52 protein-coding genes (1 of these 52 running past the window's edge) are annotated in these 56,825 nt (G+C 69.5%); 34 read left to right on the forward strand and 18 right to left on the reverse strand.

The window, feature by feature from the left end:
- Positions 1-126: 126 nt before the first annotated feature.
- A complete protein-coding gene (locus AC069H_RS29470) occupies positions 127-600 on the reverse strand; it encodes an NUDIX hydrolase (protein ID WP_478234497.1) in 474 nt (157 codons plus the stop codon).
- Between the two features lie 186 nt (positions 601-786).
- Between AC069H_RS29470 and AC069H_RS29475 the strand changes: the two genes are divergently transcribed.
- The 7 genes from AC069H_RS29475 (at position 787) to AC069H_RS29505 (ending at position 5,578) form a co-directional block, all read left to right on the forward strand.
- Positions 787-948 carry a hypothetical protein gene (locus tag AC069H_RS29475; protein ID WP_005167589.1) on the forward strand — a complete coding sequence of 54 codons (162 nt, stop codon included), beginning with the start codon at positions 787-789 and terminating at the stop codon, positions 946-948.
- A gap of 24 nt (positions 949-972) precedes the next feature.
- Complete coding sequence (locus tag AC069H_RS29480) at positions 973-1,533, forward strand: PH domain-containing protein (RefSeq protein ID WP_034313292.1); 561 nt, start codon at positions 973-975, stop codon at positions 1,531-1,533.
- 51 nt (positions 1,534-1,584) lie between these two features.
- A complete protein-coding gene (locus AC069H_RS29485; RefSeq protein WP_219145857.1) occupies positions 1,585-2,448 on the forward strand; it encodes a PHP domain-containing protein in 864 nt (287 codons plus the stop codon).
- Positions 2,445-3,074 (forward strand): MarC family protein, encoded by a 630-nt coding sequence (locus tag AC069H_RS29490; RefSeq protein WP_478234498.1) that lies wholly within the window; start codon positions 2,445-2,447, stop codon positions 3,072-3,074. The genes AC069H_RS29485 and AC069H_RS29490 overlap by 4 nt, the downstream gene beginning before the upstream one ends.
- A gap of 460 nt (positions 3,075-3,534) precedes the next feature.
- Positions 3,535-4,395 (forward strand): RecB family exonuclease, encoded by an 861-nt coding sequence (locus AC069H_RS29495; protein WP_478234499.1) that lies wholly within the window; start codon positions 3,535-3,537, stop codon positions 4,393-4,395.
- A 33-nt stretch (positions 4,396-4,428) separates the two neighbouring features.
- A complete protein-coding gene (locus AC069H_RS29500; RefSeq protein WP_478234500.1) occupies positions 4,429-4,767 on the forward strand; it encodes a hypothetical protein in 339 nt (112 codons plus the stop codon).
- Positions 4,768-4,882: 115 nt separating this feature from the next.
- Positions 4,883-5,578, forward strand: coding sequence for a hypothetical protein (locus AC069H_RS29505; RefSeq protein ID WP_478234501.1), 696 nt, complete (start codon positions 4,883-4,885; stop codon positions 5,576-5,578).
- A gap of 40 nt (positions 5,579-5,618) precedes the next feature.
- On the opposite strand, the gene AC069H_RS29510 is transcribed toward AC069H_RS29505, so the two are convergent.
- Both AC069H_RS29510 and AC069H_RS29515 read right to left on the reverse strand, forming a co-directional pair.
- Positions 5,619-7,013 carry an Rv3212 family protein gene (locus AC069H_RS29510; protein ID WP_478234502.1) on the reverse strand — a complete coding sequence of 465 codons (1,395 nt, stop codon included), beginning with the start codon at positions 7,011-7,013 and terminating at the stop codon, positions 5,619-5,621.
- Between the two features lie 132 nt (positions 7,014-7,145).
- Complete coding sequence (locus AC069H_RS29515; protein ID WP_478228467.1) at positions 7,146-8,744, reverse strand: DEAD/DEAH box helicase; 1,599 nt, start codon at positions 8,742-8,744, stop codon at positions 7,146-7,148.
- A gap of 463 nt (positions 8,745-9,207) precedes the next feature.
- On the opposite strand from AC069H_RS29515, the gene AC069H_RS29520 reads away from it, so the two are divergent.
- The 3 genes from AC069H_RS29520 (at position 9,208) to AC069H_RS29530 (ending at position 11,547) form a co-directional block, all read left to right on the forward strand.
- Positions 9,208-9,861 (forward strand): ferritin-like fold-containing protein, encoded by a 654-nt coding sequence (locus AC069H_RS29520; protein WP_034313407.1) that lies wholly within the window; start codon positions 9,208-9,210, stop codon positions 9,859-9,861.
- A 60-nt stretch (positions 9,862-9,921) separates the two neighbouring features.
- Entirely contained in the window at positions 9,922-10,152 is a 231-nt protein-coding gene (locus tag AC069H_RS29525; RefSeq protein WP_005167610.1) for a DUF3107 domain-containing protein, read from the forward strand.
- A gap of 132 nt (positions 10,153-10,284) precedes the next feature.
- Positions 10,285-11,547: a heparan-alpha-glucosaminide N-acetyltransferase domain-containing protein gene (locus AC069H_RS29530; RefSeq protein WP_478234503.1), complete on the forward strand. Its 1,263-nt coding sequence runs from the start codon at positions 10,285-10,287 to the stop codon at positions 11,545-11,547.
- Between the two features lie 55 nt (positions 11,548-11,602).
- On the opposite strand, the gene AC069H_RS29535 is transcribed toward AC069H_RS29530, so the two are convergent.
- Positions 11,603-11,929: a DUF4873 domain-containing protein gene (locus AC069H_RS29535; RefSeq protein ID WP_478234504.1), complete on the reverse strand. Its 327-nt coding sequence runs from the start codon at positions 11,927-11,929 to the stop codon at positions 11,603-11,605.
- On the reverse strand, positions 11,926-12,693 hold the full coding sequence (locus AC069H_RS29540; protein ID WP_457957897.1) for a TetR/AcrR family transcriptional regulator: 768 nt from the start codon (positions 12,691-12,693) through the stop codon (positions 11,926-11,928). The genes AC069H_RS29535 and AC069H_RS29540 overlap by 4 nt, the downstream gene beginning before the upstream one ends.
- 50 nt (positions 12,694-12,743) lie before the next feature.
- On the opposite strand from AC069H_RS29540, the gene AC069H_RS29545 reads away from it, so the two are divergent.
- Together AC069H_RS29545 and AC069H_RS29550 are read left to right on the forward strand one after the other, a co-directional pair.
- Positions 12,744-13,652 carry an AurF N-oxygenase family protein gene (locus AC069H_RS29545; protein ID WP_478228397.1) on the forward strand — a complete coding sequence of 303 codons (909 nt, stop codon included), beginning with the start codon at positions 12,744-12,746 and terminating at the stop codon, positions 13,650-13,652.
- Complete coding sequence (locus tag AC069H_RS29550) at positions 13,649-14,572, forward strand: alpha/beta fold hydrolase (RefSeq protein WP_340684424.1); 924 nt, start codon at positions 13,649-13,651, stop codon at positions 14,570-14,572. Before AC069H_RS29545 ends, AC069H_RS29550 begins: the two co-directional genes overlap by 4 nt.
- 211 nt (positions 14,573-14,783) lie before the next feature.
- Here AC069H_RS29550 and AC069H_RS29555 read toward each other — a convergent pair whose 3' ends face one another.
- The gene (locus AC069H_RS29555) at positions 14,784-15,320 is read right to left on the reverse strand and encodes a carboxymuconolactone decarboxylase family protein (protein WP_478228398.1); all 537 of its coding nucleotides are present in this window, start codon (positions 15,318-15,320) and stop codon (positions 14,784-14,786) included.
- Positions 15,321-15,486: 166 nt separating this feature from the next.
- Here AC069H_RS29555 and AC069H_RS29560 point away from each other — a divergent pair, with 166 nt between their 5' ends.
- Both AC069H_RS29560 and AC069H_RS29565 read left to right on the forward strand, forming a co-directional pair.
- A complete protein-coding gene (locus tag AC069H_RS29560; protein ID WP_478234505.1) occupies positions 15,487-16,527 on the forward strand; it encodes an amidohydrolase family protein in 1,041 nt (346 codons plus the stop codon).
- A gap of 35 nt (positions 16,528-16,562) precedes the next feature.
- Positions 16,563-17,984: an amidohydrolase family protein gene (locus tag AC069H_RS29565; protein ID WP_478234506.1), complete on the forward strand. Its 1,422-nt coding sequence runs from the start codon at positions 16,563-16,565 to the stop codon at positions 17,982-17,984.
- A gap of 71 nt (positions 17,985-18,055) precedes the next feature.
- Here AC069H_RS29565 and AC069H_RS29570 read toward each other — a convergent pair whose 3' ends face one another.
- On the reverse strand, positions 18,056-18,679 hold the full coding sequence (locus AC069H_RS29570) for a TetR/AcrR family transcriptional regulator (RefSeq protein WP_125680286.1): 624 nt from the start codon (positions 18,677-18,679) through the stop codon (positions 18,056-18,058).
- A 321-nt stretch (positions 18,680-19,000) separates the two neighbouring features.
- Between AC069H_RS29570 and AC069H_RS29575 the strand changes: the two genes are divergently transcribed.
- The 3 genes from AC069H_RS29575 (at position 19,001) to moeZ (ending at position 22,412) form a co-directional block, all read left to right on the forward strand.
- Entirely contained in the window at positions 19,001-19,858 is an 858-nt protein-coding gene (locus AC069H_RS29575) for an alpha/beta fold hydrolase (protein ID WP_478228401.1), read from the forward strand.
- An 81-nt stretch (positions 19,859-19,939) separates the two neighbouring features.
- Positions 19,940-21,115: a DUF3152 domain-containing protein gene (locus tag AC069H_RS29580; protein WP_478228402.1), complete on the forward strand. Its 1,176-nt coding sequence runs from the start codon at positions 19,940-19,942 to the stop codon at positions 21,113-21,115.
- Positions 21,116-21,233: 118 nt separating this feature from the next.
- On the forward strand, positions 21,234-22,412 hold the full coding sequence (gene moeZ / locus AC069H_RS29585; protein WP_034313402.1) for an adenylyltransferase/sulfurtransferase MoeZ: 1,179 nt from the start codon (positions 21,234-21,236) through the stop codon (positions 22,410-22,412).
- A 146-nt stretch (positions 22,413-22,558) separates the two neighbouring features.
- Here the strand turns inward: moeZ and AC069H_RS29590 are convergent, their stop codons facing one another.
- Entirely contained in the window at positions 22,559-23,527 is a 969-nt protein-coding gene (locus tag AC069H_RS29590; RefSeq protein ID WP_478234507.1) for a hypothetical protein, read from the reverse strand.
- 106 nt (positions 23,528-23,633) lie between these two features.
- Here AC069H_RS29590 and AC069H_RS29595 point away from each other — a divergent pair, with 106 nt between their 5' ends.
- The gene (locus tag AC069H_RS29595) at positions 23,634-24,431 is read left to right on the forward strand and encodes a TIGR02569 family protein (protein WP_478234508.1); all 798 of its coding nucleotides are present in this window, start codon (positions 23,634-23,636) and stop codon (positions 24,429-24,431) included.
- 1 nt (position 24,432) lies between these two features.
- Here AC069H_RS29595 and AC069H_RS29600 read toward each other — a convergent pair whose 3' ends face one another.
- From AC069H_RS29600 to AC069H_RS29610, 3 genes are read right to left on the reverse strand one after another with little or no spacing between them, the layout of a single operon-like run.
- On the reverse strand, positions 24,433-26,676 hold the full coding sequence (locus AC069H_RS29600) for an FtsX-like permease family protein (protein WP_478234509.1): 2,244 nt from the start codon (positions 26,674-26,676) through the stop codon (positions 24,433-24,435).
- A complete protein-coding gene (locus AC069H_RS29605) occupies positions 26,673-27,353 on the reverse strand; it encodes an ABC transporter ATP-binding protein (protein WP_478234510.1) in 681 nt (226 codons plus the stop codon). Before AC069H_RS29605 ends, AC069H_RS29600 begins: the two co-directional genes overlap by 4 nt.
- A 15-nt stretch (positions 27,354-27,368) precedes the next feature.
- The gene (locus AC069H_RS29610) at positions 27,369-27,893 is read right to left on the reverse strand and encodes a PadR family transcriptional regulator (protein WP_125680292.1); all 525 of its coding nucleotides are present in this window, start codon (positions 27,891-27,893) and stop codon (positions 27,369-27,371) included.
- A 337-nt stretch (positions 27,894-28,230) separates the two neighbouring features.
- Between AC069H_RS29610 and AC069H_RS29615 the strand changes: the two genes are divergently transcribed.
- From AC069H_RS29615 to AC069H_RS29640, 6 genes are read left to right on the forward strand one after another with little or no spacing between them, the layout of a single operon-like run.
- Positions 28,231-30,300 (forward strand): molybdopterin oxidoreductase family protein, encoded by a 2,070-nt coding sequence (locus AC069H_RS29615; protein ID WP_478228407.1) that lies wholly within the window; start codon positions 28,231-28,233, stop codon positions 30,298-30,300.
- Entirely contained in the window at positions 30,297-31,724 is a 1,428-nt protein-coding gene (locus AC069H_RS29620; protein WP_478234511.1) for an FAD-dependent oxidoreductase, read from the forward strand. Before AC069H_RS29615 ends, AC069H_RS29620 begins: the two co-directional genes overlap by 4 nt.
- Before the next feature lie 29 nt (positions 31,725-31,753).
- A complete protein-coding gene (locus AC069H_RS29625) occupies positions 31,754-33,112 on the forward strand; it encodes a nitrate/nitrite transporter (protein ID WP_478234512.1) in 1,359 nt (452 codons plus the stop codon).
- A complete protein-coding gene (gene nirB / locus AC069H_RS29630; protein WP_478234513.1) occupies positions 33,112-35,616 on the forward strand; it encodes a nitrite reductase large subunit NirB in 2,505 nt (834 codons plus the stop codon). The genes AC069H_RS29625 and nirB overlap by 1 nt, the downstream gene beginning before the upstream one ends.
- Positions 35,613-35,960 carry a nitrite reductase small subunit NirD gene (nirD, locus tag AC069H_RS29635; protein ID WP_340684410.1) on the forward strand — a complete coding sequence of 116 codons (348 nt, stop codon included), beginning with the start codon at positions 35,613-35,615 and terminating at the stop codon, positions 35,958-35,960. Before nirB ends, nirD begins: the two co-directional genes overlap by 4 nt.
- Positions 35,957-37,060, forward strand: coding sequence for a uroporphyrinogen-III synthase (locus AC069H_RS29640; RefSeq protein WP_478234514.1), 1,104 nt, complete (start codon positions 35,957-35,959; stop codon positions 37,058-37,060). The genes nirD and AC069H_RS29640 overlap by 4 nt, the downstream gene beginning before the upstream one ends.
- A gap of 77 nt (positions 37,061-37,137) precedes the next feature.
- Here AC069H_RS29640 and AC069H_RS29645 read toward each other — a convergent pair whose 3' ends face one another.
- The 3 genes from AC069H_RS29645 to AC069H_RS29655 form a co-directional block, all read right to left on the reverse strand.
- Entirely contained in the window at positions 37,138-38,319 is a 1,182-nt protein-coding gene (locus AC069H_RS29645) for a Kelch repeat-containing protein (protein ID WP_478234515.1), read from the reverse strand.
- A 93-nt stretch (positions 38,320-38,412) separates the two neighbouring features.
- Positions 38,413-39,531, reverse strand: a complete 1,119-nt coding sequence (locus AC069H_RS29650) for a DNA glycosylase AlkZ-like family protein (protein ID WP_478234516.1) — start codon at positions 39,529-39,531, stop codon at positions 38,413-38,415.
- Positions 39,532-39,540: 9 nt separating this feature from the next.
- Complete coding sequence (locus tag AC069H_RS29655; RefSeq protein ID WP_478234517.1) at positions 39,541-39,936, reverse strand: DUF3224 domain-containing protein; 396 nt, start codon at positions 39,934-39,936, stop codon at positions 39,541-39,543.
- A 60-nt stretch (positions 39,937-39,996) separates the two neighbouring features.
- On the opposite strand from AC069H_RS29655, the gene AC069H_RS29660 reads away from it, so the two are divergent.
- Genes AC069H_RS29660 through AC069H_RS29670 form a run of 3 tightly spaced genes read left to right on the forward strand, consistent with a single transcriptional unit; the run spans position 39,997 to position 43,111 of the window.
- Positions 39,997-40,965: a helix-turn-helix transcriptional regulator gene (locus AC069H_RS29660; protein WP_478234518.1), complete on the forward strand. Its 969-nt coding sequence runs from the start codon at positions 39,997-39,999 to the stop codon at positions 40,963-40,965.
- Positions 40,958-41,767, forward strand: coding sequence for a uroporphyrinogen-III synthase (locus AC069H_RS29665; protein ID WP_478234519.1), 810 nt, complete (start codon positions 40,958-40,960; stop codon positions 41,765-41,767). Before AC069H_RS29660 ends, AC069H_RS29665 begins: the two co-directional genes overlap by 8 nt.
- 54 nt (positions 41,768-41,821) lie before the next feature.
- Complete coding sequence (locus AC069H_RS29670; RefSeq protein WP_478234520.1) at positions 41,822-43,111, forward strand: sensor histidine kinase; 1,290 nt, start codon at positions 41,822-41,824, stop codon at positions 43,109-43,111.
- A 218-nt stretch (positions 43,112-43,329) separates the two neighbouring features.
- Here the strand turns inward: AC069H_RS29670 and AC069H_RS29675 are convergent, their stop codons facing one another.
- Both AC069H_RS29675 and AC069H_RS29680 read right to left on the reverse strand, forming a co-directional pair.
- Positions 43,330-44,160: a siderophore-interacting protein gene (locus tag AC069H_RS29675; protein WP_478234521.1), complete on the reverse strand. Its 831-nt coding sequence runs from the start codon at positions 44,158-44,160 to the stop codon at positions 43,330-43,332.
- A gap of 14 nt (positions 44,161-44,174) precedes the next feature.
- Positions 44,175-44,498 (reverse strand): MGMT family protein, encoded by a 324-nt coding sequence (locus AC069H_RS29680; protein WP_478234522.1) that lies wholly within the window; start codon positions 44,496-44,498, stop codon positions 44,175-44,177.
- A 54-nt stretch (positions 44,499-44,552) separates the two neighbouring features.
- On the opposite strand from AC069H_RS29680, the gene AC069H_RS29685 reads away from it, so the two are divergent.
- Positions 44,553-47,783, forward strand: coding sequence for an ATP-dependent helicase (locus tag AC069H_RS29685; protein WP_478234523.1), 3,231 nt, complete (start codon positions 44,553-44,555; stop codon positions 47,781-47,783).
- A complete protein-coding gene (locus AC069H_RS29690; protein WP_478234524.1) occupies positions 47,780-51,037 on the forward strand; it encodes an ATP-dependent helicase in 3,258 nt (1,085 codons plus the stop codon). The genes AC069H_RS29685 and AC069H_RS29690 overlap by 4 nt, the downstream gene beginning before the upstream one ends.
- Positions 51,038-51,106: 69 nt before the next feature.
- Here the strand turns inward: AC069H_RS29690 and AC069H_RS29695 are convergent, their stop codons facing one another.
- A complete protein-coding gene (locus AC069H_RS29695; RefSeq protein WP_034313224.1) occupies positions 51,107-51,493 on the reverse strand; it encodes a DoxX family protein in 387 nt (128 codons plus the stop codon).
- Positions 51,494-51,581: 88 nt separating this feature from the next.
- Between AC069H_RS29695 and AC069H_RS29700 the strand changes: the two genes are divergently transcribed.
- Positions 51,582-52,658, forward strand: coding sequence for a potassium channel family protein (locus AC069H_RS29700; RefSeq protein ID WP_478234525.1), 1,077 nt, complete (start codon positions 51,582-51,584; stop codon positions 52,656-52,658).
- 170 nt (positions 52,659-52,828) lie between these two features.
- A complete protein-coding gene (locus tag AC069H_RS29705; protein ID WP_478228468.1) occupies positions 52,829-53,236 on the forward strand; it encodes a hypothetical protein in 408 nt (135 codons plus the stop codon).
- Between the two features lie 191 nt (positions 53,237-53,427).
- Here the strand turns inward: AC069H_RS29705 and AC069H_RS29710 are convergent, their stop codons facing one another.
- Entirely contained in the window at positions 53,428-54,513 is a 1,086-nt protein-coding gene (locus AC069H_RS29710; RefSeq protein WP_478228424.1) for a neutral zinc metallopeptidase, read from the reverse strand.
- 217 nt (positions 54,514-54,730) lie between these two features.
- Here AC069H_RS29710 and AC069H_RS29715 point away from each other — a divergent pair, with 217 nt between their 5' ends.
- The 3 genes in view from AC069H_RS29715 to AC069H_RS29725 are tightly spaced (each overlapping or abutting the next) and all read left to right on the forward strand, a layout consistent with a single transcriptional unit that may run on beyond the window.
- Entirely contained in the window at positions 54,731-55,858 is a 1,128-nt protein-coding gene (locus AC069H_RS29715) for a DUF7847 domain-containing protein (protein WP_478228425.1), read from the forward strand.
- Positions 55,852-56,493 carry a DUF4129 domain-containing protein gene (locus tag AC069H_RS29720; RefSeq protein ID WP_478234526.1) on the forward strand — a complete coding sequence of 214 codons (642 nt, stop codon included), beginning with the start codon at positions 55,852-55,854 and terminating at the stop codon, positions 56,491-56,493. The genes AC069H_RS29715 and AC069H_RS29720 overlap by 7 nt, the downstream gene beginning before the upstream one ends.
- Positions 56,490-56,825: the 5' portion of a DUF4350 domain-containing protein gene (locus AC069H_RS29725; RefSeq protein WP_478234527.1), read on the forward strand. Its footprint extends 789 nt past the window's final position; the window shows 336 of its 1,125 coding nt (coding positions 1-336); its start codon is at positions 56,490-56,492; its stop codon lies beyond the right edge, outside the window. Before AC069H_RS29720 ends, AC069H_RS29725 begins: the two co-directional genes overlap by 4 nt.

Here is a 56,825-nt window from a genome sequence, read left to right on the forward strand (position 1 = left end):
GACGGGTTTTTCTTGGGGGGCGGTGTGGGTGGGGGGGTCCGGGGGGGTTGGGAGTGGCGATTCGGGTTCCAACCCGAATCGCCACTCACGACCACGGTGTCGGCAATGTGTCGGGACGGCTAATTTTCACTTCTTGCGCTGCTTTGTCCCCGCGTCTTTTGCCGAATTGGGCAAAACGGGTGTCAAGACGGCGGTCGGCAGCACCCCCCAATCGCGGAGAGTGACGAACAGGAGTTCGGCCAAGTGGCCGCCTTCGTCGAGTTCGATCAAGGTTCCGGCGTCGATCCACCGGGCGTCGGTGGCGTCGTCCCCGGCACGGAGAGTGCCGCCGGTGACCGCGCAGGCGTAATCGTGGATGTCATACGGGCCGCGGCGGACGGTGCCGACGAGTGTGCCCGGCATCACGTCGAGCCCGGTCTCTTCGCGCATCTCCCGGACGACGGCCGCTTCGTCCGTTTCGCCTGGTTCGACCCGCCCGCCGGGGACCGACCAGAGTCCACGTCCGGGTTCATTCGCGCGCCGGATCAGCAGAATCCGCCCCAGCTCGTCGTGGACGATGCCGCCTACGCAGCGGACGGTGCTGTCCGAAACGGTGTTCATTCCCGAATGGTAGACGCGGGCTTCCTGACAATGGCTGTCCTGTACACGGAGAGTAGCCATACGGTACACTTCCCCTCGCCGGCTGACCCAAGCGCGGGACTTCCCTCCCGCGCCGGTGGAAGGTGCGGTACAAAATGAATGGTCAGTATCCGCAGTCAGTCACCGTAAGAGACAGGATTGATCGCTGTGAACGCGAAAAAGCTCCTCACTTTCGCAGGAATCGCGTTGGTGCTGTTCTTCGTGATCGCGCAGCCAGGTCAGGCCGCGGGCCTCGTGGGAAACATCATCGGCTTCCTGCGTGACTCGGCCGAATCGGTGATCACCTTCGTCAGCAACGTCTTCAGCTAGCGAGGGAGCGGATACTCTAGCGGTATGTTCGCCCCACGCGATCCAGACGAGTATCTCCTCGACACCGAGCGGCGGGTCATCAGGATCCGCCGGCACTGGGCTGTGCTGTTGTGGGAAACCTTCGAGACGGCCGCGTTGCTGGCCGTCTGCGTCCTGGTCTCCTACCTGTTGCCGCCCGCCGCGTGGGTCATCCAGAACATCCTCTGGTATGCCGCGTTGCTCATCATCCTGCGCTTCGCGTACGTGGTGATGGAGTGGTGGGTCGAGCGCCTGGTGGTCACGGACAAGCGGTTCGTCATGACCACCGGTGTCTTCACCACGAAAGTGCTGATGATGCCGATCACCAAGGTCACCGACCTCACCTACGAGCGTTCGGCGTGGGGCCGGATGATGGGGTACGGGACCATGGTGGTCGAGTCCGCCGGTCAGATCCAGGCGCTGAACCGCATCGACTACCTGCCGAAGCCGGAAGAGTTCTACGACACGATTTCCGAGCTCGTCTTCGGCGACAAGCAAAAGCAGGCCGAGCGCTTTTCGATGATCAAGGCGCAGCGTGCGGCGCGCGGCAAGAAGAAAGTCGGTTAGCGCAGGTCCCGGAGTCGCTGTGACCTGGAGCATCGTCGATACTGAGCGGCGATGCGCATCGACCTGCACGCCCACTCCACCGCCTCCGACGGCACCGACAGCCCTGCCGGGCTGGTCGCCGCCGCCGCGAAGGCGGGCCTCGACGTAGTCGCGATCACTGATCACGACACCACGGCCGGCTGGGCCCCGGCCGCCGAGGCACTGCCGCCGGGACTCACCCTGGTCCCCGGCGCCGAGCTGTCCACGATCTCCGTCGATCCGGTGACCGGGCGGCACATCAGCGTCCACCTGCTCGCGTACCTCTTCGACCCGGCGTCGCCGTCGATCGTCGCCGAACAGACCCGGCTCCGGTCGGAGCGGCGGTGGCGGCTGCGCGTGATGGCGGAGCGGATGGCCGCCGACGGTCTCCCCGTCGATCCCGACGAGGTCATGTCGCTGCTGCCGGAGGACGGTTCGGCCGGGCGGCCGCATCTCGCGCAGGCCCTGGTGCGGGCAGGCGTCGTCTCGTCGGTGAACGAGGCCTTCGGGAGCTATCTCGGCAACGGCAGCGGGTACTTCGTGGCGCGGCAGGACACGCTCGTGGAGGACGCGATCGACATGATCGCGGAGGCGGGCGGCGTCACCGTCATCGCGCACCCCTTCGCCTACACGCGCGGCGCGACCATCACCGTCGACGTGCTCGCCGGGCTGGCCGGGCACGGGCTCACCGGTGTCGAGGTCGATCACCCGAACCACGACGAGGAGACCCGCGTCCAGCTGCACGGGCTGGCGGGGGAGCTGGGGCTCGTGCGCACCGGTTCGAGCGACTACCACGGCACGAACAAGACCATCGATCTCGGCGACGAGACCACCGACCCGCTCGCGCTCGAAGAACTCGTCGCGCGGTCGACCGGCTACCAGGTCGTGACGCGGTGACGATCACGGACTTCTTCGACGCGCGCCTGTTCATGAGCGCGACGATCACGCTGATCGTCATCATGGACCCGCCCGGCACGGTGCCGGTGTTCCTGAGCCTGACCGGCCGCAAATCGGTCGCGTTCCGCGCCAAGGCCGCGCGGCAGGCGGTGCTGGTCTCCTTGCTGGTGATCTCGCTGTTCGCCGTCGCGGGACAAGCGATCCTGTCGTACCTCGGCATCGGGATCCCGGCGCTGCAGGGCGCGGGCGGGCTGTTGCTGCTGCTCATCGCGCTGCAGCTGCTGACCGGCAAGACCGGCGGCGAGGCCGAGGCGGCGGGCGACGACGTCAACGTCGCCCTCGTGCCGCTCGGGACACCGCTGCTCGCCGGCCCGGGCGCGATCGCCGCGACCATCGTCTTCGTCCGGCAGGCCGATGGGCACGTCGGCGCGTACGTGGCTCTCGCGCTTTCGATCGTGACGGTGCACTTCGTGCTGTACCTGTGCATGCGGTACTCGGGTGTGGTCATCCGGCTGATCAAGGAAAGCGGGATCACGCTGCTGGCGAAGATCGCCGGTCTCCTGCTGGCGGCGATCGCGGTCGAGCTGGTGGCGAACTCGGTGAAGGGCTTCATCTCGGGTGCGTGACGTTCCGCGGGCGGTAGCAAAGGTCCCTTGCTCCCGCGCTCGGAGTCGTGAAGGCCTCCTTGCCTACCCTGAGGGTAGTGAAGGAGGCCTTCACGGACTCTGGGTCCCGGTTCGTTCGGTGTCCCCAATGTGGCATTGGGGACGCTGAGCGTCTCCAATGCCACATTGGGGACACCAGGACCGAGTGCCGGACTACGCCCCATTCCGCGTTCGCCGTACCCCTCAAGCAAGTACTGCGAGCTGCACCAATCGACTTTGCCGGGCCCCTGACCTGAAGGCAGTGAAGGCCTCCTTCCCTACCTTGAGGGTAGTGAAGGAGGCCTTCACGGACTCTGGGTCCCTCAAGGGGGCCTTCACAGACCGCGGCAGCCGGTGATAGCAAAGGTCCCTTGCTCCCTTCCTGGGGATCCCCTCGAAAAGTGTCGGTGGGGGTGCGTAGCGTTGCGCGCGGGGTGATCCGATGGAGCAGATTGGTTTCGACTTCGGCGTCGAGGCGCCGCGCAAGCTGACGAAGGTCTCGCCCGCGCGCCTCGCGACGTTCGAAGATTGCCCGCGCCGCTACCGCATGGCGTATCTCGACCGTCCGTCCCCGGCACGCACCGGCGCGTGGGCGCACAGCACGCTGGGTGCGGTGGTGCACAACGCTTTGCGGGCGTTGTTCGACCTGCCGGTGATCAAGCGCGTGCCGCAGCGGGCGATGGCGCTCGTCGCCGAACACTGGAAGGACGCCGGGTTCGAAGACGCCGACCAGGCCGCCCGGTACCGCGCCAGGGCCAAGGCCTGGGTCGCGGAGTACGTCGAGCACAACGACGTCAGCGTCGATCCCGTCGGGCTGGAGCGCTGGGTTTCGGCGCCGGTCACGCTGGAGCCGGGCAGCGGGCCCAGCCTCATCATCGAGGGCCGCGCCGACCGGATCGACCAGCGCGGCCGCGAATTGGTGATCATCGACTACAAGACCGGCCGCCGCGAGCCGGACGAGTACGAGGCGCGTTCGTCGCAGGCCTTGGCGCTGTACGCGGTCGCGGCCGCCAGGACGCTGCGGACGCCGTGCTACCAGGTCGAGCTGCACCACGTGCCCACCGGGACCGTCGCGGCCGCCGAGCACACCGAAGAGAGCCTGAAACGGCATCTCCAACGCGCCGACGAGACCGCCGGGGACCTGCGGCTGGCAGCGGATACCCTGGACGCCGGCGGCGACGAGGACGTGTTGTTCCCGGCGCGCCCTGGCCGTCGTTGCTCATGGTGCGACTTCCGGCCCAGTTGCGCGGCAGGCCAGGAGGCCGGGCCCGCGGCTCAGCCGTGGGAGTTGCTGGCGCCCTAGATTCTCGAACCCGACGATTGGACAGGCGAGGACGTGTCGTCACCGGACACCGAAGAGCTCGCGACCACCCCGCCGCCCGCGGACGAGCCCACGACGCCCGGAGGCGGCCGGTTCTGGCGCGGGCTGACCGGAGCGCTCGCGGCCGGGATGGCCGTGCTGGCGGTGTGCGTCGTCGCGATCGCCTCGCTCTGCCTGTTCACCGGCGCGCCGGGGCCGGGGCTCCTGATGCTGATCGGCCACCCGGTCGCGGCGGTCGTCTCCTTGCTGGCACAACGGGTCGCGGACTCGCGTAATGGCCGCGCCGCGGGCTGCGCCGGTCTCGTGGTCGTGGTGAGCGTGACGGCCGCGCTCAGCCTGTTCTGGTGGAGCTGACACGGCAGGAAAGTGCCATTGCCCGAAAAAGCGTCCCGTCCCTGCGAAACTATGGCTCACTGGGCATGTCGTAGATGAACACGCTGTCCCGCAGCGAGGACGAAGGGCACTGTTGATGAACTACCCACCCCAGCCAGGACAGCCCGACCACGGCCAGGGCGGGCAGCAGTACCCGGGGCAGCCCGACCAGGGCGGGCAGCAGTACCCAGGACAGCAGTACCCAGGGCAACAGCAATACCCGGGACAGCAGCAGTACCCGCAGGGCGGTTACGACCAGAGCGGCGCGTACGCGCAGCAGCAGTATCCCGGCTACGGCCAGCAGTACGGCCAGAACCAGCAGTACCCCCAGGGCTTCGGCGGGCCGCCCGCGCCCCCGAAGAACAACAAGACCGGCCTGATCGTGGGCATCGCCGCCGCTGCCGTGGTGGTGGTCACGCTGGGTATCACCGGGTTCGTCGCTCCCGGGTTCTTCCTCAGCGACGACAAGGCCGAAAAGGCGGCAGGCCCGGAAGGGACCGCGCAGGCGATCATCGACGGCATCAACGCCCACGACAGGGCGGCGTTGACGGCGCTCAAGTGCGGGAACGCCGAAAAGGACATCGACCAGATCATCGATCGGGTCAGCGAAGCGTCGGACGCTTCGCTCGGCGCGGTCACGAAGGTCTCCGAGACCAAGTACACGGTCGCCGTCACGCTGAGCGTCGCGGGGCGGCCGGGCACCGCCACCGGCACGCTCGCCAGCGAGGGCGGCAAGTGGTGCTGGAAGGAAGTCAGCAGGCTGCGTACTTCCAGGACTTCGACGACGCGATGACGGCCGGCGGGAGCAAGGGACCTTTGCTACCGCCTGCCGGTCACTTGAGGGCGACGAGGGTGGGGCCGCGTTGCTCCAGCAGCACCGGCCCGACCGAGGAAAGCAGCACCGGGCCGGTGTAGCCGCGCCTGTCGACGCCGACGGTGCGGATCGTGGCGCCGGTCGTCTCGTCGAGCACGGCGAGCCCGCCCTGGATCGGCACGACCAGCTGCTCCCCGAAGGTTACCCCGGGGCCGGTGGAGTTGTTCAGCGTCCAGCGCGGCGTGAGGTCGTCCCGTGAGAAAGCCATGGTCTTCGAGCCGGTGAACCAGTAGACGCCTTCCGCGGTCCACGAGGTCGTCATGACGCCGCCCACCGGATCCTGCGCGATGTCCGCGTCGGGCACGTCGAGTGGGTACGCCGACTTCTGCAGGCCGTCGCCGCCGTAGATGACGAGCAGTTTCGGCTCGGGCAGCACGATCAGCGCGAGCTCGCCGGACATCGCTATGACCTTCGCGTTCCTGCCTGCGAGCACGGTGCTGTAGTCGACCTTCGGGTCGTCGGCTTCGTCGTTGGTCGCGCGGTAGACGGTGAAGCGGTCGGCCGGGTCGCCGGGGCAGCGCTCGATCACACCGATCTTGCCCGCCGCGGCGGCCACCGTGCCGTAGGTGCAGCCGGTCCTCGGCTGCTTGTTCGGGTTCACGATGGCGGGGACCTGGCCGTACTCCATGCTCTTGACCAGGTCGTCGCGCCAGGTGTTCAGCAGTTTCTTGCCGGTCGTGGTGACGTGCGATCCGTCGACGACCAGCCTGGTCCCGAGTTCGGCGTCCCCGTTGCGCTGCGCCGTGCGGCGCCCGGTGCCCGCGTCGAGCTGGGTGACCTCGCTGCAGCCGGTGTCCTTGCGGTACACCGCGTCCACCTTGATCCCGGCGAGCGCGACGGTGCACAGTTCGAGGTCGCGCGAGTAGCGCCACCGGACATCGCCGGTATACGGGTCCCGGCCGAGTACCTCGCCCTTGTCCGCTGTGACGACGCTGTTGGCTTCGCCGATCGGGACGGGTGTCGAGGAACTCGGTGCCTGCCACAGTTCGCTGAGGGAGCCGGGAACCTGCGCCGGCGCGGGCGGGAGCCCCGGCGGCAGGGTGGCGGCGACCTGCGCGACCGTCGCCGCGTTGTCGCTGGTCACGCCGACGACCACGCCGGTGATCGCGACGACCACGACGATCGCCGCGGCGATCACGCGATCCCGCGTGCGGTTCCACGGCGAGCGCCGGGCGCGTTTCCCGCCCAGCGGCGGCTCGTCGGCCACCGGGTGGGCGGGATCGGCGTCCAGCACGTCTTCCGTGCCGATCGCGTTTTCGGCCGTCTCCGGCTCACCGCCGTCCGGCCTGCCGTGATCGGCGGACACGGGCCGCACCGGTTCGTCGTCCGGCGCGGCGTCCCAGCGTTCGCTCACGTGCCCCTAGCTCCCCACGTCGCGGTCTGCGTTCTTACCGTGAACCCGCGCGGGGCCGTTCGGCCGGGGCGGGTTCACACTTGTGGCTGGTGCCACAGTAAGGCTTCAGCTCCGCCAGCCGGGCTGAAGCTCTCAGTCTGCCGACGCAGGTGTATCAGAAGTCGCCGAGGGACGGCGACGGCGGCGTCGGCGAGCCGGACGCTCGGCGCTGTCGCCTGCCTCCTTCTCGACCGCCGGACCGCTGACCTCCGGACTCGGCTTCGCGGCACCGCGGCTACGGCGACGGGTCCGCGTGCGGCCCTCCGAAGCGGCTTCGCTCTGGCCTTCGGCGCTGTCCGCGGAAGCACTCGCGGCGGCGTCGGCGGCCTCGATCTTGGCGGCCGCGTTCGCCCCGCCACGGGTCCGCTTGCGCGGCGTGCGGTTGCGTTTGCGAGGCGCTTCTTCGTCCTTCGCCGGACCCTGGCCACGGCCGCGGCGCTTGCCGCCCAGGTCCTCTTCGACCTCGGCCGAAAGGCCGGCGCGGGTGCGCTTCGACAGCGGCAGGCGCCCGGTGGTGCCCTCCGGGATGCCGAGGTCGCTGAACAGGTGCTTCGACGACGAGTACGTCTCGACCGGCTCGGGCATGTCGAGGCCCAGGGTGTCGGAGATCAGCTTCCAGCGCGGCTCCTCGTCCCAGTCGACGAGGGTGATCGCGACACCGGTGCGCCCGGCGCGGCCGGTGCGGCCGATGCGGTGGACGTAGGTCTTCTCGTCCTCCGGCGTCTGGTAGTTGATCACGTGCGTGACGTCGTCGATGTCGATACCGCGGGCGGCGACATCGGTGGCGACCAGCACGTCGACCTTGCCGGAGCGGAACGCGCGCAGCGCCTGCTCACGGGCGCCCTGGCCGAGGTCACCGTGCACGGCGGCGGCCGCGAAGCCGCGCTCGACGAGCTCGTCGGCGACCTTCTGCGCGGTGCGCTTGGTGCGGGTGAAGATCATCGTCAGGCCACGGCCTCCGGCCTGCAGCGCGCGGGCGATCAGCTCGGGCTTGTCCATCGAGTGCGCCCGGTAGACGAACTGGGTGGTGCGCTCGTGGATGGCGCCTGCGTCGTTCTCCTCGGCGCGGATATGCGTCGGCTGCGTGAGGAACGTGCGGGCCAGCGTGATGATCGGGCCCGGCATGGTCGCCGAGAACAGCATCGTCTGGCGCTTTTCGGGGACCATCCGCAGAATGCGCTCGATGTCGGGCAGGAAGCCCAGGTCGAGCATTTCGTCGGCCTCGTCCAGCACCAGGCCGCGGATCTTGCCGAGCACCAGGTGCTGCTGCTCGGCCAGGTCCAGCAGGCGGCCGGGCGTGCCGATGACGACGTCGACGCCCTTGCGGAGGGCCTCGATCTGCGGCTCGTACGGGCGGCCGCCGTAGATGGCCAGCGTGCGGATGCCGAGGTGCTTGCCCGCGCCCTTGAGGTCGTTCGCGACCTGGATGCACAGCTCACGGGTCGGCACGACGACCAGCACCTGCGGGGTGCCGTCGCCGGGGACCTCGACGCGGTGCAGCAGCGGGACACCGAAGCCCAGCGTCTTGCCCATGCCCGTACGGGCCTGGCCGATGAGGTCGTCGCCCGCCATGGCCAGCGGCAGCGTCAGGGCCTGGATGGCGAAGGTGCGCTCGATCCCGGCCTCGCTGAGGGCCTTCACGATCTCCGGCTTGACGCCGAAGGAGGCGAAGGTGGGGGATTCGGCCTCCACCGGCGCGCCCGCCTGCAGCGGGTGCGACGTGTCCAACGTCGCCGGGCCTGTCTCGCTGTGCTCCAGCGCGACGGCCTCCGGGACGCCGGTGGTGGTGTGCTCTTCGGTTGTGGTTTCGTTCGTGGTCAGGGTGCTCGCCTCTCTCGTGACCAGCGCGCACTGCCCTGGTCACCGATCGACACTCGACCACGAAAATTCGCTCGGGCTCCGCGCTACTGGCGCTGGAGCGGCCCTTCGTGGGAATGCCGCAGGATGGCGTGCACGCACATCATTCTTGTGCTGACCGGGGCCACACCGGCTGTCCTTCAGCCGCAGCGGCGCCCCGATCCGGGACGGAAGATCCGTCGTATCCGGCGGCCAGTTTACCTGATCTGCGGTTTTTCGATACCCCCCGGCGCGCCGGGCGGGGTGGGATCGGTCTCTTCACCGCCCCGGAGGTGTGTTCGGCGATACCCTTTCCGCCGTGACGGAGGCAAAGCAGATCAGTGAGGGCGTAGTCGATTTGCTCGGCGTACTCGCCTATGGGGAATTGTCCGCATTCGATCGCATGGCCGAGGACGCGCGCACCGCGCCGACGCTGTCGGGCCGGGCCGCGCTGGCGTCCATGGCGGCCGCCGAGATCGGGCACTACGACCTGCTCACCAAGCATCTCGCGGGGCACGGCGTCGCGATCGAGGACGCGATGCGGCCGTTCGTCGGGCACATCGACGCCTGGCACGCCTCCACGGCGCCGCGTTCGTGGCTCGAGTCCCTGGTGAAGGCCTACGTCGGCGACGGGCTCGCGGCGGATCTCTACCGCGAGATGGCCAGCTGGCTCGATCCCGAGACCAAGGATCTGGTGCTCACCGTGCTCGCCGACACGGGGCATTCCGCGTTCGCCGAGCGCGAAGTCGCGGCCGGTATCGAGGCCGACCCGAAGGCGCGGGACAAGCTCGCGCTGTGGGGCCGCCGCCTGCTGGGCGAGGCGTTGACGCAGGCCCAGTACGTCGTCGCCGAGCGGGATGGGCTCGCCGAGCTGATCGTCGAGGGCTCTGGCGACCTTTCGGGAATCGCCGCGCTGTTCCGCCGGTTGCAGCAGGGGCACACCAAACGCATGCAGGTGCTGGGGCTCGGCTGACGTCTCTTCGGCTAGCCTTGGCGCACCAGTAATTTCCGAACTTTCAAGCGGAGGTCCCACGTGGAGGTCAAGATCGGCATCAAGGACACGCCGCGGGAGCTCGTGGTGTCCAGCAGCCAGTCGCCCGACGAGGTCGAGGAACTGGTCGCGAACGCCTTGAGGGCCGGCGACGGGATCTTCCGCCTCGACGACGAAAAGGGCCGTAAGTACATCGTGCCCACCGACCGGATCGCCTACGTCGAGATCGCGCCGTCGGATGTTCGCAAGGTCGGCTTCGCTGTGGGTGGCTAACCCGATCGGGTTGTAGTCGGATGTCACAGTGGCGTCACCGCCGCGTCTCAGCCAGCTCTCAGATTTGATCGTCACGCTAAGGCGGGGACGGCAGGGGGCTAGCCGAGAAATGAGGTGGACGGCGTCACTGTGATGGACCCCGCGTTGGTCGACGGCGTGCGCACTGTTCCCGAGCAAGGCAAACGGGTCGCGGGGCGGCTGACCGGTATCGACGTCGCCCGTGGCCTGGCCGTACTCGGCATGTACGCGGTGCATGTCGGCCCTGATCCCGCCAAAGGCGGCTTCGGTGCGCTGTTCAAACCGTTCGAAGGCCATTCCGCGGCGTTGTTCGCGGTGCTGGCCGGGGTCTCGATCGCGTTGATGTCCGGCGGACGCCGTTCCAAACAGGGCCGCGACCGGACCCGCGTCGCACTCAAACTGGCGACCCGCGCCCCGCTCTTGGTGGCGCTGGGGCTGTGGCTGACCAGCCTCGAGACCGGCTACATGGTGATCCTGGCCTACTACGGGGCCTGTTTCCTCTTCGCGATCCCGTGGCTGCGCGCGGGCGCGAAGGCGCTGGCGATCGCGGCGGTCGTCGTCGCCGTGGCGGGGCCGCTGCTCTCGCATCTGATCAGGGCGCAACTGCTGCCCCGCGACCTGCTCTTCTTCGCGCCGGACCTGACCGCGGACGACGTCACGTCGACCGGACTGCTGAAGGCCGCGACCGTCCTCGTCCTGACCGGGACGTTCCCCGCGTTGACGCTGATGGCGTACGTGTTCGCCGGGATGGCGATCGGGCGGATGGACCTGACCTCGCGCAGCGTGTGCCGGCGGCTGTTCTTCGGCGGATCGGCGCTCGCGGTGGGCGGGTACGTCGTGTCCTGGATCGCGACCGGGCCGCTCGGCGGCATGCAGGCCGTCTACCGCTCGCTGGAACCGGCCGCCGCGCAGATGGGGATGACGCCGCCGGAATTCCTCCGGCTCCACCAGACCTGGATCCACGGCACGCCGCCGACCACCAGCTGGGCCTGGGAACTACTGCCGACGGGCACCTCGTACACGCCGTTCGACCTGCTGATCTCGATCGGGATCGCGGCGGCGGTGATCGGCGGCTGCCAGCTGCTGATGCCGAAGTTCGAACGCGTGCTGCGGCCGCTTTCGGATCTGGGCGGGCGGGTGCTCAGCGCGTACGTGCTGCATTTCGTGGCGATCGCGCTGCTGTGGGACGAGAGCGACGGCGACTCGATCTTCAGCGTGCTGCACTTCGTCGAGTTCTCGGTGGTCGCCCTGACCGCGGCGGTGCTGTGGCGGAAGTTCGTCGGGCGCGGGCCGCTGGAATGGGCGATGAACAAGCTGTCGAGCTGGCCGAAGTACGTGGTGCCGCGTACTCGGGTGCCCGCTCAACGGCAGGGCTGAGTTCTGCGGCTCGTGAGTGGTAAGGACGGTTCTAACCGTCCTTACCACTCACGAGTCAGGCGTTGAGTTCGTTCAGTTCTTCCAGCGAGGTCGGCACGTGGAAGGGCGGCGTGCTGGTGCCCATGATGCGGTAGCGGTCCCACGGGTCCGGGTCGGAGAGTTCGCCCTTCGCGCTGTACTCGCCCGCGCGGATCTCGACGGCGGTCTTCTTGCCGCCCGCGGCCGCGGACACCTGCTCGTTGGTGCCGACGCGGCCGTACCAGCGGTAGTACCCGTCGATGGGCTGGAAGTAGCCCCTCAGGTCGACCGTGGTCGCGATCTCGGTCCCGTCGATCACGAGGACCGCTTCGCCGGAGTAACCGTCTTCGTCGTGCTCGCTCATTGTGCCTCCGATTCCTTCCGCATCTGGACGACCTTGTTCTCTTCGAGGGGCAGGTTCGGGTCGATGACGATGCCCTGCTGCCGGGAGAGGCCGTCGATCGCGGCCCAGATGATCTGCGTCAGGTACTCGACGACGCTGTCGCGGCCCATCGAGCGCCGGTCCAGCCACCATTCGCCGGTGCTCTGCACCATGCCGACGATGCCGTGCGCCCACGGTTCGGCGGCGCCGGAGTCCATGTTGAACATCCGCATGTAGTCGCCGAGCAGCGCGGTCAGCGCGGTGGCGATCAGTTCCTTGTCTTCGGCGACGACGTCGGCCTTGACGACCACCTTCTCCTGAAGGCCGCCGCGCGCGAGCAGTCGGTACAGGTTGGGGTGCTCCTCGATGACGCTGAAGAACGCGTCGAGCGCCATCCGGATCCGGGGGACCGGGGCGAGTTCGGAGTTGATGGCCGGGATCAGCCGCTGGAAGAGGATCTCCGTGCCGCGCTGCCCGAGCGCGACGTACAGATCCGCCTTGTCGTCGAAGTGCCGGTACAGCACGGGTTTCGTGACACCCGCTTCGGCGGCGACGTCTTCCATGCCGAGGTCCGGCCCGTGGGTGTCGAGCGCGCGCAGGGCGGCCTCGACGAACTCCGCGCGGCGCGCGATCCGGTGCTTGCGCCAGCGGTCACGACGGGCATCACCCGTGTCGGCCTCACCCGCCGTGGGGTGCTTGCTCGACTGCTTGCTGTTGCGCTTGACACGTTCGATCACCCCGGTCATGCTACCAGAGGTAACTGTTACCACGAGTTACAGATAGGGGTGTGTCGGCAATGACGCGGGCGCTGAAGGAAACAGACCGGGAGAAGACGGCCGAGCGGCTGCTCAAGTCCTCCGCGAACAAGTTCTACGATCCCGACGTCGACATCGACTGGAACGCCCCGCTCGTCGACGGGAAGCGCTTCATCCCGGCTCACCGTTCTTCGCTCTACGGCACCGAGTTGTGGGACTCGCTGTCCGAAGAGCAGCGCATCGAACTCGGAAAGCACGAAGTCGCGAGCGTCGCCACGACGGGGCTGTGGTTCGAAATCCTCCTGATGCAGATGCTGCTCAAGGAGGTCTACGAAGAGGACCCGACCAGCTCGCACGCCCAGTACGCGTTGACCGAGATCGCGGACGAATGCCGTCACTCGACGATGTTCGCGCGGATGGCTTCGCGGATCGGCTGCCCGTCCTACGGGCCGGTGCCGTGGTTGCGGCGGCTGGCGAAACTGATGCCGACGATCAGCTACGGCCCCGCGCGCTACGGCGCGATCCTCGTCGCCGAAGAGGTACTCGACCGGCTTCAGCGCGAGCAGATGAACGACCCGGAGATCCAGCCGCTGGTGCGCATGGTGAACCGGATCCACGTGCTCGAAGAGGCCCGGCACGTCACTTTCGCCCGCGAAGAGGTGACTCGCGGGATGGCGAAACTGTCGAAGAAGGAAATCCTCTACCAGCAGTTCATCATCGCGCTCATTTCGTACTTCGTGACGCGGGCCTTCATCAACCCGAACGTCTACAAGGCCGTCGGCATCCGTCCGCGAGACGGCGTCGAAGCCGCGCTGAACAACCCCAACTGGCGCGAAAGCATCCAGTGGGCGGGCGAGAAGATCATGCCGTTCCTGCAGGAATCCGGTCTGGTCGGCAAGCCGGGCATGTACTTCTGGCGCAAGTCCTTCCTGCTGCCGGGGAAGCGATGAGGAGCGTCAAGCAGCGCGACGCCGTCTCGTGGGACCCATCGCGGGAACACCGGTTCGTGACGGGCGACGGCACCGCCCTGCACGTCGAGACGAGCGGCCCCGCCGACTCCGAACTCACGCTGGTACTCGTGCACGGCTGGACACAGGATCACCGGACCTGGGACGGCGTGGCGTCGCGGCTCGGCGACTCCGTCCGGACCCTGCGCTACGACCTGCGCGGCCACGGCGGCTCCGCGCCGGCGAAACCGGGGACGGCCACGATCGCGACCCTCGCCGACGACCTCGCCGAGCTGATCGAAGACCGCGTCCCGAACGGACCGCTCGTGCTCGCCGGGCACTCCATGGGCGGTATGACGATCATGGAGCTTTCCCGCAGGCATCCCGATCTCGTGGCCCGGCGCGTCGCAGGGGTCGCGTTCGTCGCCACATCGTCCGGTGAGATGGACCGGATCACCCTCGGCTTGCCGGGGATCGCGGGCAGCGGCGCGGCGAGGTTCGAACGGAGGCTCGCGAAGCTGCTCGCGAAGAACCGCCGTGACGCCTTGCCGCTGCCGCTGTCGGTGGTGCGGCCGGGTGCCCGGCTGCTCGTCTTCGGGCGGCGGCCCGCTCGGGCCGACGTGGACTCGGTCGCCGAACAGCTGCTGTGCGCGCATCCGGCGAGCGTCGCGGGTTTCCAGGACGCGATCTCGCGGCACGACTGCCGGGTCACGCTGGCGGCGCTGCAGGGCAAACCGGTGGTCGTGCTCGCGGGGGAGCGGGACCGGCTCTGCCCGCCGCCGCACGCCAAGGTCATCGCCGACGAGCTGCCGGAGGCGGAGTTCGTGCGCTATCCGGGCGCCGGGCACATGCTCCCGCAGGAACGGGCGCAAGAGGTTTCGGACCGCATCGCCGCCCTCGTCCGCCGCGCCGCGAGGGTCTGAAATAAGGGGAGCAAGGGACCTTTGCTACCGCTTCTCTCGACATTGAGACAAGTGGGAGCAAAGGTCCCTTGCTCTCTTCTCGCAGGTCAGGGGCTCGGGTAGGGCGCTTGAGGATGACGCGAAAGCCACTTTCGGGACATCAGGCGTCGCGAAAGTGGCTTTCGCGACGTGGGGATGCGAGCCCGGCGGTAGCAAAGGTCCCTTGCTCCACTCAGAGGTTCGTGTACCCGTGCTCAAGGAGACGGACACCGGTCTCCCGGTAGGCGTCCTGGTCGTCGACGGCGAGGGTGGCCAGCCCGTCGACGTAGCGGTTGAACATACAGAAGGCAGCCGCGATCAGGACCGTGTCGTGGATTTCGACGTCCGTAGCGCCCTCCGCGCGGGCCATCTCGATCAGGTCTTCGCCCACGGATTTCCCGCTTTCCCGGACCGCGAGCGCGACGTGCAGAAGCGCCTTCACCTTCGCCGACACAGGTGCGCCGTCGACGTCCTTCCAAGCCGCTTCGACGACCGGCATGCCACCTTCGAGCGCTTCGGCGGCGACGGCGGCGTGACTGCGTGAGCAGAACGTGCAGTCGTTGCCGCGCGAGACGACCGCGCCGATCAGTTCGCGCTCGCCCACGCTGAGGCTGCTCGGACCGCGAAGCAGGACCTCGGCGAGTTGCCCGAGCGGCGCGGCCGTCTCCGGCCGGTAGGCGAACAGAGCCGTGATGCCGGGCAGGTTCTCGTCGAGCGCGATGTGGGGCATGGGTGACTCCTCGCGGGTCGGTGACGTGATCGCTCGATTCATAGCCGAGATCCGGCCAGGACCGGTGCCGCTGGATGGATCAAAAGCGGTAGCAAAGGTCCCTTGCTCTTCTCGCGAGGGCGCCGTCCGTGGTTGAGTCGGGACGAACACTCACGAGGGGGACACCGTGATCGCCAGAGTCCGTGGGCGCGCGCTTCCCGATGGCGAGTACGTCGATTTGTACGCCGACGGCGACCGCTGGACGTCCGATCCGGTTCCGGGCGCGGAGCTGGTGGCCGAAGGCTGGCTCCTGCCGGGGCTCGTCGACGCCCACACCCATCCCGGAGCCGAAGAGCCCGGCGATCCGATGGACGACGAAATCCTGCGTGCCGATCTGCACCGGCACGTCGACGCCGGGGTCACGATGATCCGTTCGCCGGGGCTGCCCGGTGAGCCGCCCGAGTGGTTCGGTGCCGAACCCGGGCTGCCCCGCGCGGTGCACGCCGGACCGTGGATCGCCCAGCACGGCGAGTTCTTCGACGGCTGGGGTCGCCGCGCCACGCACGCGGAGCTTCCCGCGCTCGCCGCAGAGCAGGCGAAACGCACTGGCTGGGCCAAGGTCATCGCCGACTGGCAGCCCGGGGACGACGCCGTGCCGTCCGACGTCCTGACCGCGGTCGTCGAGGCGGTGCACGCGGTGGGCGGGCGTCTCGCGGTGCACTCGCAGCACGCCGCCGGAGGCGAAGCCGCAGTGGCCGCCGGAGTCGATTCCGTCGAACACGGAATGTGGCTCGACCCCGGCTATCTGCCGGAGATGGCGGCCCGCGGCACCGCGCTCACACCGACGCTTTCGGTGTTCCAGGCGGCGCTGGGGAGGGCGCGGGACCGCGAGGACACCCCGCGGAAACGCTGGTTCGTCGGCGGGGCGGAGGCGCATCCCGCGCTGGTCGTGGCGGCGGCCGAGGCAGGCGTGAAGATCCTCGCCGGTACGGATTCCCGGCCGCATGGTCGTGTCGGCGACGAAATCCGCGCACTGGCGGAAGCAGGGCTGCGACCGCATCACGCCCTCGCCGCGGGCTCGTGGGCCGCGCGCGAGTACCTGGGGTTGCCCGGGCTGGTGCCGGGCGCGCCCGCCGACGCCGTCGTCTACGCGGAGGTTCCGCGCGAAGACCTCGGACAGCTGGATCATCCCGTCGCGGTCGTTTTGCGGGGCGTCCGCGTCAGGTGAGCTAACGTGATCTCATCGACTGGGGAGTTGAAACGATGAAACAGCGTGGATCGATTCTGTCCGTCTTCACCCTCACCCTCGCCGTGGTCCTCGGCGCGGCCCTGCTCACGAACCTCGGCGGTGAGACCACCGAAGCCGGGAGCGACGCCGAGTTCGCCGGGGCCGGCCGTGTCGTCATCCGTGACGCCTCGATGGTGCTCACCATGGATCCCAGCCTCGGCGAAGGACCGCTCGGCGCCCTCGCCGACGCCGACGTCGTGCTGGAAGGCACCAAGATCAAGCAGGTCGGCAAGGACCTCGACGCGGGCTCCGCGAAGGTCGTCGACGGCCGCGGCAAGATCGTGCTGCCCGGATTCGTCGACCTGCACAACCACCTGTGGCAGTCGCTCATCCGCGGCTGCGCGGCCGACAAGGAACTCATCGGCTGGCTCGGCAAATGCGTCATCCCGTTGTACCGCGCGCCCGTGACCGACGCGGACGCGTACGCGGGAACGAAACTCGCCGCGGCCGACGTCGTCTCGACCGGCATCACCACGGTCACCGACTGGTCGCACGCGTTCAACACCGACTTCGCCAAGGGCGGTCTCCGCGCGCTCGGCGAGTCGAAGCTGCGGTTCCTCTACTCCTACAACGGCACCACCGATCCCGCGCTGCAGAACGAGATCCGCCGCGTGAAGCGCGAGGTCATCGACCCGAACCCGTTGGCACGCCTGCAGATCGGCACTCATCCGTCCACGGGGAACTTCCCGAGCGTCGAGGCGTCGGAGAAGCTCGCGCGCGAACTCGGCGTCTCGCTGAACGTGCACCTGCTCGAATCGAAGGCCGATCTGACCGCGGGGCAGATGGACGCGCTCCGGCGGGCGAACGCGCTGCACCCCGGGCTGGTGGCGAACCACGTCATCCAGACCACCGACGCAGACCTCGACGAGCTCGCGGCCGCCGGGGTCAGCGTGGCGCACAACCCGCTGTCGAACATGCGCCTCGCGTCGGGGGTGATCCGGCTGCCGGAGATGAAGAAGCGGAACATGAAGGTCGGGCTCGGGCTCGACGGCGGCACGAACGACACGAGCGACATGTTCAACGTGATGCGCGCGGCCGTCGGTCTCCAGCGGGCGACCACGACGGATCCGGCGGTCTACCCGACCACGGCGGACGTCCTGCGTATGGCGACCCTCGGTGGCGCGGAAGCGCTGGGGATGGACAAGGAGATCGGGTCGCTGACGCCGGGCAAGCGGGCGGATCTCCAGTTGGTCGACGCCCAGGCGGTCAACTTCGCGCCGAAGGTGGACTGGGTGAATCAGCTGGTCTTCAACACCCAGCCCGCGAACGTCTCGTGGGTGTTCGTCGACGGCCGCGCCCTCAAGCGCGAAGGACGCGTCGTCGGCATCGACACCGCGAAGGTCGTCGCCGACGCCCAGCTTGCCGCCGACCGCCTGAAGAAGCTCCTACCCCAGTAACCTCACGCATTTCGTCCTCTGAATGCGGTAGTTGCACGCGCAAGGACCGCATTCAGAGGACGAAACGCGGGTCAGTGCTGCAGCGGGAAGCCACCGCCGATGCCCCGCCAGGCGAGGTTGGCGGTGAGGGCGACGGCCTCTTCGCGGCTCATCGACTTGTGGTGCGCCAGCCAGAACCGCGCGCTGACCTGCGAGAGGCCCACGAGGCCGACGGCGAGCAGCCGGGCCTTGTCCTCGTCGAGGCCCGCGTCGGCGGTGATGGTCTCGGTGATCGCGTCGACGCTGGCCGACGTCGCCCGGTCCACCGCCTCCTGCACGGCGGGCTCGCCGCGCAGGTCGGACTCGAAGACCATGCGGAACGCGCCGGCGTCGTTGTTGACGAAGTCGAAGAACGCGCCGACGGTCGCCGGCACGCGCTGCTTGTTGTCCGTCGTGGAGTCGAGCGCGTCCTTGACCCGCCGCACCAGTTCGTCGACGTGGCTCTCCAGCAGCGCGATGTAGAGGTCGAGCTTGCCGGGGAAATGCTGGTAGAGGACCGGCTTGCTGACTCCGGCCTCTTCGGCGATCTCGTCCATCGCGGCAGCGTGGTATCCGTTCGCGGCGAACACTCGCTGCGCGGCGGCCAGCAGCTGGGCGCGGCGTTCCGTTCTGGGCAGGCGGACACCTCGGGCCTGCAGTCGCGCCATGTCTGTCATCGTTCCTCCAGTTCGAGGCACTCGTCTCCGCCGAGAACGCATCAGCCTTGTTCGAGGCAATCCTTACCGCCGAGAACTCATCAGCACAGTCGAGCGGGCTTCACAGGGCGGGGTCACCACCGCGTGAAGTGAGGTCGAGATTACTCGCCGGTACAGCCGGACCGCCAAGGGTCAGGCATCCTTGATGCTGTGTCTTCTCCAGTTTCCCGTGCCGCCGGGGGCCGTCCGCCGCTGACCCACGTGCCGCTTTCGCGCAGGTCGTTGCCGTCACTGGACCCCGCGCCGCCCCCTTGGCCCGGGGAAACAATAGGTGTCGCCGGGGTGAAATTGCACATCCGCCGGACACCGGGCGGCCCGGAGACGGCCGTCTACGTCCACGGGCTCGGCGGTTCGTCCACGAACTGGACCGACCTCGCCGCGTTGCTGGCGCCCCAAGCGGGAGGCACCTCGGTCGATTTGCCGGGTTTCGGCTATTCGGAGCCGCCCGACAGGTTCGACTTCAGCCTCGACTCGCACGCCGAGATCGTCGCGAGCCACATCGAGAGCCTCGAAACGGGGCCGGTGCACTTGTTCGGCAACTCGATGGGCGGCGCGGTCGCGCTGCTCGTCGCGGCCCGCCGCCCGGAGCTGGTGAAGACGCTGACGCTGATCTCACCCGCGATGCCGGATCTCCGGCCCAGCATGAAACGGCTGTCCGACCCGCGGATGGCGTTCGCGTACCTGCCACTGATCGGTCCGCGGGTGCGACGGCGGCTGGCCGCGCTCGGTCCGCGTGAACGTGCCATGCAGGTCATCAAGCTGTGCTTCGCCGATCCCAGCCGCTTCGCCGAAAGCAGGCTGGACGAGCTCGAAGAGGAGCACAGCGCTCGCGCCGCCTTCGAGTGGGCCGCCCCCGCTCTGGCACGCAGCACCTTCGGCATCTTCCGGACGTGGTCCGCCCGCGGGCCCGCGTCGCTGTGGGCGGTCGCGCCGGCCGTCGACGCGCCGACACTCGTCGTGTGGGGGCAGCACGACCGGGTGATCTCCGTCCGGCGCGCCGAGCGCACCGCTCGGCTACTTCCGCACGCCCGGTTGCTGGTCCTTCCCCGAACCGGCCACGTGGCGCAGATGGAACGCCCGAATGTCGTAGCGAAGGCCGTTTTGGGGATGTGGGAATCGGTCGAATCGGGCACCTGGTAGCCCATTCGGGTGGGCGGGACACGCTTCGCGAAGCGCCGGTCGCTCACAACATCACAGTTCGGTTATGGCACCCTGGTGCGCGTGGATCGGGTAAAGCAAGGCGCGCAGGGCGAAGGTCGGCGGTCTCAGTACTCCGCCTCCGCCCGTCGTCCGCCGCGCGCCCAGCCCCGGACCACCGACGCGCCGCGCACCGGGCAGTATCGGCCGACGGCGCCGCCGTCGCAGCGGCTCGACGAGGACCGCTACCGTCCCGGTGGCCGCCGGACCAGCGCCCAGCCGCTCAGCGCCTCCTGGAAGCCGCACGAGCCCGGCGTCGCGAAGACCGCCAAACGCAAGGGCAAAGGCGGCATCGGTCAGTTCGCCAAGACCTACGGCTGGCGCGTGTACGCACTGCCGATCCTCGTGGTGATCACCGCGCTGGTCGTGTTCAACACCGCCACCGGCCCGCCCGAGCCGATCGCCACGGACGGGGCGAGTCTCGCGTCGGGCGATGGGTCCGACGGTTCCGCCGGCAACGGCGGCGAGCCGGGCGCCGGTGTGGACGGGGGCGGCGACGTCCTCCCGGAGAACCCGGCCAAACCGGTCGACCTCAAGATCCCGACCGCGGACCTGCCCAAGGGCGGCCCCTTCACCGAGTCCGGCAAGGGCACCTATCACGTGGTGCCGGGCAAGGGCGAAAAGGTCGGGACGGGCCAGCTGTACACGTACACCGTCGAAGTCGAGGACGGTATCGATTCGGCCAGCTACAGCGGTGACGACAGCTTCGCCGCGATGGTGGAGGGCACCCTGTCCAATCCCAAGAGCTGGACGTGGGACGGCAAAAAGGCGCTCCAGCGCGTCGATGCGAGCTACCCGAACCCCAGCTTCCGGGTGAGCCTCACCACGCCGAACACGACGCATCGCGCGGACGTCTGCATGTTCCAGATCACCTACGAGACCTCGTGTTACCGCGCGAGCTTCGACAAGCGCGTGGTGATCAACCTCGCCCGCTGGGTGCGGGGGGCGATGGCCTTCGAGAGCGACATGACCGGGTATCGCCAGTACGCCATCAATCACGAGGTCGGGCATGCCCTCGGCGGAAAGCATGTGGGCTGCAAGGAGAACGGCGGGATCGCGCCGGTGATGATGCAGCAGACGTTCGGCGTCTCCAACGACTTCGTGGCGCAGCTGAACAATCTCCCCGGCGGTGACCGCGGCAAGGTGCCCGCGGACGGCAAGGTCTGCAAGCCGGGCTCCTGGCCGAATCAGACACCTTAGTCCGCGCCGTCTCATCAACTGGAATATCCCAGGGTCTGGAACAGGGGAAGGCGTTCGGGCCTTTCCGTGTTGTAGATACTGGGATGCGACCCGCGATCCACGCGAGATGGAGGACCCGATGTCAGGCACGCTGCCGCCGCTCGTCGAGCCGGCCGCCGAGCTCACCAAGGAAGAGGTGGCCCGGTACAGCCGTCACCTGATCATCCCGGACGTCGGGATGACCGGGCAGAAGCGGCTGAAGAACGCCAAGGTGCTGGTCATCGGTGCCGGCGGCCTCGGCAGTCCGGCGCTGCTGTACCTCGCCGCGGCCGGGGTCGGCACGCTCGGCATCGTCGACTTCGACGAGGTCGACGAATCGAACCTGCACCGCCAGGTCATCCACGGCCAGTCCGACATCGGCAAGCTGAAGGCGGCGTCCGCGCAGGAGTCGCTCGCCGAGATCAACCCGTTCGTCAAGGTGCACCTGCACACCGACCGGCTCGAGTCGTCCAACGCGCTGGAGCTGTTCGAGCAGTACGACCTCATCCTCGACGGCACCGACAACTTCGCGACGCGCTACCTGGTCAACGACGCCGCCGTGCTCACCGGCAAGCCCTATGTGTGGGGCTCGATCTACCGGTTCGAGGGGCAGGCGAGCGTGTTCTGGGAGGACGCGCCGAACGGCAAGGGCCTCAACTACCGCGACCTCTACCCCGAGCCGCCGCCGCCCGGCATGGTGCCGTCGTGCGCCGAGGGCGGTGTGCTGGGCGTGCTGTGCGCGTCGATCGGCTCGATCATGGTGAACGAGGCGATCAAGCTGATCACCGGTATCGGTGAGCCGCTGCTGGGCAGGCTCGTCAGCTACGACGCGCTGGAGATGAAGTACCGCGAGGTCAAGATCCGCAAGGATCCGGAGACCCCGAAGATCACCGAACTCATCGACTACGAAGCGTTCTGTGGTGTTGTGTCCGACGAAGCCGCTTCGGCCGCTTCGGGGCACACGATCACTCCGGCGGAGCTCAAGGCCAAGTTCGACAACGGCGACAACTTCGCCCTCATCGACGTCCGCGAGCCGCACGAGTACGAGATCGTGAACATCAAGGGCGCGACGCTGATCCCGAAGGACAAGATCCTCTCGGGCGAAGCGCTGGCGGAACTGCCGCAGGACAAGCCGATCGTGCTGCACTGCAAGTCGGGTGCGCGTTCGGCGGAGGCGCTCGCGGCGCTGCACAAGGCCGGGTTCAAGGACGCGACCCACCTCGGGGGCGGCGTGCTGGCCTGGGCGCGGCAGATCGACCAGAGCTTGCCGACTTACTGAGCTGTCGCGGAAGCGTGGCAGTGCCGTGAAGGCCTCCTTGCCTACTCTGAAGGTAGTGAAGGAGGCCTTCACGGACTCTGGCTCCCTGAAGTGGCCCCTCACGGATCCGCAGGCACCGAGGCGGTAGCAAAGGTCCCTTGCTCCCCTCAGTAGCCGACCGACCGGCCCACGAAGATCGCCCGCACGAACGTCGCGAACCCCGCGACGACGTCCGTCCGGTTCCCGCGGGGTGACTTCGGCACGGCGGCGATGATCTCGGCGTCGGTCAGCGAATGGGTCTTCCCGGCCAGCTCGCGGAGTTCCTCGGGCTTCCAGTTGTGGTTCCCCGCGAGGTGCACCGACAGGGCACCGCGCCGCTGGATGAACTCGATCCGGTCCGCGTTCCGCCGGATGAACTCGCCTTCGCCGACTTGGGCGCACGTCGCGTTCTCGAGGCGCCAAGCGGTCTTCACCGACGTCTCGCAGCTCTCGACGGCGTCGGTCGCGAAGGTCCAGACGGGCGAGATCCACAGCTGAGGCGCGTACTCGACGATCAGCGACCCGGAGTCTTCGGTCGCCTTGGTCGGGAGCCGCTGCGGGCCGAGATCCGCCGCGAGGGTGCGATCGCGCGGGACGCCGGTCGCGGCGAGGCGCCGTGCGGGGGTGTCCAGAGGCAGGGACGCGGGGACGGCGATCCCGCCCGCGATCAGGGCGACCAGGAGGACACCCGCGCCTATCCGCACCCGGAGATCACGGGTGAACAGTCCCGCGACGAGCAGCACCGGCACTCCGAGGAACGGCACGGCGAACCAGGGATCGAACGCCTCCGCCACCTCCAGGACGAAGATCGCGCCGAAAACACCGGAAATCCCGGTCGCGAAGGCCCACGCCAGCCGCGGCCAAGGTTTCGCGACGGACGGAAACGCCTCCGGTGCCGCGAAACCGATGAGGTAGACCACGCCGATCGACACGAGTGGCACCGGCAACGCGATCCAGGGAACGTGCAGGAACGCGGCGAGCGGGAGCAACAGGCCCACGGTGAGCGCTCCCAGGGTGCCGAGCAGCCACAGTGAGCCGAGCGCGAGCGCGGCGAGTTGCCCGTCGGTGAGTCGGCGCTGCGCCGTTCGGGGGACCACGGTCGAAAGAATGGCAGGTCAGAAGCGATCCTGTCTTGAGTATCGCTACTCAAGACCAGCGCGTCTTCTCGTTCGTGGCGCGGAAGACGGGGTAACGTGCCGAGCCGTGCGTGCCACCCTTGAAAGCCCTCCGGAACACGTCTGTTCGGCGTTCGGCGGACGTACCGGTGACGCGGAACCGCTGCCCGGCACCACCGCCTGGCGCTACAACGATCTCGTGCTCAAACCCGTCGTCGAAAAGTCGCGGACCCTGTGGACGGCCAGGGCGCTGGAAGCCGTCGACGAGCCGGGGCTGCGGGTCGCGAAGCCCGTCCGGTCCAGCGACGGCCGATGGATCGTCGGCGGCTGGTCGGCGAACCGGTTCGTGTCCGGCACGGCCGAGCACCGGTACGACGAGGTCGTGCACGCGGCGGTCAAACTGCATCGCGCGACGGCCGGGCTGCCGCGGCCGGATTTCCTGGGACGGCGCACCGATATCGAGGCACTGGCCGACAAACTCGCTTGGGGCGAGGCGGAAATGTCCCTCGACGAGAACAAGGGCGGCCGCTGGTTCGAGGTGCTGGCCGGCTCGCGAAGACCCGTCAAACTGCCGGACCAGGTCGTCCACGGGGAGCTCCTCGCCGGCGTGCTGTTCGACGGTGACGCGGCCCCCGGCATCGTCGATTTCGTGCCGTACTACCGGCCGGGTGAATGGGGCGCCGCGATCGTCGCGGTCGACGCGCTGGCCTGGGGCGGCGCCACCATCGATCTCCTCGAACGCTGGGCGCATCTACCCGAATGGCCTCAGCTTCTCCTGCGGGCGGTCCTCTTCCGCCTGGCCGCCAACGCCCTCGACCCGCGGTCGACCCGGGCGGCGCACGACGGACTCCGTGCCGCCGCCCGGGACGTGAGCGCCGTACTGTAGGTCACTCGGTGCGCAGGTTCTCCGTCTTCGCCGCCGCGCGCACGGACGGCACCGTCGACGCCGTCACCAGCAGCACCATCGCGATCGCCGCCGCGGCGAGCAGCCCGACCGCGGACCAGTCGACGTACAGCCCGTCCCAGAACAGCCGCCTGCCCAGCGCGGCGACGGCGATCCCGGTCGCCGTCGCGACCACGATGCCCACCAGCAGCGGAATCCCGTTCTGCCATAACAGGGACCGGACGATCACCCGCACCGGCACGCCGGTGGCGGACAGGGCCCCGAGCGCCCGGCGTCGTTCCCTGACCTGTTCCTGGGCGAGCACCAGCAGGCTCACCCCGGCCAGCAGCAGGATCGACAACGCGCCGCCGAACAGGATGTTCCGCACGTCGTCGAACATCCGGGCCTCGTCAGAGGCCCGCTTTTCGTTGGAGGACGCCACGGCGACCTGTCCGCTGTACGGCGCCACCGAGTTCCGCACCAGTTCGACGAAGTCCGGATCCCCGGTCGTCCCACGCAGGCTCACCGTGACCGGCGCGGCGGCCAGGTCGACGCCCGCCATCGCGGCGGGCGTCGCGAGCACGTGCGGCTGGAGCTGCTCGACGAGCCCCGACGGCTTCACGCCGAGCGGGCGGGGCGTGGCCGGAACGGTCCAGGGTCGCTCCCGCTTGTCGTTGTCGGTGAGTTTCACCGACTGTCCTTTGTGGAGAGAGGCCGGATCGGCGAACACGTCACCGTCGCGGCATTCGATCGCGGTGGTGGTCGCTTCGATCGTGGCGCAGTCGGCGACGGCGAACGAGACGAGCGCGCCGTCCACGCGGTTCGCGTCGACGAGCATCGAGCGCATGGCCTGGAAATCGGCCGCACCGGGCACCGCCCGGACCGCGGAGATCGCCTGGTCGGCCACCGAGCCGTCGGCATGGACGGTGATCCGATCATCGGTCCTCTCCTGGTAGACGGCCGCCGACGACACCTGGCCCGCCAACAGGCTCTGCAGCGCGATCACCCCGGCGAGCACCACGCAGAGACCCGCGACCACCCGGGCCGGTGTCCCGCTGTCGTTCCGCAGACGGCGGATCGCGAGCTGGAACGACGGCGGCCCGCCCTTGATCCGGGCGACGACGCGCTCCAGCAGCCACGGCAGCACCGCGGGTATCCCGAGCATCAGCAGCACGGCACCGGCGATCAGCGTCGTGCGGCCAAGTTCGCTGGCGACGCCGAAATCCGGGGCTATAAGGGCGATTCCGACAACGATCGGCAGCAGCCGCCACCACAAGCGCCGCTTCGGCGGCACGCTTTCACGGACGACGCCGAGCGGTTCGACGACCGTGTGCCGCTGGGCAGCCCAAGCCGCCGCCACGGTCAGGGCGGGGACCACGAGCACGATCAGCACCACCAGCGGCCACGGCGGCGTCAGGTCCTTCGGGTACACCCCGAACCGGAACACCTGGAAGTCCGCCACCGCGCCGCAGAAGAGCAGGAACGCCGCGGCACCGGCGACCAGCCCGGCCACGGCGCCCACGAGGGATTCCGCCGCGGTGATCCGGTGCAGCTGCTTGAGGGACGAGCCCGCCAGCCGCAGCGCGGCGAGCCGCCGGTCGCGGGCCGCACCGCCGAGCCGGGAGATCGTCCCGACGAAGATGAACACCGGCGTGAGCAGGACGAAGAGGCCGATCAGCAGCAGCGAGAGGATCCCCCGTTCGAACGGCGTTTCGTAACCGGAACGGGAACCGAAGGCATAGGTCGCGACTCCGTTCCGCGGATTGTCCGTGCCGGCGTAGACGACCAGATCATTCGGATTGAGCACGGCTTCCGCGTCGATGATCCCGACCGGCTTGCCGGGCAGACGGGGCCGCAACAGGCCACTGGTGTCGGCCGCGACGAGTTCGTCGAGCTTCGGTGAGAGGAAGACCTCGCCCGGCGCGGGCAGCCGGTCCACCCCCGGCGGGATCGGCGAGTTCGGCCCGGTGGCCTGAAGGTGGACGAGCGAGATCGCCTGACCGCGGAAATCGGTCGTCGTCGCGTGGTGGTTCAGCGGTGCGACACCCGGGATCGGTTCGTGCCGCGGGGAAGCGGCGTACGCCCGCTGGTCGCGGTTCTCCTTGACGGTGCCCGCGGAGGCGCCGATCAGGAGGACCGCCACCGCGAGCCCGATGCCGACGGTGCTCAGGACGAGCCTGACGATCGAGCCCCGGCCGCCCCCGACGGCCAGCCGGAACCCCAGCATCAGGTCTTCGCGCCCGGTCATCGGGTGACCACCGGTTCGCGTGTCCGGCCGTCTCGCACGATGACCTCCCGGTCGGAGTAGGCGGCCACCCTCGGTTCGTGGGTGACCAGGACGACGGCGGCGTCGGTCTGCTTCGCCGTCTCGGACAGCAGGCGCATGACCAGCTCACCGCTGAGCGTGTCCAGCGCGCCGGTCGGTTCGTCGGCGAAGACCACCGACGGTTCGGTGACCAGCGCCCTGGCCATGGCGACCCGCTGGCTCTGCCCGCCCGAAACCTGGCCGGGTGTGCTGTCGTCGGTGTCGCCGACCGCCAGCCGGTCGAGCCAGGTCCGCGCGATCCGCTCGGCGGGGCGGCGCTTCATCCCGCCCAAGCGCAGCGGCAGCGCGACGTTCTCCAGGCAGGTCAGCTCCGGGACGAGCTGGCCGAACTGGAAGACGAAGCCGAATTCGGTGCGCCGCAAGGCGCTGCGTTCGGTGTCGGACATGCTCGCGAGGTCTCGCCCGCGGAACAGCACCTGACCCGCGTCCGGCCGCACGATTCCGGACAGGCAGTGCAGCAGCGTCGACTTCCCGGAGCCGGAGGGACCCATGATCGCGACGATCTCGCCGGCTTCGAGCGTCAGCCCCGCCCCGGCGAGCGCCTGATTCGGGCCGAAGGCCTTGTGCAGGCCGAGCCCATGTAACAACGGTGTTTCCACTGTGTGGTCCCCAGATCAGCGCGCCAGCTGGCGCGCGAGGTCGTCGAGGCGGGCGGCGGTGAGTTCCAGCCACCGCAGATCCGCTTCCAGGTGGAAGAGCGCGTGGTCGCAGATCAGCTGGTCGGCGAGGTCGCCGTCGGTCTTGCGGGCGGTGAGCTCGCGCATGGCGCGCAGGTGGGAGCTCCGCTGGGCGTCGAGCAGGTCCTGCGCGCCGCGGCCGGACAGCAGCGCGAGCACGACCTTGGTGTAGAGCGTGTTCTGCAGGTAGACCGAAGGACTTTCCGGGCTTTTCAGCCATTCCTCGACGTTGGTGACGCCCGCCTCGGTGATCGCGTACCGCTTCCGGTCCGGGCCGCCGCCCGCCTCGACGCCGTTCTCCTCGACCAGGCCGTTCTTCAGGAGCCGGTTCAGCGTCGAGTAGACCTGCCCGTAGTGCAGCGGACGGTCTTGGCGGAACTGCTTGTCGTAAAGCTGTTTGAGGTCGTAGCCGTGCTTCGGACCTGCTTCGAGCAGGCCGAGCAACGTGTTCCCGATGGACATACCGGCGACTATACACAGTGTGTATACGCACGGTCTATACATGCTGTGCATAGTTAGCTGAGCCGGGCTGACCCCATTCGAGGTCGACCTCGAGCGCGTGCTCAGGGAGCCACCAATCGCCGGGACGCGCCGTGAAGGACCCCTTCCCTCGGCTCAGCCGGAGAAACTCGACCTTCATGTACTTCCGGCAGGCGAACGCGGCAGTTCGGCCCCTCGCGACCTCACTGTGTGACGTCCCTCGGCGGCGGGCAATGTCAAACGCCTGAAACATTCAGGAGTTTTCAGGTAACACGGCCTACCTACCTTCAAGCGCTATCGACGCCTGGAGGAGGTGCCCGTGCCGCTCGCCGCCCCCACCGCGACCGCGGTGGACACGCACTGCCCGTACTGCGCCCTGCAGTGCGGGATGAGCCTCGACGGCGCCCGGGTCGCCCCGCGTGACTTTCCGGTCAACGCCGGCGGCCTGTGCCAGAAGGGCTGGACGTCGGGGGAGCTCCTCACCTCGCCTTCCCGCCTGACGACACCACTGATCAGGGTCGACGGTGAACTCCGGCCCGCGACCTGGACCCAAGCCCTCGACCTCGTCGCGAAGCGGCTCACCGAGATCCGCGCGGCCAAGGGTGCCGACTCGGTCGCCGTCTTCGGCGGCGGCGGGCTGACCAACGAGAAGGCGTACCTGCTGGGGAAGTTCGCGCGGATCGCGCTGGGCACCTCGCAGATCGACTACAACGGCCGGTTCTGCATGTCGTCGGCGGCGGCCGCCGGGATCAAGGCGTTCGGCGCCGACCGCGGGATGCCGTTCCCGGTCACGGATCTCGCCGACGCCGACGCGGTCCTGCTGATCGGCGCGAATCCCGCCGAGACGATGCCGCCGTTCACCCAGCATCTGCGGGGCGCGGACCTGATCGTCGTCGACCCGCGCCGCACGCCGACCGCCGAGCTGGCCGGACTGCACTTGCAGCCCGCGCCGGGAACCGATCTCGTGCTGGCGCAGGGCATCCTGCACGCCGTCGTCGCCGACGGCCTGCTCGACAAATCCTATGTGGTCTCGAGGACGAACGGCTTCGAAGAGCTGTGGCGGTCGGTCGCGGCGTGGTGGCCGGAGCGCGTCGAGCAGGTCACGGGGGTCTCCGCCGCGGACCAGCGTCGCGTCGCCGCCAAGCTCGCCGCGGCCCGGAACGCCTACATCCTCACCGCGCGCGGCACCGAGCAGCACGCCAACGGCACCGCGATGGTCAACGCCTGGATCAACCTCTCGCTCGCTCTCGGACTGCCGGGGCGCCAGGGTTCCGGCTTCGGCTGCCTGACCGGGCAGGGCAACGGACAGGGCGGACGCGAGCACGGGCAGAAGGCCGACCAGCTGCCCGGCTACCGCAAGATCGACGACCCCGCGGCCCGCGAGTACGTCGCCGGGGTGTGGGGTGTGCCGCCGGAATCCCTGCCGGGGCCGGGCCGTTCGGCCGTCGAACTGCTGGAGGCGCTCGGCACCGAAGACGGGCCGAGCGCGCTGATGGTGTTCGGCAGCAACCTCGTCGTTTCCGCGCCCGGCGCCGGGAACATCCAGGACAAGGTGTCCTCTTTGGACTTCCTGGTGGTCTCGGACCTCGTCCTGTCGGAGACGGCGGCGATGGCCGACGTCGTCCTGCCGGTCACCCAGTGGGCGGAGGAGGACGGCACGATGACCAACCTCGAAGGCCGGATCCTCCTGCGGCGCAAAGCGTTCGATCCGCCGTCCGGTGCGAAGACCGATCTCTACGTGCTTTCCGAACTCGCCCGCCGGTTCGGCCAGCCCGACGGGCGGTTCCCGACGGACGCCGAGACCGTCTTCACCGAGCTCCGCCAGGCGTCCAAGGGCGGTGTCGCCGACTACTCGGGCATCACCTACGACCGGCTCCGGGACGGCGAGGCCCTCTACTGGCCCGTGCCGGCGGAATCGCATCCCGGCACGCCGCGGATGTTCCTCGACCGCTTCGCCCATCCGGACGGCCGCGCGCGGTTCGTCCCGGTGGACCACGTCGGCCCGGCAGAGCTGCCCGACGCCGAATTCCCCTTGCAGGCCACCACCGGACGGGTCCTGCAGCACTACCAGTCCGGGGCGCAGACCCGGCTGGTCAAAGAACTCAACGACGTCGTGGCGGAGGCCTTCGTGGAAGTTCATCCCGACACCGCCGCGAGGGCGGGGCTGGCCGAGGGCGACCTCGCGGTCGTGCGCTCCCGGCGCGGCGAGACCGTCGCGCGGGTCCGCTGCGTGGCGTCGCTGCGCCCCGACCTCGTGTTCCTGCCGTTCCACTTCCCCGGTGAGGGAAGGGCGAACCTGGTGACCAACCCGGCGCTCGACCCGACGAGCCGGATGCCCGAGTTCAAGGTGTGCGCGGTCGCGCTCGCCCCGGCCGAGGCCGTCGCGTGAGCCCCCGGTCGGTGGTCATCGCCGGATACGGGATGGCGGGCGCGCGGCTCGCGGACGAGATCCAGCGCCGCGATCCCGAGGGCGAGCGCGTGCGGCTCACCGTCGTCGGCGCGGAAAAGCACACCGCCTACAACCGGGTGCTGCTCTCGTCGGTGGTCGCCGGCACCATGCGGCCCGAGGCCGTCCGGCTGCACGACGACGAATGGTCGTCCCGTACCCGCGCCGACCTGCGCCGGGGTGTCTCCGCGACGTCGATCGACCGGGACGCGCGGCGGGTCCATCTCGACGACGGGTCCACTGTGGACTACGACGCGCTCGTGCTCGCCACCGGCGCGAACCCGTGGATGCCGCCGGTCGAAGGGCTCGAACCCGGCCCGGACGTCGTCGCGTTCCGCACCCTCGACGACTGCGCGCGCATCCTCGACGCCGCCAAGCTGGGCGCGCCGGTCGCGGTGCTCGGCGGCGGGCTGCTCGGTCTGGAAGCCGCGCGCGGCCTCGCGGGACGCGGGAATCTCGTCACCGTCGTGCATCCGATGCCGCACATCATGGAACGCCAGCTGGACGCGGAATCCGCGCGGGTGCTGACCAGGAAGCTCGAAGAACTCGGCGTCGCCTTCCGGCTCGGTGTCGGGGCCGCGCGTTACGTCAGCGGCGACGGGCTCAAACTCGACGACGGCACGCACGTACCCGCCGATCTCATCGTCGTCTCCACCGGTGTCCGGCCCGAGACGAAACTGGCCGTGGAGGCCGGGCTGACCGTCGAGGGCGGCATCGTCGTCGACGATCTGCTGCGCACCAGCGACGGCCGGATCCACGCGATCGGCGATTGCGCGAAGCATCCGGGCGCGTTCGGCGGTCTCGTTCAGCCCGCGTGGGAACAGGCCGTCGTCGTCGCGGATCTGGTCACCGGCACGAAATCCGCGTCACGCTATCGCGGCACCCAGGCGGTGACGCGGCTCAAGGCCCGCGGCATCGACCTCACCGCGCTCGGCGAGACGATGACCGGCGCGGACGACCCGACCGCCGAAGTGCTCACCTTCAGCGACCCGGCGGGCTGCCGCTACGGGAAGCTCGTCATCCGTGAGAACCGGGTGGCCGGCGCGATCCTGCTCGGCCTGCCCGACTCGGCCGCGATGATCACGCAGCTCTACGACCGGGGCACCCCGGTGCCCGAAGACCGGCTGGCGGTCCTTTTAGGACGCTCGCTGCCGCCGGGAGCGCCGTCGGCGTCGAGCCCGGCCGATCTGCCCGCGTCGGCGGTCATCTGCCGCTGCAACGCGGTGACCAAGGGACGGCTCGTCGAAGCGTGGCGCGGCGGTGCCACCGACGTCCCCGCCCTCGCCGGGGCGACCCGCGCGACGACCGGCTGCGGCGGCTGCAAGGACGCCGTCGGCGGGGTCGCGAAATGGCTGGCCGCCCAGTGAACCCGAACGCATCCACCAAGGAGGACCTCATGCACGCTCGTGGAAAGCGCTGGATCGAGCACTGGGATCCGGAGAACGAGCAGTTCTGGGAGGAGACCGGGAAGAAGGTCGCCCGGCGGAACCTCTGGTTCTCCATCCTGGCCGAGCACATCGGCTTCTCCGTCTGGACACTGTGGTCGGTCATGGTCCTGTTCATGGGGCCGCAGTACGGGTTCTCCGCCGCCGACAAGTTCCTGCTGGTTTCGACGCCGACATTGATCGGCGCGCTGATGCGGCCGCTGTACACCTTCGCGGTGGCGAGGTTCGGCGGCCGGAACTGGACGATCGTCAGCGCGCTGCTGTTGCTGGCGCCGACGATCCTGGCGGCGATCGCGATGCAACCGGGCACCTCGCTCGGCACGTTCCTGCTGATCGCCGCGCTCGGCGGGGTCGGCGGCGGGAACTTCGCGTCGTCGATGACCAACATCAACGCCTTCTACCCCGAGAAGCACAAAGGCTGGGCGCTCGGGCTCAACGCGGGCGGCGGGAACCTCGGCGTGGCGGCGATCCAGCTCATCGGGCTGCTGGTCATCGGCACCGTCGGCGCGACCGCGCCCCGGGTGGTGCTGGCGATCTACATCCCGCTCATCGTGGTCGCGGCGGTCTGCGCGTACTTCTACATGGACAACCTCGCCTCGATGAAGGGCGACACCAAGGCGATGCGCGAGGTCGTCAAGGATCCGCACACCTGGGTGATGTCGTTCCTCTACGTCGGCACTTTCGGTTCGTTCATCGGGTACAGCTTCGCCTTCGGCCTGGTGCTGCAGAACCAGTTCGGGAGGACGCCGCTGCAGGCGGCCGCGGTGACGTTCCTCGGCCCGCTGCTCGGCTCGTTCTCGCGGCCGACCGGCGGCTGGCTGGCCGACCGGATCGGCGGCGGCAAGATCACCTTCGTGACGTTCGTCGGCATGGCCGCGGCGACCGTGGTGCTGATCCTGGCCTCGACGTCGAATTCGCTGGCGCTGTTCACCGTCGCGTTCATCGTGTTGTTCGTGCTCACCGGTATCGGCAACGGCTCGACGTACAAGATGATCCCGGCGATCTTCCGCGCCAAGGCGAAGGTCGCGATCAGCGAGGGCGCGGACGAGACGCTGGAGATGCTCAAGGCCCGCAAGCTTTCCGGCGCGTTGATCGGACTGGCCGGGGCCATCGGCGCACTCGGCGGGCTCTTCATCAACCTGGCGTTCCGGCAGTCGTTCGCAGACACCAAGAGCGGGGTGCCGGCGTTCATCGCCTTCCTCGTCTTCTACGGGCTGTGCTTCGCCGTCACGTGGGCGGTGTACCTGCGCAAGCAGCAGTCGGAGGTGACGAGCGTCCGGGGTCTGGCGCTCGCCGGAGCGGAGGTCTGATGCGGAAACTCGTCGTCGCGGGACATGGCATGGTCGCGCACCGGCTCGTGGAAGCGGTGCGCGCGGAGGACAAAACCGGCGAGTGGCAGGTCGTGGTGCTCGCCGAAGAGGCGCGCCCCGCGTACGACCGGGTCGCGCTGACGTCCTATGTGGACACCTGGGACCCCGCGTCCCTTGCCCTGGAAGGAGCGGACTACGCGGACGACCCGCTGGTCGAACTGCGGCTCGGCGACGCGGTGGTTTCGGTTGATCGGGACCGCAAGGTCGTCGTCACCGAGGCCGGGTACGAGCAGCCGTACGACGCGCTCGTCCTCGCGACCGGTTCGCGGCCGTTCGTCCCGCCGGTGCCGGGCCATGATCTTCCTGGCTGCTTCGTCTACCGGACGATCGAGGACCTCGACGCCATCCGGGAAGCCGCTCAGCGGCCCGGGCGCGGACGTCGTTCGGCGGTCGTCATCGGTGGCGGGCTGCTCGGTCTCGAAGCCGCGAAGGCGTTGCGGGACATGGGCCTTTCGCCGCACGTGGTCGAGATGGCGCCGCGCCTGATGCCGCTGCAGGTCGACGAGGGCGGCGGCGGCCTGCTCCGGCGGCTGATCACCGACCTCGACGTGACCGTCCACACGGGAACGTCGACCGACGCCATCGAGCCGGACGGCGAACGCTACATCGCGAAGCTCGGCAACGGCACCGAACTCGACGTCGACCTGGTCGTGTTCTCCGCCGGTATCCGGCCGCGTGACGATCTGGCGCGCTCGTCCGGGCTGGAGGTCGGCGCGCGGGGAGGGATCCTGGTCGACGACACCTGCCGGACGTCCGATCCGGCGGTGTACGCGATCGGGGAATGCGCGGCCGTGGACGGCAAGGTGTACGGCATCGTGGCGCCCGGATACGCGATGGCGGAGATCGTCGCGGCGCGGCTGACCGGTGGCGAGAGCAGCTTTCCCGAGCCGGACATGTCGACGAAGCTCAAACTGATGGGTGTCGACGTCGCCAGCTTCGGCGACGCGCACGCGGCGACCGAGGGCGCACTTGAGGTCGCGTTCAACGACGCAGTCGCCGGGACGTACAAGAAGCTCGTCGTTTCGGACGACTCGAAGACGTTGCTCGGCGGTGTGCTCGTCGGTGACGCGAGCGAGTTCAACACGCTGCGCGCGATGGTCGGCAGGCCGCTGCCCGCCGAACCCGGCGCGATCCTCGCCCCGGCCGGTGGCGGGGCGGCGGTCGGCGTCGACGCGCTGCCCGATGCCGCGCAGATCTGTTCCTGCAACGCGGTTTCCAAGGGTGCGATCACGCACGCGATCACCGAAGAGGGCTGCGATTCGGTCGCCAAGATCAAGGGCTGCACCCGGGCGGGCACGGCCTGCGGATCCTGTGTCCCGCTGCTGGGCAAGCTGCTGACGGCGTGCGGTGTCGAGCAGTCGAAGGCGTTGTGTGAGCACTTCACGCAGTCCCGCGCGGAGCTGTTCCAGATCCTCCAGGCCACGCGGATCACCACGTTCAGCGAGATGATCGACCGCTACGGCGCCGGAACCGGCTGCGCCATCTGCAAACCGGCGATCGCGTCCATCCTGGCCACGCTGGGCAACGGGCATATCCTCGCCGGCGAGCAGGCGACCCTGCAGGACACCAACGACAAGTTCCTCGCGAACCTGCAGCGCAACGGGACGTACTCGGTGGTCCCGCGGATCCCCGGCGGCGAGATCACGCCGGAGAAGCTCATGGTGATCGCGCAGGTGGCGATGGACTTCGGGCTGTACACCAAGATCACCGGCGGACAGCGGATCGACCTGTTCGGCGCCACCGTCGACCAGCTCCCGCTGATCTGGCGGCGGCTCGTCGACGCCGGGTTCGAGTCGGGGCACGCGTACGGGAAGTCGTTGCGCACGGTGAAGTCGTGCGTCGGTTCGACGTGGTGCCGCTACGGCGTGCAGGACAGCGTCGGGCTGGCGATCGAGCTGGAGCTGCGCTACCGCGGCCTGCGCTCGCCGCACAAGCTGAAGTCCGCCGTGTCGGGCTGTGCCCGGGAATGCGCCGAGGCGCGGAGCAAGGACTTCGGCATCATCGCCACCGACAAAGGCTGGAACCTCTACGTCGGCGGGAACGGCGGCGCGACCCCGCGGCACGCCGATCTGCTGGTGTCCGAAGTGGACACGGAGACGCTGATCCGCACGATCGACCGGTTCCTGATGTTCTACGTCCGCACGGCAGACCGCCTGCAACGCACCGCGCCGTGGGTCGAGGAGATGGAGGGTGGCCTCGATCACCTGCGCGCGGTGATCGTCGACGACAAGCTCGGCATCTGCGAGGACCTCGACGCGGCGATGGCCAAACACGTCGGCGACTACGCCGACGAATGGCGCGGCGTGCTGGAGGACCCGGAGAAGCTGGCGAAGTTCAGCTCGTTCGTCAACGCGCCGGGCATGCCGGACCCGACGATCTCGTTCCGTACCGAACGCGACCAGAAGGTGCCCGTGCTGCTGGGCATCCCGGAGGTGAAACAGTGACGACCTCGATCCAGCGCACCTGGACCGCCGTCTGCGCGGCGGGAGCCGTCCCCGAATGGTCCGGTGTCGCCGCCCTGCTCGACGGCGGCGTGCAGGTGGCGATCTTCCGGCTGCCCGGCGACCGATGGTACGCACTGTCCAATATGGACCCGATCAGCGGCGCGGCGGTGCTTTCGCGGGGGATCGTCGGCGACGCGGGCGGCGTCCCCGTGGTGGCGTCGCCGGTGTACAAGGAACGTTTCGATCTGCGGACCGGAGACTGTCTCGACGCCGAAGGTGTCTCGGTCGCGGCCTATCGGGTGCGGGTCACCGATGGCGTCGTGGAGGTGGAATTCTCACCGTGACAGAAGTCCTTCCCCTGGCGGGATTCGTCATCGGGATCACGGCGGCGCGACGGGCTGACGAGCTCGGCGCGCTGTTCGTGCGTAAGGGTGCGAGCGTGCGCTACGGCCCGGCCATCCGGATCGTGCCGCTCGCCGACGACACCGAACTGCGGTCGGCGACCATGCGCCTGCTGGAAGACCGGGTCGACGTCGTCGTCGCGACGACCGGGATCGGCTTCCGCGGCTGGGTCGAGGCGGCCGAGGGCTGGGGACTGGGGGAGGAGCTGCTCGACCGGCTCGGCAGGTCGTCGCTTCTGGCGCGTGGCCCGAAGGCCAAGGGCGCGATCCGCGCGGCCGGGCTTTCGGAGGACTACTCGCCCGCCTCGGAGAGCAACGCCGAGGTGCTGAGACATCTTCTCGATTCCGGTGTGGACGGTCAGCGGATCGCGGTGCAGCTGCACGGCGAACCGCTTCCGTACTTCGTGGACAGTCTGCGCGCCGCGGGCGCCGAGGTGATCGAGGTGCCGGTGTACCGCTGGGTCGGCCCGGCCGACCCCGGCCCGCTGGACCGGCTGCTCGACGGCGTTCTCGACGGTTCGGTGGACGCGTTGCCGTTCACCAGCGCGCCCGCCGTCGCGTCCATGCTGGCGGTCGCGAAACGGACCGGACGGCTGCCGGGAATCGTGCGGGCACTGGAGAAACGGGTCGTGGCGGCCTGTGTCGGGCCGATCACGGCGGCGCCGCTGGCCGCGCTCGGGATCCCGACGGTCCAGCCGTCGCGGTCGCGGATCGGGGCGTTGGCGCGGACGGTGTCCGACGCGCTCGAAGTCCGTTCACCGCGGCTGACCGCGGGCGGCCGGAGCATCGAACTGCGGGGGCAGGCGGCGCTGGTCGACGGACAGTGGTGTGACATCGCGCCCGCGCCGATGGCGTTGCTGCGAGCGCTGGCGGAATCGCCGGGGCGGGTGTTCTCCCGGCGGGAACTGGTGGCAGCCTTGCCCGATGGCGGCGAGGAACACGCCGTCGAGACCGCCATCGGGCGCCTGCGGAACTCTTTGGGGGCGCCGAAACTCGTCCAGACGGTCGTGAAACGCGGTTACCGCCTGGCCGTCGACCCGTGACCCCCGCGTTTCGTCCTCTGAATGCGGTCCTTGCGTGTGCAACTACCGCATTCAGAGGACGAAATGCGGGAGGTGGGTCAGGGGGTGAAGAGGTCGGTCTTGGTGATGAGGACGTGGTTGGCGTCCGGGCCGGCGTTGGCCAGCACGGCGGCGCCACCCGCGATGAGGACCCGGCCGTCGGCGAGTTTGACCGCGCCGAACTTCGCCCGGCCAATGGTGAGCCCGAGCAGCGGCCCCCAGTTCCCGGTCGCGGGGTCGAAGATCTCGGAGTTCTGGTATCCGGCGTCGTACCCGCCGTATTCGAGGCCGCCGATGGCCAGTACCTTGCCGGAGTCCAAGCGGATCAGGCGGAATTCGTCGCGCGGGATCCGCATCGGCGCCGCGTCGGTCCATTTGCCGGTGGCCGGGTCGTACCGTTCGGATTCGGAGAGGCTGAACGGCGCGTAGTTCCAGTTCTGCGGCCCGCCGGTGTGGCCGCCGGTGAGCAGCACGGTCCCGTCGGCCAGCGCGACCATCTGCGCGCCGACACGCGGCCGTCCGGCTTCGAGCGGGACAGTGGTGCCGATCGGCGTGGTGGGGGTCCAGGTGCGCGCGACCGGGTCGTAGAGCTCGCAGAAGGTCAGCCCGACAAGATCGCCGCCGGTTTCGATGAGGCCCGAAGCGACGAGCACCTTGCCGTCCGGCAGCAGCACCGCGGGGAACGACGCCCTGGCGTGGATCATCGGCGCGGTTTCGGTCCAGGTTCCCGTCGCCGGGTCGTAGATCTCCGCCGAAGCGATCACCAGGGAATCGATCGGCGGCCGTTCGCTCCCGCCGCCCATCACGAGCACCCGGCCGTCGGCCAGCGCGATCGCGTGATGGTTGCAGCGGCTGGTGTGCATCGAGCCGGTCGGGCTCCAGGTCCCGGTCGCCGGGTCGAAGACCTCCGCGGAGGCGAGGATGTTGGGCGAGGCCGACGGATGGCCGTGGAAACCGCCCGCCGCCAGCACCTTGCCGTCCGGCAGGACGGTCAGCGAGTGCAGGCGGCGACTGGTCGCGAGCGATCCGGTGACCGTCCATTGGCCACTGCCCGGGTCGTAGAGCGCGGCGTCGGAGTACGTCACCGCACCTCTGTTGTTGCCACCGCCCGCGGCGAGGACACGTCCGTCCGGCAGCAGGACCGGACCTTCGTTCATGCCGTCCCATTGGCGTGCCCAGGGCAGGTCACCGGTGGGCGCCCAGCCGCTCGCGTTCGTCCGGGGTTCGGTCTGTGTGCTCATGTCTTCGACGGTCGCCGCCGTGCTCTCCGGCGGCAAGCGGTTGCGCGATGGCCTACCTCTTGGGCACCCGGAATGCGACCGATCGGACCGCCTTCAGGACCAGGCGACGCGGAAATCGGGGAATTCCCGGGCGGCGGCGACGCGGGCCGCCTCCTCCTCGGCCCCTTTCCGGACGGCCGGGCGGAGGGCGTCGAACGGGGTGACGGTGAAGTCGAGCCGTTTCCTGCCGTTCGCCTTGGCCCGCCACACACCGGAGATCTCGCCGTCGGCCAGCAGCGCGCCGGGACTGCCGAGGATCTTCCAGACCTCCTTCTGCCGGGCCTTGTCCGGCACCAGCACGGCGCGGTCGCGTGCCTGGACGAACGGATCGAGCGGCGGCAGCAGGCGCACCACGTCCGGCTCCGGCGGATTCTCCAGCAGCGCTACCCGGTCTTCCGGCAGGAAGGCTTTCTTGCCGCCGACGCGGACCTCGGCCAAGCCGTCCGGCCACATCGCGTCGACCCCGGTGCGGGTCGTCCCGACATAGGCGGCGGCGTCGCCGGGAGCGGCGGGACCGTTGATCCGCAGGTAACCCTCGACCACGCGGGTGGCCGCCTTGGCGTCCGGCGACGTCTTGAGCCTGCCGCGTCCTTCCAGTGGGGCCAACGTCGCCGGCGTCGCGCCCGCTTCCAGCCGGACCCCGGCGTGGATCGACGCGACCCGCATCAACTGCTCGTAGATGTGGACGACACCGCAGCCGCGGCAGGCGTACGACAGGCCTTCGGGGATCAGTTTCGTGACCGCGCCGCTCACCGTGCCCTTGGTCTGCGGGCCGGTGACGACCTTGCGGATCGCTTTCGCGGCGGTGAACAGCGCGTCCGTGGCGGACCTGCCCGCGTCCTCGACCTGCTTGCGCTGCCAGAGGATCCGGGCCATCGCGTCCTTCTCGTCGAGCGGCACGAGCGCGGCCCGGATCGCGTCCAGTTCCGTGCGCCGGTGGAAATGCGGCGCGCCGCGATGCGTCCACGCGAGCACGAAACGTTCGTCGTCCCAGACGCCGGGCGTGATGTCGCCGTCGATCCGGGCGGCGAGGCCCAGCAGGGCGGTGTCCCGTACGGAATCCTGCAGCCCGAGGTCGAACACGGCCGCCGCGGCCGGATCCGTCTCCTCGCGGTGCAGGCCGTGCGCGGCGATCCGGTACGCCAGCACCTGCTCGCGATCGACCTCGAGCACCTTTTCCCCCTAGAGCGCGTATTCGAGCGTGTACGACATCGTCGGCTCGCCGAGGGTCCCCGTCGTGGTGCCGCTGCCGGTGATCCCGGCGAGTTCACCCGTTCCGGAGCCCTCGACCACGGTGAACGCCGACGTGATCCCCTGCGCGTCGAACCCGGTGTCGTGCTTGATCACAAAGCTTCCCTTGCGTCCGTCCACGCTGCCCTCGATGCGTTCGAGGCCAGGCGACGTGGTCCCGCCGCCGTCGAAGCCTTCACCCGCGTAGTACAGCAGGTAGTCGATGACCGCTTCGCCTTCGATCAGCCCGCTGTAGGCGAAGGTGGCGTGCGCGTGGGCCACGCGCGGCCCGCCCTCCGTGCCGCTGACGACGGATTCGTCCCAGTTCTTCATGGCGAACGTGTTCATGGGTGCACCCTGTCAGCCAAACCTGTCAGTTTGTGTCAGGTTTTCGGCGATACTGGATCCATGCGCGCGAGCAGACTCCTGACGGTCCTCCTCCTGCTGCAGAACCGCGGCCGGATGACGGCCGAGGAGCTGGCGGCCGAGCTGGAGGTGTCGGTCCGGACGGTCTACCGCGACGTCGAGGCGCTGTCCGCGGCCGGTGTGCCGGTGTACGCCGATCGCGGGCGCACGGGCGGATATCAGCTGGTCGACGGCTATCGCACGCGGCTGACCGGGCTGACCGAGGAGGAGGCGCAATCGCTTTCGCTGGCGGGCCTGCCGGGCGCGGCCAGTGAACTGGGGCTGGGCACCGTCCTCGCCGCCGCGCAGCTCAAACTGCACGCCGCCATGCCGGCGGAGCTGCGTGCCGGGGCGAGCAAGATCTCCGAACGGTTCTATCTCGACGTGCCTGGCTGGCATCGCGGGATCGAAAGCCTGCCGCGACTGTCCGAACTGGCCGACGCGGTCTGGCACGGGCGGCGGATCAAGGTCCGGTACGAACGCTGGGGGCAGCGGAAGGTCGATCGCGTGCTCGACCCGCTGGGCCTGATCCTCAAGGCCGGGAACTGGTATCTCGCGGCGCGATGCGACGGGACCGACCGGACCTATCGGGTCTCCCGGATCGAAGAGCTCGAAGACCTCGGTGAGACCTTCGAGCGGCCGTCCGGCTTCGACCTCGCGCGCTATTGGCGGGAATGGTCGGAGCAGTTCGAAAAGCGGATGTACTCGCGAGTGGCGGTGGTCCGGCTGAACGAGTTCGCCCGCATACTGCTGCCGTTCTACCTCGGGGCGGTCGGGGCTCGGGCGTTGCGGGAAACAACCGCGGAGCCCGACGAAAGCGGCTGGCTGACGATGGAACTGCCCGTGGAACCGGGAGAATCGGCCGTCGGCGAACTACTGCGGTTCGGCGGGAACCTCGAAGTGCTCGAACCGCCGGAGCTGCGCGAGCGGCTGGCGGAGGAGATCAGGAAGATGGGCGCGCGTTATGGCTGACCTGGACGGAATCACGATCGGGATCACCGCGGAGCGGCGGGCCGACGACTTCATCGGCGCGTTGGTGCGGCACGGCGCGACCGTCCTGCACGCGCCCACCATCCGGATCGTCCCGCTGCCCGACGACACCGAACTGCGTGCGGCGACGGACGCCGTGCTGGCCGGACCGGTCGGGTTCACCGCGGTCACCACCGGCGCAGGGTTCCGTGGCTGGCTTTCGGCCGCCGAAGGCTGGGGGCTGCGCGAGCCGTTGCTGGAGCGGCTGGCGGTGTCACGGATCTTCGCGCGCGGGCCGAAGGCGGTGGGCGCAGTGCGTGGTTTCGGCCTCCGAGAGGAGTTTTCCGCGCCCGAGGAGAGCAACGCGGAGCTGTTCGAAGGGTTGCGTGACGCCGGGGTGCGCGGAGCACGGGTGGCCGTCCAGTTGCACGGAACCCTGCTGCCCGAACTCACCGGGTCGCTGCGGGACGCGGGCGCGGAGGTCGTCCAGGCGCAGCCGTATCGCTGGCTTTCGCCCGCCGATGTCGCACCTGTGCACGAACTCGTCGAAAGCGTGCTCTCCGGACGCGTGCACGCTTTGGCCTTCACCTCCGCACCGGCGGCCGCGAACCTGCTGACGCTGGCGGGGTCGCGTCGCGAGGAACTCCTTGCCGCACTGCGAGGTCCGGTGCTGTGCGCGTGCGTGGGACCGGTGACCGCGGCGCCGCTGGAAGCCGCCGGGGTACCGACCGTCCAGCCCGAACGTCAGCGGCTCGGCGCGTTGGTCAAACTTCTGGTCGCCCAGCTGCGCATTCGGCCGTCTTGACGCGGGAAGTCCGCTTTGCCAGGCTCGACACATCGGACGCGGGGAGGGCGGCGGATGTCCGAGTCTCAATCGGTCACGTTCGTGCGCGCGATGTTGCGAAAGGGCTCTTCGGTCTTGGGCGCGAGCCCCGCCGACGAAGCACCCGACCCCGATTCCGTTCCCGATTGGCGCTATCGGGAAGATTCCGCGGACACCCTGCTGATGCGCGCGATCCGCTACTCCGCGCTCGGCCCGATCTTCTACCGGGTGGCCGCGTTTCCGAAGGTGTACATCGGTTTCCTGGTCGCCAACGGCTCGGCGGGGATCGTTCCGGTGCTGAGCACGACGATTCTCGGGATGCTGCTCAACGTCTTCGCGGTCTGGTGGGTGGTGCGCGGCCGCGGGATCCGGGCGAAGACGTCCGGACGGCTGATGTACGCGGATCTCGCCGTGGGCGTGGTGCTCACGACGATCGTGGCCGTCGCGGCGCCCGCCGAGATCCAGCCGTTCGCCGTCGACGTCGCGTGGACGTGGATGGTCGGGACGGTGGCGTTGTGGACGCTGTCGTTCGGACTGCCCGCGGCGCTCGTGCTGGTGATCGCGGCCGTGCCGTTCCGGGCCTTCCTGACGTGGGTCGGCGGGCTCCCGCTCGACCATCCGCTCGCGATGAGCCGGTCGGTGGGGTGCATGGTCGCGCTCGTCGTGGCGATGGTGACCACGGCCGGGATCCTGATCCTGCTCGGTGTCGGGACCCGGTTCGCGCTGGGCATCGGGATGCGCCGGGGGCAGCGCGCCGAACGCCTGCGGACCCAGCGGGTCATGCACGATTCCGTGCTGCAGACCTTGGAAGCGATGGGGCTCGAGGCGCCGGACGACGATTCCGCGGCCGCGGAACGGCTCGTGGAGATGCGCGCCACCGCGCGGGCGCAAGCCGCCGAACTGCGCCGCGAACTGATCGGCCCCGACGCGCCGTCGGCTCGCGGCCTCGCGGCGGATCTCGCCGAGGTCGCCACCGAAATGGCGCGCGACGGCCTTCGCACCCAGCTTGTCGCCGCCGAGACCGAAGAGGACTACCGCCTCTCACACGCGCGCCGGACCGCCATCCGTGACGCCGTCCGCGAAGCGCTTCGAAACACCGTGAAGCACGCCGGGACGAACCAGGTCGTGCTTCGCGTCGAGGAGTGTGAAGGCGGCGTCGCGGTCATCGCGCGGGACCAGGGGACCGGCTTCAGCATGCTGGACCGGCCGCCGGGCTTCGGGATCAGCCAGTCGATCATGGCGCGGCTGGCGGAGGTCGGCGGGCGGGGGACGATCGATTCGCAGCCGGGGCGGGGGACGCGGGTGACGCTGTGGGTGCCGCACTGAGGTTCCGGTCCGTGAAGGGAGCAAGGGACCTCTGCTATCGATTGGTTAGCATGGCTACGTAAGTGGTAGCAAAGGTCCCTTGCTCTCTTTCTGCAGGTCAGGGCCCTGCTGGCGCAGGTGCTGATGTCTCAAAGGGGCCCTTCAGGACGTCCAACGTCCCAAAGGTGGCCTTCAGAGCATGCGGCTGGGTGCACCAAATCGCACGTCACCAGGGAGTCTCAGTCCTCCTCGGCCGCGGGAGCTTCGCCGGCCTCCGCCTGCCTCATCGCTTCACGGCCGGCGGCCTCTTCGCTCACCCCTTGCCTCCAGTACCCCGTGAAGCAGATCGCCCGCTTGTCGACGCCGCGCTCCCGAACGAGGTGCCGCCGCACCAGCTTCACCATGTTCGCTTCGCCGGAGATCCACGCGTAGGGTGTCCCGCCCGGCAGATCCGCCTTCCGCACGGCTTCGAGCACCGCGTCGCCGGCAGGACCAGAGCCCCGAACCACCCAGTGCAGGTCCACGGTCCCCTGCGTATCGAAGACCTGCCTGTCTTCGCGATCACTGATCTCGACATAGACCACCGCTCGCGTTCCGGCGGGCAGTGCTTCGACGATCGCGCCGATCGCCGGGATCGCGGTCTCGTCGCCGACCAGCAGCTGCCAGTTCGTGTCCGAGGGCACGTCGTAGAGCCCGTGCGGACCCAGGAAGGCGACCCGATCGCCCTCCGAGGCGCGCGAGGCCCAAGCCGAGGCCGGGCCTTCGTCGCCGTGCAGCACGAAGTCGATGTCCACCTCCTGCACCGACGGTCGCAGCGCGCGCACGGTGTAGGTGCGCATCGGCGGCCGGATCTCGTCGGGCATCGCGAGGTAGGTCCGGTACCAGGACAGCACTCCGTCGCCGCTCAGCGGAGCGGGCAGCACGGGCTCCGACTGACCGGGCTGCGGGAAGAACACCTTCAGGTACTGGTCGGGCGCCTGGTCCACCAGCGACGCCCCCGAGAAGGTCACCCTGCTCATATGCGGCGTGAGCCGCCGGACACAGGTCACCTTCGCCTCGATGTAGCTCATTAGGGGAGGCTAACCTAAAAGAGAGCGTCTGGACCAGCGTCGTCGTCGGGATCACGTTGCCACCGGTATTTGCGCAGGTCGACGCGCTGGCCATCGGCTATGACGCCTTCCGCGCGCAGCCGTTGCAGCTGCTCGTCGACCAGATGCGGAGCCGGCGTCCCGTCGGCCCGCAGAATGCGGTGCCAGGGCAGATCGTGGCCGTCCTCGCCGAGGATCCGGCCGACCAGCCGCGGCGACGGGGCTCCCGAAACCGACGCTATATCCCCATAAGTCGCGACCGAGCCGGCGGGCACGCTCGCGATGACCTCGCGCACCCGCTCGTGCAGTTCGTCATCCATGGGACCACTTTGCCGTGCCGCTGCGAGGTTGTGTCGGCGGGGCGTGGTTCCATCGTGGGCGTGAACGGGCGGCGAACAGCGGCACGAACCGACGCGCGGCTGGTCCGCACGCCGGTCACCGGCACGCCGTCCTTCCAGTGGGATTCCGGCGCCCGCCGCCTGCTGGCCGCCCCGGACGGGTTCCGCCGGGTCCTCGGCGGGCCGGGCACGGGCAAGACGGCCTTGCTGGCGTCGGCGGCGTCGCGGCGCATCGCGGAGGGCGCGAATCCGGAGAGCGTGCTCATCCTGACCACCTCCCGCAAGGCGGCCGAGGTCCTGCGCGCGGACATCACCCACCGGCTCACCACCGATCCGGAAGAGGATCCGCTGCCGCGCACGATCCGTGAGCCGCTCGTGCGCACGGTGCACTCGTACGCGTACGCGCTGTTGCGGATGGAGGCGCAGGCCGACGATCTCCCGCCGCCCCGCCTGCTGGCCGGAGCGGAACAGGACGTCGTCGTCCGGGACCTGCTCGCGGGCGACCTCGAAGAGGGCGCGCTCGACTGGCCGGAGCAGCTGCGGCCCGCGTTGGGCGTGCCCGGGTTCGCCGAGGAACTGCGAGACCTCCTGCTCCGCGCCGCCGAACGCGGGCTCGGCCCGGAGGATCTGGTCGAACTCGGCAGGCGCCGCCGCCGCGAGGAATGGATCGCGGCCGGGCGTTTCTGGAGCCAGTACGAAGAGGTCACGCTGCTGCAGGGCGCGGGCGGCAACGCGCTCGGCGTCGCGAGCGCGCCCGCACTGGACGCCGCCGAGCTGGTCACTTCCGCGCTGCTCGCGCTGGAGGACGATCCCGAACTGCGCGAACGGGAGCAGCGCCGCGTCCGGCACCTTTTCGTCGACGACGCGCAGCATCTCGACCCGTTGCAGACGCAGCTCATCCGGCTCATCGGGCACGCGGCGGACGAGTTCGTCGTCGCGGGCGACCCCGATCAGTCCGTGTTCTCCTTCCGTGGCGCGGATCCCAGCCTGTTCGCCGACGCGGACGAGGACGGCGAGCGCACGGTCCTGCTGACCACGGCCCACCGGCTCGCCCCGGTGATCCGCGCGGCCGTCACGAAACTCGGCTCCGTGCTGCCCGGTTCGTCGCCGCAGCGCAAGCTCGTCGACGCGCCGGACGCCGAGGGCGGCGCCGTCCGGGTCCGCCTGATGCCGACCCCGGCCGCCGAGGCGAGCTGGATCGCCGATCAGCTCCGCCGCGCGCATCTCGTCGACGGCGTGCCGTGGTCGGAGATGGCGGTGCTCGTCCGCTCGCCCGCCCGAACTTTCCTTGTCCTGCAACGTGCTCTGCGGGCAGCCGGGGTGCCCATCGGTTCGGCCACCGAAGAATTACCGCTCGCGAAGCAGCCCGCAGTTCGTCCTCTGCTGGCGATGTTACGGCTCGCTGCGGATCCGGAGCTGCTCGACGTCGACCTCGCCGAGATGCTGCTGTCCTCGCCCTTGGGCGGCGCGGATCCGCTCGCCCTGCGAAGGCTGCGCCGCGGCTTGCGCAGGCTGGAACTCGCGGGCGGCGGACAGCGGTCCAGTGACGAACTGCTGGTGGCAGCCCTACGTACCAACGACGTCCTCACCGGACTCGCCGAGGCCGAGGCGCTGCCGATGCGCCGGATCGGCGGCCTGCTGCACGCCGCGCACCAGGCCGTCGTGCGCGGGGACGGCGTCGAGCAGGTGCTGTGGGATCTCTGGCAGGCGAGTGGTCTGGAGGAGCGCCTGCTGCGTTTGGTCGACCGTGGTGGTTCGCTCGGCTCCCAGGCGGATCGTGACCTCGACGCCATCGTCGCGCTCTTCGACGCGGCCGGTCGCTATGTCGACAGATTGCCGAAGGCGAGTGTCGCCTCGTTCGCGGATTACCTGTCCTCGCAGAACATCGCCGGTGACACGCTGGCGCCTGCCGCGATGAAGAGCGACGGCGTCTCGCTGCTCACAGCGCACGCGTCCGCCGGTCGCGAGTGGACGGTCGTGGCGATCGCCGGTGTCCAGGAGGGCAGCTGGCCGGATCTGCGGCTGCGCGGTTCCGTGCTCGGCGTCGAGCGGCTGGTCGACCTCATGTCCGGCGTCGACGACGAAAAGGTGTCCGCCACCGCGCCGATCCTCGCCGAAGAGCGGCGGCTGTTCTACCTCGCCGCGAGCCGCGCGCGGAAGACGTTGCTGGTCAGCGCGGTCGCGGGGGAGGACGAGCAGCCCTCGCGGTTCATCGACGACCTGGAGGAGAACGGCGCGGACGACGGCGGCCTCGATTCGCGGATGAAGCCGGCGGGACGCTCGCTGGTGCTCGCCGAACTCGTCGGTGAACTGCGCGAGGTCGTCTGTGCTGATACAAGCGGGGACGAACCGAGCGACTCGGAAAGGCGGCGACGGGCGGCGCGTCAGCTCGCCAAACTGGCCGCCGCCGGGGTGCCGGGCGCGCATCCGGGCACCTGGTACGGCCTGCTGGAACCCTCCACCGGCGAACCGGTGCACGGGCCGGGCGACCTCATCCGCATCTCACCGTCCACTGTGGAGGTTCTGGTCAAATGCCCGCTGCGCTGGCTGATCGAACGCCACGGCGGCAGTGACCCGGCACAACTCGCGGCGGTCACGGGCACCCTGGTGCACGGTCTCGCGCAGGCGGTCGCGGGCGGCAGCAGCGACGAGCAGATCCGCGCAGCCCTCGACGAGGCGTGGGTCCGGGTCGACGCGGGGGCTCCGTGGTTCTCGCGCCGCGAGCGGTCGCGGGTCGAGCAGATGCTGCGGAACTTCATCACCTGGCTGGAATCCAGCCGCAAGGAGCTGATCGAAGCCGGGGTCGAGCAGGACATCGAGGTCGAGCTTCCGGTCGGCGATGACGATGTCCGCGTGCTCCTGCGCGGCCGTGTCGACCGGGTGGAGATGGACAAGGACGGCCGTCCGGTCGTCATCGACATCAAGACCGGCAAGGTCCCGATCTCCGCCGCCGACGCCGAACAGCATCCGCAGCTCGCCGCGTACCAGCTCGCCGTGCTGCTCGGCGCGGTCGAGGGCGGTTCGAAACCCGGTGGCGCGCGGCTGGTCTACGTCGCGAAGTCCAACAACAAGACCGGATCCACCCAGCGCGAGCAGGCGCCGCTGGACGAGGACGGCGGCAAGCAATGGCTGGAGCTGGTGCGCTCGGCGGCCGGATCCGCCGCGGGTCCGGAATACGGCGTCACCGAGAACCCGGACTGTGATCGTTGCCCCGCAAGGGGTTGCTGTCCGCTGCGCCCCGAGGGCAGGCAGGTGACCGGCCCTTGATCTCCGAACTCCAGCGCCGCCAGGTCGAGCCGGGCGAGATCGCCCGTGCGCTCGGCCTGCACAGTCCCACCGACGAACAAGCCGAGGTCATCGCCGCGCCGATCGAGCCGTCGCTGGTCGTCGCGGGCGCGGGCGCGGGCAAGACCGAGACGATGGCCGCGCGGGTGGTGTGGCTGGTGGCCAACAGTGTCGTCCCGCCGGAACGCGTGCTCGGCCTGACCTTCACCCGCAAGGCCGCCCGTCAGCTCGGTGAGCGGGTCCGCACCAGGCTGCGCCGCCTGGTCGGATCGGGGCTGCTCGACAAGATCGACCCGACCGGCGACCTGCGGACGACGGTGACCGCGGGCGAGCCGACGGTGCTGACGTATCACGCGTACGCCGGTCGGCTGCTGTCCGAGCACGGCCTGCGGTTGCCCGTCCAGCCCGGGGTCCGGCTGCTTTCGGAGACGTCTTCGTGGCAGTTCTCGCATCGCGTCGTGTCCACTTGGGACAATGACCTGGACACCGATCGTGTGCCGTCCACGGTGACGGCGCAGTTGCTGGCGCTGGCCGGCGAACTCGGCGAGCATCTGGTCGAGACCGAACGGCTCGCGGAGTACACGTCCTGGCTGTGCGAGGTCATCGAGAACGCGCCACGCGCGAAGGGGCAGCGTGCGTCGTTGCCGCAGAAACTTGCCGAAGTCATGACGGCGCAACGGTTCCGGCTCGCGCTCCTGCCGCTGGTCGAGGCGTACCACGCGCGGAAACGGGCGGAAGGCGCGCTCGACTTCGCCGACCAGATGTCGCTCGCGGCGCAGCTCGCCAGCAGCTATCCGGCGGTGGTCGCGGGGGAGCGCGAGCGCTACGGCGCCGTCCTGCTCGACGAGTACCAGGACACCGGACACGCCCAGCGGATCCTGCTGCGGTCGCTGTTCGGCGGCGTCGAGCATCCGCCGATGCCGGTGACGGCGGTGGGTGACCCGGCGCAGGCCATCTACGGCTGGCGCGGGGCGAGCGCGGCGAACCTGCCCCGGTTCACCACGGACTTCCCCCGCGACAACGGCGAACGGCTCGTCCCGGCCTGGGATTTCGGCCTGCTGACCAGTTTCCGCAACCCGTCCGAGGTGCTCGAACTCGCGAACGCGATCTCGGAACCCTTGCGGGAACGCGGTCTCGGCGTCGCCCGGCTGCGCGCGCTGGAAGGCGCGGGTTCGGCCGATATCGCGGCCGCGCTGCTGCCGGACGTTCGCGCCGAACGCGAGTGGGTGGCCGACGCGGTGGCGAAGCGCTGGTTCGAAACCGTGGAGGAGAGCGGAAAACCGCCGACGGCCGCGGTATTGGTGCGCCGCCGCGCCGACATGGCGCCGATCGCGGCGGAAATGCGGGCACGCGGGCTGCCGGTGGAGGTCGTCGGTCTCGGCGGCCTCCTCGACGAACCCGAGGTCGCGGACCTGGTCAGCACGTTGCGCGTACTCGCGGACCCGCTCGCGGGCAGCGCGGCGGCACGGTTGCTGACCGGGGCTCGCTGGCGGATCGCGGCGGCCGACCTCGCGGCGTTGTGGCGCCGAGCGGGCGAACTGTCCTCGCCGGTGCCACCTTCCGGCAAGTCCGATGTGGACGAGCCGGTGCTGGTGACCGAACGGGTCGAGCAGGCGGGGCTCGCCGACGCCATCGACGATCCCGGGACACCGGAACGGTATTCGCCCGAGGGCTACCGGCGGATCCGGAAGATCGGCGCCGAGCTTTCGGCGTTGCGGCGGCGGCTGGACCAGTCGCTGCCCGAGCTGGTCGCCGACGTGGAGCGCACCATGCTGCTCGACGTCGAGTCGCTGGCCCGCCCGGGACCGGCCGGACGCGCGCATCTGGACGCTTTCGCCGACGTCGTCACGGATTTCGCCGAGACGTCGCCGACGGCCACTCTTCTGTCCTTTGTGGACTATCTGAACACGGCCGCGCACGCGGAGGACGGGCTCACCCCCGGCGAGGTGGAGGTCGTCCCGGATCGGGTCCAGGTGCTGACGGTGCATTCGGCCAAGGGGCTGGAATGGCGCATCGTCGCGATCCCGCATCTGGTCAAGGAGGTCTTCCCGGGGCGGCGGCGTTCGTCGTCGTGGCTGCGGACGTCGACCTCGCTGCCCGCCGCGCTGCGTGGCGACTCGGAGGACCTGCCGGAGTTGCGGATTCCCGAAGGCGCCGACCGCAAGGAAGTGCAGGAAGCGCTGGAGCTGCACGAAGAAGGCTTCGTCGCGCGTGAAGCGGACGAGGAGCGTCGGCTCTGTTACGTCGCGCTGACCCGTTCCGAGCACACGATGCTGATCTCCGGCCATTGGTGGAACGAGAGCAGCGCGCGGCCGAAGGGGCCGTCGGAGTTCCTGCTCGAAATCGGCGAGGTGATGCGGGCGAACTCGGTCGGCCGGATCGAGCGCTGGGCCGAGGAACCGGAAACCGACGGCGAGAATCCGCTGGTCGCCGACTCCCGCCGGGCGCGCTGGCCGGTCGATCCGCTGTGGCCGCGGCGCGAGGGCGTCACCAACGGCGTCGACATGGTGCTCGGTGCGATGGAAGACGCGGAGCATGCCGAGGAAGACGAAGAGGACGATCCGGACGGCTGGATCTCCGACACCAAGGTGCTGCTGGAGGAGCGGGCACGGGCGCGGGACCGGGTGCAGCAGGTCGTCCTGCCACCGCATCTTTCGGTGAGCCAGCTGGTCGAGCTGTCGGCCGATCCCGCCGCGCTGGCCAAACGGCTGCGGCGGCCGCTCCCCGTGCGCCCCAACACCTACGCGCGCCGGGGAACGGCGTTCCACGGTTGGCTGGAGCAGCGGTTCGGCGGCGAGCAGTTGCTGGAGATCCACGACCTGCCAGGGGCGGCGGACGTCGACGAGGCGCCCGATACCGAGCTGGAGGCGCTGCAGACCGCGTTCGAGAAGAGCGAGTGGGCGCATCGGGTGCCGCACGCCGTCGAGGTCCCGTTCTCCGCGGACGTCGTGGGCGTCACGGTGCGTGGGCGGATGGACGCGGTGTTCGCCGACGCGGACGGCGGCTGGACCGTCGTCGACTGGAAGACCGGCGCCGTTCCGGAAGCCGATCGGCTCGATTCGCTGGCCGTGCAGCTGGCGGCGTACCGGCTGGCGTGGGCGGCCTTGAAGAACATCCCCGTGGAGAAGGTCCGGGCGGCGTTCCACTACGTGAAACACGACAAGACCGTCCGCCCTGCGGATCTGCTGGACGCCGAAGGCCTGCGGCAACTCCTGCGGAGCGTCCCGACGATCTAGCGTTTAGTCCTCTGAATGCGGTCCTTGCGTGTGCAACTACCGCATCCAGAGGACTAAACGCAGAGGGCGCTAGGCGCGGTCGCGGACCTTGAGAGCCCAGGTCACCAGCGGGATCTGGAGCGGGACGCGGGCCCAGAAGGCCACCCGCCAGTGCTTCGGGGCCTTGCGGCGATCGGCGTCGACGGCCATCTTCACGTTCCCCGGCAGGACCACGACGAACAGCAGCGCGGCCGCGAGCCCGCCGAGACGTCGCGTCTTCGGGTTGGCGACCGCCGCGGCGACGCCCAGCTCGGCCACTCCGGAGCCGTAGGTCCACGCTCGCGGGGAGCCGGGAAGCTGCTTCGGGATGATGGCGTCGAACGGCTTCGGCTGGACGAAATGCAGTACACCGGCCGCGCCGAGCAGGCCGGCGAGGAAATACGCGGGCCGCTGAGACGGCTTGGAATCCGAAGACATGCCCCGAGCTTCGCATACCGCGCTCAACGCGAGGATCTTCGGCTATCCTCCCGACCGTGAGTGACGCGGACCAGGCCGGAGCCTGTGCATGAGGGTTCTCAAGCGTTTCCCGGTCAGGCTGAGCGACCGCCCGGACCACGAGCTCGTCGGCGTGATCCGGATGCCGGAACTGACGGTCAGCCCGCTGCGGTCGATCCTCAAGCGGATCATCGGCGCGGTCCTCGCCCTGCTCGCGACCGTCCTGATCGTGTACCTCGACCGGGACGGCTACCGCGACGCCAACGGCGACGGGCTCTCCTTTCTCGACAGCCTCTATTACGCGACCGTGTCGCTGTCGACCACGGGGTACGGTGACATCGCACCGGCGACGCCGTCCGCGCGGCTGGTGAACGTCCTGGTGATCACCCCGCTGCGGGTGCTCTTCCTCATCGTCCTGGTCGGTACCACGCTCGAAGTGCTCACCGAGCGCTCCCGCCAGGCTTTCAAGATCCAAAAGTGGAGGACGAAAGTGCGTGACCACACGGTCGTCGTCGGATTCGGCACGAAGGGCCGGTCGGCGGTCAACGCGCTGCTCGGGGACGAAAACGTCGAACCCGATCACATCGTCGTCGTGGACACCGACCAGCAGGCCCTCGAAGCGGCCACGTCACTCGGCCTGGTGACCGTGCACGGCTCGGCCACCCGCGCCGACGTGCTGCGCGTCGCCGGGGTGCAGCGGGCGCGCGCCGTCGTCGTCGCCCCGAACCGGGACGACACGGCCGTGCTGGTCACGCTGACCGCCCGTGAGCTGGCGCCGAAGTCGCATATCGTGGCGTCGGTGCGGGAGGCGGAGAACGTCCACCTGCTCAAGCAGTCGGGCGCGAACCAGGTCGTGGTGTCGAGTGAGACCGCCGGACGCCTGCTCGGCATGGCGACGTCGACGCCGCTGGTGGTCGACATGGTCGAGGACCTGCTCACCCCCGAGTCCGGTCTCGCGATCGCCGAACGCCCGGTGGAGCCGTCCGAAGAGGGCGGTTCGCCGCGGCATCTGCCGGACATCGTGCTGGGCGTCGTCCGCGACGGCGTCCTGTACCGCGTGGACGCGCCGCAGGCGGACGCGATCGAGCCGGGGGACAAGCTGCTGTACATCCGGAAGGTGACCTCCGCGGAGACGATCGAGCGGTAGCAGGGGACCTTTGGTATCACGCTGCGCTGGACAGAGGGCTCCTCTGTCTTGCCACCGGTATCACCTCCCAGGGCTTCTGTGTTTTGCCGCGACGTTCTGGGAGCATGGCGTTCGTGCGCAAGCGATCGGACCCCGCCAGAGGGCTCAGCCCGGGGTGGAACTCCCTGGCCGTGGCGGCCGGGGCCGGCCTGCTGGTGATCTTCCTGGCGTGGTTCGCCGGGCCGGGGCTGTTCGGTATCTCGAACGAGACCAAGGGGACGACCGTGCAGGCGGAGGTCGTTCAGCCCGCGCCCTGTACGGGCGGTGGGGCCACCGAGACGGTCAAGTTCGAATTCGGCGGCGCGCCCATGGAAGGTTCACTCAACGGCTGCGGACACGGCAAAGGCGAGCGCATCGAGGTCGTCGTCCCGGACGGGGCCGCGGGGGACGCCGTCGCGGTGCACGCGGCCGACGCGACGGCGGGAGCGAGCGACGCGCGGCGGCCTCTCGGGCTGGCGCTGCTGGTGTTCAGCTGCTTCGCCGGCGGGATGTACGTCTTCCTGGTGGTGCGCGGCCCGCGGGTCCCGGTGACGGCCTGACCTGGTCTCGTGAGTGGTAAGGACGGTTCTAACCGTCTTTACCACTCACGAGCCAGGTGACCAGCCGGACCGGGCAAGCCGGAATCGACGACGGCACCGCATCCGTCGGCGAACGGCAACCACCACCCGAAGCGCGTGAAGGCCCCCTTCCCTCGGCTCAACCGAGGGAAGGGGGCCTTCACGCGCAAAAGTCAGGAAACGGCGCTCGCCGGGGCCGAGAAGGTGTTGCAGTCGGCGATCCGGTTGTTGCTCGCGCCCGCCCGCCACCAGGACGCGTAGTGCGCGTTCGTCCCGTGGTCCTGGCTGCGCGAGGTGTTGTCGCCGCGGGTCTCCTGGTCGTTCCAGGCCTTGTTGTACATGTCCCGGCTGATCGTGCCGCCCTGGTCGACGTGCGCGCCGAGGAACATCCCGGAGAAGCACTGTGCCTGGAGTTCCTTGCGCCGCGACATCTCCAGCCCGGCCGGGCTGTTCTGCCCGGCGTCGTAGATCTTCTGCCAGGCCGCGTCCATCAGCCCGGCGACCTCCTGCACGTGGTGCCCGTACTCGTGCGCGAAAAGGGCAAGGTAGACGCCGGGGTTGTTGCCGTACTGGTCGGTCTGAAGACCACGGAACGGCACGTAGAGGTTGTTCTCACAGTAGTACGCCGCCGTCGCGATGCCCACCTGGATCGTGCCGCATTCGGTCTCGAAGCTGGCCCCGGTCGGGAAGTGCAGCGCGGGCGGGGTGAACGGCAGGTCGTAGGCGTCGAGGAACGGGCCCCAGGCGCTGTCGAGGCATTTGCCCGCCGCCGTGAAGAACGCCTCGGCGGCCTGCTGGCTGCTCTGCCACTGCGGCAGCGTGCAGACGCGGTTCCGCAGGCCGGCGTTGGGGTCCTGGAGGATCGGGTGGTCGCCGAGCTTGAGGATCTTCTGCGGCCCGCTCGACGAGGACGGCGCCCTGGACGGCGACGTCGGGAACGGGTTCGTCGAGGAAGACGGCGACGAAGACCCGCTCGGCGGCAGTTCCGCCCGCGACGACGTGGCCGGGAGAGTGCTGTAGCCCGCGTTCGCTACGTGATCGGAGTCGTCACGATTGAGTGAAACGATCGCGACCAGGCCGAGGACCAGTACGGCGACCGCGCCGAGGCAGATACCGATGATCGCGCCCACGGACCGGCGTGGCGGCGGAGGCGGGAAGTGGTGCGGCGCTCCGTGCCACTGGGCAGGGTGCTGGCCGTGCACCGGCGGTGGCTGGACGGCGCCGCGTGGCGGCCACTGGCCGTGGGGCGGTTGCGTCATCAAGTCGGTCCCGGTGGTTCTAGGGGGCGAACCGGGGGTACCCGGCCCGATGTTCAGCATAACGAGCTAACGGTGTCCCCACCCACAGCTCGGCTGCAGAGGGTATCCAGCGTGAGGCGAGCGGTCACCCATCAGTGTCGTCCCCCCAGCTCTGGCTGGGTGTCGGACCCTCTGGAAGAGTGGGCGCAAGCAACGTGAACGGGTAAGGGGCTGTCGCATGACGGAGACCGGCGGACCGTCCGGGCCTGAAGGCACCGAGACGCCGAAGCCGCAGGCGGGGGAACCAACACAGCCGCGGGCGGAGACACCGACACCGCCGCAGGGGGAAGTGCCGCCTTCACCGGCGCCGGAGCAGCAGTGGCAGTCCCCGTCCGGGGCGACGCCACCGCCTCCCCCGCTGCCGTCGTACCAGCCGCCGCAGCAGCAGTACCCGAACTGGAAGGTCGGCCTCGGCAGGCCCGGCGTCATCCCGCTGCGCCCGCTGAACCTGACCGACATCCTCGACGGCGCGGTCACCGCCATGCGCAAGTACTGGCGCATGGTGTTCGGTGCCGCCGCGGTCACCGCCGTGCTCACCGCGGCCATCAACCTGGTCGGGCTGCTGCTGGTCGACACCACCGCCGATCTCGAACGGATGCGCGATCTCGGCCCGGCGGCCACCGATCAGGAACTGATGAACCAGATGCTCGGCGTCCTCGGCGGGACGCTGGCGTCGTCGTCCATCAGCCTGGTCGCCACCCTGCTCGGGACTACGATCCTCACCGGTTTCCTCACCGTGCTGATGGGCAAGGCCGTGCTGGGCAAGCCGGTCACCTTCAAGGAGGCGCTGCGTGAGGCGACGCCGCGGCTGCTGCCGCTGCTCGGCCTGACCGTGCTCTACACGCTGGCGATCATGGTCGCCGCGATCTTCTGCCTGCTGCCCGCGATCATCCCCTACACCTTCTGGGCGCTGGCCAGCCCGGCGTTCATCCTCGAACGCGGCACGGTGATGGAGGCGTTCCGCCGGTCGGTGAAGCTGGTGTCGGGGATGTTCTGGCGGGTCTTCGGCATCTTGCTGCTGGCCACCGTGATCTCGTCCTTCCTGGCGTCCATCATCACGATCCCGTTCAGCTTCAGTGCCTTCCTGTCCATTTTCGGCGATCTGGACCAGATGTACGTGCCGTCGACCGGTGACCTGATCCTGCAGTCGGTGGGCACGGTGATCGCGCAGACGATCGTCGGCCCGTTCACCGCGCTGGTCACCGTGATCCTCTACATCGACCAGCGGATGCGCCGCGAGGGCATGGACATCGAGCTGGCCCGCGCGGCCGGGATCGCGACGCCGCCCCCGCCGCAGGCATGGTGACGCGCTTCCTCACCGAGGTCCCGGTCGACATCGACCGGGACACCGCCCGGCTGCGTGCCGCCGAGGAGCTCTCGGGCGAGGCCTATCTGGCCGCGAGACCGAGCTGGCTGTCCGAAGCGTTCAACTGGGTGGTCGAAAAGCTGCTGGGCTTCCTCGAAACGGTCGACAGCGCGGTACCCGGCGGGATCTTCGCCGTACTGCTACTGGTCGTCGTGCTGATCGTGGTGGTCGTGGTGATCCGGCTGAAGTCCGGTCCGCTGGCGACGTCGGCGAAAGGCGGGCGAGCCGTGTTCGCCGGGCAGCGCAAGGCGTCCGGCGAACATCGCGAGGCGGCCGAGGAGGCCGCGTCGCGGGGCGACTTCGATGACGCCGTCCGTGAGCGGTTCCGTGCCGTGGTGCGGTCCTTGGAGGAGCGGGCGCTGCTGGACGAGAAGTCCGGGCGGACCGCCGACGAGGCCGCCGTCGAGGCCGGACGGCTGCTTCCCGACGTCGCCGTTCCCTTGCGCGCGGGCGCCCGGTTGTTCGACGACGTCCACTACGGCGGGATCCCCGCCACGGAGGCAGGCTACCGGTCACTGTCCGAATTGGACGAAGGCTGCCGTCGTGCCAGGCCCGTCGCCTTGGCGGCCGGATGACCTCGGTTTCGCCCGACGCCCGCCGGATCTGGCGCGGGGTGCGGCTCCCGCTCGCGGTCGTGCTCCTGATCGTGCTGACCGGGACGCTGCTCGTGCTCTTCCGGGGTGAGCAGACCACCGGCGCGCTCGAACCGGGTTCCTACGAGCCCACCGGCAGCCGCGCGCTGGCGACCTTGCTGGAACGGGAAGGCGTCAAGATCCCGATCGTGCGCACCGCCGCCGCGGCCAAAGGGGTCGCGAGGGGAGCGACGGTCTTGATCACCCGGCCCGAGTACGTGCCCAAGAGCGCCTTCACGGAGATCAGGCAGAACGCCGAGCACGTCGTGCTGGTG

Source organism: Amycolatopsis sp. NPDC043887, from assembly GCF_056435665.1.

What these genes read in the sequence shown, in the direction of transcription:
- AC069H_RS29665 (WP_478234519.1), top strand. Translation starts at nt 40,958, where the DNA reads ATGGCTGACCTGGACGGAATCACGATCGGGATCACCGCGGAGCGGCGG.
- AC069H_RS29480 (WP_034313292.1), top strand. Translation starts at nt 973, where the DNA reads ATGTTCGCCCCACGCGATCCAGACGAGTATCTCCTCGACACCGAGCGG.
- AC069H_RS29570 (WP_125680286.1), bottom strand. Translation starts at nt 18,679, where the DNA reads ATGACAGACATGGCGCGACTGCAGGCCCGAGGTGTCCGCCTGCCCAGA.
- AC069H_RS29495 (WP_478234499.1), top strand. Translation starts at nt 3,535, where the DNA reads ATGGAGCAGATTGGTTTCGACTTCGGCGTCGAGGCGCCGCGCAAGCTG.
- AC069H_RS29710 (WP_478228424.1), bottom strand. Translation starts at nt 54,513, where the DNA reads ATGACGCAACCGCCCCACGGCCAGTGGCCGCCACGCGGCGCCGTCCAG.
- AC069H_RS29670 (WP_478234520.1), top strand. Translation starts at nt 41,822, where the DNA reads ATGTCCGAGTCTCAATCGGTCACGTTCGTGCGCGCGATGTTGCGAAAG.
- AC069H_RS29535 (WP_478234504.1), bottom strand. Translation starts at nt 11,929, where the DNA reads ATGAGCGAGCACGACGAAGACGGTTACTCCGGCGAAGCGGTCCTCGTG.
- AC069H_RS29695 (WP_034313224.1), bottom strand. Translation starts at nt 51,493, where the DNA reads ATGTCTTCGGATTCCAAGCCGTCTCAGCGGCCCGCGTATTTCCTCGCC.
- AC069H_RS29540 (WP_457957897.1), bottom strand. Translation starts at nt 12,693, where the DNA reads ATGACCGGGGTGATCGAACGTGTCAAGCGCAACAGCAAGCAGTCGAGC.
- AC069H_RS29555 (WP_478228398.1), bottom strand. Translation starts at nt 15,320, where the DNA reads ATGCCCCACATCGCGCTCGACGAGAACCTGCCCGGCATCACGGCTCTG.
- AC069H_RS29675 (WP_478234521.1), bottom strand. Translation starts at nt 44,160, where the DNA reads ATGAGCTACATCGAGGCGAAGGTGACCTGTGTCCGGCGGCTCACGCCG.
- nirB (WP_478234513.1), top strand. Translation starts at nt 33,112, where the DNA reads ATGCGGAAACTCGTCGTCGCGGGACATGGCATGGTCGCGCACCGGCTC.
- AC069H_RS29530 (WP_478234503.1), top strand. Translation starts at nt 10,285, where the DNA reads ATGGACCCCGCGTTGGTCGACGGCGTGCGCACTGTTCCCGAGCAAGGC.
- AC069H_RS29485 (WP_219145857.1), top strand. Translation starts at nt 1,585, where the DNA reads ATGCGCATCGACCTGCACGCCCACTCCACCGCCTCCGACGGCACCGAC.
- AC069H_RS29565 (WP_478234506.1), top strand. Translation starts at nt 16,563, where the DNA reads ATGAAACAGCGTGGATCGATTCTGTCCGTCTTCACCCTCACCCTCGCC.
- moeZ (WP_034313402.1), top strand. Translation starts at nt 21,234, where the DNA reads ATGTCAGGCACGCTGCCGCCGCTCGTCGAGCCGGCCGCCGAGCTCACC.
- AC069H_RS29550 (WP_340684424.1), top strand. Translation starts at nt 13,649, where the DNA reads ATGAGGAGCGTCAAGCAGCGCGACGCCGTCTCGTGGGACCCATCGCGG.
- AC069H_RS29645 (WP_478234515.1), bottom strand. Translation starts at nt 38,319, where the DNA reads ATGAGCACACAGACCGAACCCCGGACGAACGCGAGCGGCTGGGCGCCC.
- AC069H_RS29505 (WP_478234501.1), top strand. Translation starts at nt 4,883, where the DNA reads ATGAACTACCCACCCCAGCCAGGACAGCCCGACCACGGCCAGGGCGGG.
- AC069H_RS29700 (WP_478234525.1), top strand. Translation starts at nt 51,582, where the DNA reads ATGAGGGTTCTCAAGCGTTTCCCGGTCAGGCTGAGCGACCGCCCGGAC.
- AC069H_RS29600 (WP_478234509.1), bottom strand. Translation starts at nt 26,676, where the DNA reads ATGACCGGGCGCGAAGACCTGATGCTGGGGTTCCGGCTGGCCGTCGGG.
- AC069H_RS29655 (WP_478234517.1), bottom strand. Translation starts at nt 39,936, where the DNA reads ATGAACACGTTCGCCATGAAGAACTGGGACGAATCCGTCGTCAGCGGC.
- AC069H_RS29660 (WP_478234518.1), top strand. Translation starts at nt 39,997, where the DNA reads ATGCGCGCGAGCAGACTCCTGACGGTCCTCCTCCTGCTGCAGAACCGC.
- AC069H_RS29545 (WP_478228397.1), top strand. Translation starts at nt 12,744, where the DNA reads ATGACGCGGGCGCTGAAGGAAACAGACCGGGAGAAGACGGCCGAGCGG.
- AC069H_RS29680 (WP_478234522.1), bottom strand. Translation starts at nt 44,498, where the DNA reads ATGGATGACGAACTGCACGAGCGGGTGCGCGAGGTCATCGCGAGCGTG.
- AC069H_RS29720 (WP_478234526.1), top strand. Translation starts at nt 55,852, where the DNA reads ATGGTGACGCGCTTCCTCACCGAGGTCCCGGTCGACATCGACCGGGAC.
- AC069H_RS29625 (WP_478234512.1), top strand. Translation starts at nt 31,754, where the DNA reads ATGCACGCTCGTGGAAAGCGCTGGATCGAGCACTGGGATCCGGAGAAC.
- AC069H_RS29470 (WP_478234497.1), bottom strand. Translation starts at nt 600, where the DNA reads ATGAACACCGTTTCGGACAGCACCGTCCGCTGCGTAGGCGGCATCGTC.
- AC069H_RS29715 (WP_478228425.1), top strand. Translation starts at nt 54,731, where the DNA reads ATGACGGAGACCGGCGGACCGTCCGGGCCTGAAGGCACCGAGACGCCG.
- AC069H_RS29610 (WP_125680292.1), bottom strand. Translation starts at nt 27,893, where the DNA reads ATGTCCATCGGGAACACGTTGCTCGGCCTGCTCGAAGCAGGTCCGAAG.